Annotated in this window: 49 protein-coding genes (2 of these 49 only partly in view); 19 read left to right on the forward strand and 30 right to left on the reverse strand. The window is 66.4% G+C overall.

Going from position 1 to position 57,671, the window contains the following annotated elements; translation table 11 throughout:
• The 17 genes in view from NP552_RS00785 to NP552_RS00865 are tightly spaced (at most 60 nt apart) and all read right to left on the reverse strand, a layout consistent with a single transcriptional unit that may run on beyond the window.
• On the reverse strand, nt 1–1,900 hold the 5' portion of the coding sequence (locus tag NP552_RS00785; RefSeq protein WP_274096286.1) for a leucine-rich repeat domain-containing protein. It extends 2,501 nt beyond the left edge of the window; 1,900 of the gene's 4,401 nt are visible here — the first part of the coding sequence; the start codon lies at nt 1,898–1,900; its stop codon lies off the left edge, out of view.
• A 60-nt stretch (nt 1,901–1,960) separates the two neighbouring features.
• The gene (locus NP552_RS00790; RefSeq protein ID WP_043860596.1) at nt 1,961–2,761 is read right to left on the reverse strand and encodes a carbohydrate deacetylase; all 801 of its coding nucleotides are present in this window, start codon (nt 2,759–2,761) and stop codon (nt 1,961–1,963) included.
• A complete protein-coding gene (locus NP552_RS00795; protein WP_274096287.1) occupies nt 2,733–3,908 on the reverse strand; it encodes a GNAT family N-acetyltransferase in 1,176 nt (391 codons plus the stop codon). The genes NP552_RS00790 and NP552_RS00795 overlap by 29 nt, the downstream gene beginning before the upstream one ends.
• A 4-nt stretch (nt 3,909–3,912) precedes the next feature.
• Entirely contained in the window at nt 3,913–4,602 is a 690-nt protein-coding gene (locus NP552_RS00800) for a GNAT family N-acetyltransferase (protein WP_043860598.1), read from the reverse strand.
• A 45-nt stretch (nt 4,603–4,647) separates the two neighbouring features.
• Nucleotides 4,648–6,576, reverse strand: coding sequence for a hypothetical protein (locus NP552_RS00805; RefSeq protein WP_274096288.1), 1,929 nt, complete (start codon nt 6,574–6,576; stop codon nt 4,648–4,650).
• Nucleotides 6,573–7,877, reverse strand: coding sequence for an oligosaccharide flippase family protein (locus NP552_RS00810; RefSeq protein WP_043860600.1), 1,305 nt, complete (start codon nt 7,875–7,877; stop codon nt 6,573–6,575). The genes NP552_RS00805 and NP552_RS00810 overlap by 4 nt, the downstream gene beginning before the upstream one ends.
• Nucleotides 7,874–8,884, reverse strand: a complete 1,011-nt coding sequence (locus tag NP552_RS00815; protein WP_043860619.1) for a polysaccharide deacetylase family protein — start codon at nt 8,882–8,884, stop codon at nt 7,874–7,876. The genes NP552_RS00810 and NP552_RS00815 overlap by 4 nt, the downstream gene beginning before the upstream one ends.
• 8 nt (nt 8,885–8,892) lie before the next feature.
• Nucleotides 8,893–10,029 (reverse strand): glycosyltransferase, encoded by a 1,137-nt coding sequence (locus tag NP552_RS00820; RefSeq protein ID WP_229590134.1) that lies wholly within the window; start codon nt 10,027–10,029, stop codon nt 8,893–8,895.
• Nucleotides 10,022–10,987, reverse strand: coding sequence for a glycosyltransferase (locus tag NP552_RS00825; RefSeq protein WP_043860602.1), 966 nt, complete (start codon nt 10,985–10,987; stop codon nt 10,022–10,024). The genes NP552_RS00820 and NP552_RS00825 overlap by 8 nt, the downstream gene beginning before the upstream one ends.
• Nucleotides 10,984–12,354 carry an O-antigen ligase family protein gene (locus tag NP552_RS00830; RefSeq protein ID WP_054914458.1) on the reverse strand — a complete coding sequence of 457 codons (1,371 nt, stop codon included), beginning with the start codon at nt 12,352–12,354 and terminating at the stop codon, nt 10,984–10,986. The genes NP552_RS00825 and NP552_RS00830 overlap by 4 nt, the downstream gene beginning before the upstream one ends.
• Entirely contained in the window at nt 12,351–13,436 is a 1,086-nt protein-coding gene (locus NP552_RS00835) for a glycosyltransferase family 4 protein (protein ID WP_078481197.1), read from the reverse strand. Before NP552_RS00835 ends, NP552_RS00830 begins: the two co-directional genes overlap by 4 nt.
• Before the next feature lie 8 nt (nt 13,437–13,444).
• Entirely contained in the window at nt 13,445–15,037 is a 1,593-nt protein-coding gene (locus NP552_RS00840; protein ID WP_043860605.1) for a GumC family protein, read from the reverse strand.
• A 20-nt stretch (nt 15,038–15,057) separates the two neighbouring features.
• Nucleotides 15,058–16,080 (reverse strand): polysaccharide biosynthesis/export family protein, encoded by a 1,023-nt coding sequence (locus tag NP552_RS00845; protein ID WP_043860606.1) that lies wholly within the window; start codon nt 16,078–16,080, stop codon nt 15,058–15,060.
• A gap of 23 nt (nt 16,081–16,103) precedes the next feature.
• A complete protein-coding gene (locus tag NP552_RS00850; protein ID WP_043860607.1) occupies nt 16,104–16,751 on the reverse strand; it encodes a CpsD/CapB family tyrosine-protein kinase in 648 nt (215 codons plus the stop codon).
• Nucleotides 16,752–17,498 (reverse strand): sugar transferase, encoded by a 747-nt coding sequence (locus NP552_RS00855; protein WP_043860608.1) that lies wholly within the window; start codon nt 17,496–17,498, stop codon nt 16,752–16,754.
• The gene (locus NP552_RS00860) at nt 17,495–18,577 is read right to left on the reverse strand and encodes an NAD-dependent epimerase (protein WP_274096289.1); all 1,083 of its coding nucleotides are present in this window, start codon (nt 18,575–18,577) and stop codon (nt 17,495–17,497) included. The genes NP552_RS00855 and NP552_RS00860 overlap by 4 nt, the downstream gene beginning before the upstream one ends.
• Nucleotides 18,574–19,926 (reverse strand): UDP-glucose dehydrogenase family protein, encoded by a 1,353-nt coding sequence (locus NP552_RS00865; RefSeq protein WP_043860610.1) that lies wholly within the window; start codon nt 19,924–19,926, stop codon nt 18,574–18,576. The genes NP552_RS00860 and NP552_RS00865 overlap by 4 nt, the downstream gene beginning before the upstream one ends.
• A 408-nt stretch (nt 19,927–20,334) precedes the next feature.
• Between NP552_RS00865 and NP552_RS00870 the strand changes: the two genes are divergently transcribed.
• On the forward strand, nt 20,335–22,032 hold the full coding sequence (locus NP552_RS00870) for a sulfatase-like hydrolase/transferase (protein WP_058540222.1): 1,698 nt from the start codon (nt 20,335–20,337) through the stop codon (nt 22,030–22,032).
• 18 nt (nt 22,033–22,050) lie between these two features.
• On the opposite strand, the gene NP552_RS00875 is transcribed toward NP552_RS00870, so the two are convergent.
• The 4 genes from NP552_RS00875 to NP552_RS00890 are packed head-to-tail and all read right to left on the reverse strand — an operon-like array spanning nt 22,051 to nt 25,505.
• On the reverse strand, nt 22,051–22,611 hold the full coding sequence (locus NP552_RS00875) for a PqiC family protein (protein WP_043860612.1): 561 nt from the start codon (nt 22,609–22,611) through the stop codon (nt 22,051–22,053).
• 17 nt (nt 22,612–22,628) lie between these two features.
• Entirely contained in the window at nt 22,629–24,284 is a 1,656-nt protein-coding gene (locus NP552_RS00880; protein WP_100632732.1) for a PqiB family protein, read from the reverse strand.
• Complete coding sequence (locus NP552_RS00885) at nt 24,277–24,909, reverse strand: paraquat-inducible protein A (RefSeq protein ID WP_058540221.1); 633 nt, start codon at nt 24,907–24,909, stop codon at nt 24,277–24,279. The genes NP552_RS00880 and NP552_RS00885 overlap by 8 nt, the downstream gene beginning before the upstream one ends.
• A complete protein-coding gene (locus tag NP552_RS00890; protein WP_043860615.1) occupies nt 24,906–25,505 on the reverse strand; it encodes a paraquat-inducible protein A in 600 nt (199 codons plus the stop codon). Before NP552_RS00890 ends, NP552_RS00885 begins: the two co-directional genes overlap by 4 nt.
• 130 nt (nt 25,506–25,635) lie before the next feature.
• Between NP552_RS00890 and NP552_RS00895 the strand changes: the two genes are divergently transcribed.
• Entirely contained in the window at nt 25,636–26,556 is a 921-nt protein-coding gene (locus NP552_RS00895) for an aldo/keto reductase (protein ID WP_043860616.1), read from the forward strand.
• On the forward strand, nt 26,556–27,821 hold the full coding sequence (locus NP552_RS00900; RefSeq protein ID WP_054914466.1) for an NTP/NDP exchange transporter: 1,266 nt from the start codon (nt 26,556–26,558) through the stop codon (nt 27,819–27,821). Before NP552_RS00895 ends, NP552_RS00900 begins: the two co-directional genes overlap by 1 nt.
• 90 nt (nt 27,822–27,911) lie before the next feature.
• On the opposite strand, the gene NP552_RS00905 is transcribed toward NP552_RS00900, so the two are convergent.
• A complete protein-coding gene (locus NP552_RS00905) occupies nt 27,912–28,793 on the reverse strand; it encodes a bile acid:sodium symporter family protein (protein ID WP_043861212.1) in 882 nt (293 codons plus the stop codon).
• A gap of 302 nt (nt 28,794–29,095) precedes the next feature.
• Between NP552_RS00905 and NP552_RS00910 the strand changes: the two genes are divergently transcribed.
• Genes NP552_RS00910 through NP552_RS00920 form a run of 3 tightly spaced genes read left to right on the forward strand, consistent with a single transcriptional unit; the run spans nt 29,096 to nt 32,247 of the window.
• Nucleotides 29,096–30,505 (forward strand): circularly permuted type 2 ATP-grasp protein, encoded by a 1,410-nt coding sequence (locus NP552_RS00910; protein WP_043861213.1) that lies wholly within the window; start codon nt 29,096–29,098, stop codon nt 30,503–30,505.
• Nucleotides 30,506–30,508: 3 nt separating this feature from the next.
• Nucleotides 30,509–31,459, forward strand: coding sequence for an alpha-E domain-containing protein (locus NP552_RS00915; protein WP_043861214.1), 951 nt, complete (start codon nt 30,509–30,511; stop codon nt 31,457–31,459).
• The gene (locus NP552_RS00920) at nt 31,456–32,247 is read left to right on the forward strand and encodes a transglutaminase family protein (RefSeq protein ID WP_054914468.1); all 792 of its coding nucleotides are present in this window, start codon (nt 31,456–31,458) and stop codon (nt 32,245–32,247) included. Before NP552_RS00915 ends, NP552_RS00920 begins: the two co-directional genes overlap by 4 nt.
• Nucleotides 32,248–32,358: 111 nt before the next feature.
• On the opposite strand, the gene NP552_RS00925 is transcribed toward NP552_RS00920, so the two are convergent.
• Complete coding sequence (locus tag NP552_RS00925) at nt 32,359–33,540, reverse strand: acetyl-CoA C-acetyltransferase (RefSeq protein WP_274096290.1); 1,182 nt, start codon at nt 33,538–33,540, stop codon at nt 32,359–32,361.
• A gap of 125 nt (nt 33,541–33,665) precedes the next feature.
• On the opposite strand from NP552_RS00925, the gene NP552_RS00930 reads away from it, so the two are divergent.
• Complete coding sequence (locus NP552_RS00930; RefSeq protein ID WP_274096291.1) at nt 33,666–34,556, forward strand: LysR family transcriptional regulator; 891 nt, start codon at nt 33,666–33,668, stop codon at nt 34,554–34,556.
• On the opposite strand, the gene NP552_RS00935 is transcribed toward NP552_RS00930, so the two are convergent.
• The 6 genes from NP552_RS00935 to NP552_RS00960 form a co-directional block, all read right to left on the reverse strand.
• Nucleotides 34,553–35,044 carry an Lrp/AsnC family transcriptional regulator gene (locus tag NP552_RS00935; protein ID WP_043861218.1) on the reverse strand — a complete coding sequence of 164 codons (492 nt, stop codon included), beginning with the start codon at nt 35,042–35,044 and terminating at the stop codon, nt 34,553–34,555. The genes NP552_RS00930 and NP552_RS00935 overlap by 4 nt on opposite strands.
• A gap of 122 nt (nt 35,045–35,166) precedes the next feature.
• Nucleotides 35,167–36,459, reverse strand: coding sequence for a 4-aminobutyrate--2-oxoglutarate transaminase (gene gabT / locus NP552_RS00940; protein ID WP_043861219.1), 1,293 nt, complete (start codon nt 36,457–36,459; stop codon nt 35,167–35,169).
• Nucleotides 36,460–36,511: 52 nt separating this feature from the next.
• Entirely contained in the window at nt 36,512–37,972 is a 1,461-nt protein-coding gene (locus NP552_RS00945; protein ID WP_054914469.1) for an NAD-dependent succinate-semialdehyde dehydrogenase, read from the reverse strand.
• A gap of 245 nt (nt 37,973–38,217) precedes the next feature.
• Complete coding sequence (locus NP552_RS00950; RefSeq protein WP_100632735.1) at nt 38,218–39,771, reverse strand: PucR family transcriptional regulator; 1,554 nt, start codon at nt 39,769–39,771, stop codon at nt 38,218–38,220.
• Between the two features lie 129 nt (nt 39,772–39,900).
• The gene (locus NP552_RS00955; protein ID WP_043861222.1) at nt 39,901–40,944 is read right to left on the reverse strand and encodes a polyamine ABC transporter substrate-binding protein; all 1,044 of its coding nucleotides are present in this window, start codon (nt 40,942–40,944) and stop codon (nt 39,901–39,903) included.
• A 215-nt stretch (nt 40,945–41,159) separates the two neighbouring features.
• Nucleotides 41,160–42,551, reverse strand: coding sequence for an aldehyde dehydrogenase family protein (locus NP552_RS00960; RefSeq protein WP_210014425.1), 1,392 nt, complete (start codon nt 42,549–42,551; stop codon nt 41,160–41,162).
• A 106-nt stretch (nt 42,552–42,657) separates the two neighbouring features.
• Between NP552_RS00960 and ptrR the strand changes: the two genes are divergently transcribed.
• The 6 genes from ptrR (at nt 42,658) to NP552_RS00990 (ending at nt 48,747) form a co-directional block, all read left to right on the forward strand.
• Nucleotides 42,658–43,530 (forward strand): putrescine utilization regulator PtrR, encoded by an 873-nt coding sequence (gene ptrR / locus NP552_RS00965; protein ID WP_088515131.1) that lies wholly within the window; start codon nt 42,658–42,660, stop codon nt 43,528–43,530.
• Between the two features lie 118 nt (nt 43,531–43,648).
• Nucleotides 43,649–44,395, forward strand: coding sequence for a hypothetical protein (locus NP552_RS00970; RefSeq protein WP_043861224.1), 747 nt, complete (start codon nt 43,649–43,651; stop codon nt 44,393–44,395).
• 87 nt (nt 44,396–44,482) lie between these two features.
• The gene (locus tag NP552_RS00975; RefSeq protein WP_043861225.1) at nt 44,483–44,698 is read left to right on the forward strand and encodes a PLD nuclease N-terminal domain-containing protein; all 216 of its coding nucleotides are present in this window, start codon (nt 44,483–44,485) and stop codon (nt 44,696–44,698) included.
• A gap of 130 nt (nt 44,699–44,828) precedes the next feature.
• The gene (locus tag NP552_RS00980) at nt 44,829–46,772 is read left to right on the forward strand and encodes a LodA/GoxA family CTQ-dependent oxidase (RefSeq protein ID WP_274096292.1); all 1,944 of its coding nucleotides are present in this window, start codon (nt 44,829–44,831) and stop codon (nt 46,770–46,772) included.
• Nucleotides 46,773–46,777: 5 nt separating this feature from the next.
• Nucleotides 46,778–47,836 carry an NAD(P)/FAD-dependent oxidoreductase gene (locus NP552_RS00985; RefSeq protein ID WP_236176375.1) on the forward strand — a complete coding sequence of 353 codons (1,059 nt, stop codon included), beginning with the start codon at nt 46,778–46,780 and terminating at the stop codon, nt 47,834–47,836.
• An 86-nt stretch (nt 47,837–47,922) separates the two neighbouring features.
• The gene (locus NP552_RS00990; RefSeq protein ID WP_043861228.1) at nt 47,923–48,747 is read left to right on the forward strand and encodes an ABC transporter ATP-binding protein; all 825 of its coding nucleotides are present in this window, start codon (nt 47,923–47,925) and stop codon (nt 48,745–48,747) included.
• Here NP552_RS00990 and NP552_RS00995 read toward each other — a convergent pair.
• Complete coding sequence (locus NP552_RS00995; protein WP_426429156.1) at nt 48,715–49,503, reverse strand: IclR family transcriptional regulator; 789 nt, start codon at nt 49,501–49,503, stop codon at nt 48,715–48,717. The genes NP552_RS00990 and NP552_RS00995 overlap by 33 nt on opposite strands.
• Before the next feature lie 227 nt (nt 49,504–49,730).
• On the opposite strand from NP552_RS00995, the gene NP552_RS01000 reads away from it, so the two are divergent.
• The 6 genes from NP552_RS01000 to NP552_RS01025 form a co-directional block, all read left to right on the forward strand.
• Nucleotides 49,731–51,821: a TonB-dependent receptor gene (locus NP552_RS01000; RefSeq protein ID WP_274096293.1), complete on the forward strand. Its 2,091-nt coding sequence runs from the start codon at nt 49,731–49,733 to the stop codon at nt 51,819–51,821.
• 64 nt (nt 51,822–51,885) lie between these two features.
• A complete protein-coding gene (locus NP552_RS01005; RefSeq protein WP_054914474.1) occupies nt 51,886–53,196 on the forward strand; it encodes an NtaA/DmoA family FMN-dependent monooxygenase in 1,311 nt (436 codons plus the stop codon).
• A gap of 3 nt (nt 53,197–53,199) precedes the next feature.
• A complete protein-coding gene (gene fepB, locus NP552_RS01010) occupies nt 53,200–54,138 on the forward strand; it encodes a Fe2+-enterobactin ABC transporter substrate-binding protein (RefSeq protein WP_274096294.1) in 939 nt (312 codons plus the stop codon).
• Between the two features lie 3 nt (nt 54,139–54,141).
• A complete protein-coding gene (locus tag NP552_RS01015) occupies nt 54,142–55,146 on the forward strand; it encodes a FecCD family ABC transporter permease (protein ID WP_054914475.1) in 1,005 nt (334 codons plus the stop codon).
• Nucleotides 55,143–56,180, forward strand: a complete 1,038-nt coding sequence (locus NP552_RS01020; protein ID WP_054914476.1) for a FecCD family ABC transporter permease — start codon at nt 55,143–55,145, stop codon at nt 56,178–56,180. The genes NP552_RS01015 and NP552_RS01020 overlap by 4 nt, the downstream gene beginning before the upstream one ends.
• 169 nt (nt 56,181–56,349) lie before the next feature.
• Nucleotides 56,350–57,671 carry the 5' portion of a sigma-54-dependent Fis family transcriptional regulator gene (locus tag NP552_RS01025; RefSeq protein WP_088515045.1) on the forward strand. It continues 592 nt past the right edge of the window, so the window shows 1,322 of its 1,914 coding nt (coding positions 1–1,322); the start codon lies at nt 56,350–56,352; its stop codon lies beyond the right edge, outside the window.

The raw sequence follows: 57,671 nt of genomic DNA on the forward strand, positions 1-57,671 counted from the left end.
GACGCAGCGCGTCTTCGCGGGTGCCGCTGACCTGGCAGGCCTGTTCGAGTTCTGCATCGCTCAGGCCTTGCGCAAGCGGGCCCAGACGGCGCAGCAGGGTGGCTCGCGACCAGCTCAGCGGCTGTTCATGCACGCTGCGCCAGGCACCCTGGCCGTTGTGCTCCAGTGCGGGGCGATAGGCGTCTTCACGCTCGGGGTGGCGCAGTTGCCATTGCTGCTGGTGCGCATCGAACTGCTGCTCGTACAGGTCGGCGCCGAGCCTGATGTAGTGCCGGTCCGCGTGCCGGTACTGGCCCTGGTCGTTGGCTGTCACCTCGGCGTGCAGCGACGTGTCCAGCCGGTAGGGTGCCAGGTCGGGCAGGTACAGGCGCGTACTGCCATCGGGCAGTGGCACTTCGATCAACGCATCGACCAGCGCTGGCGCTGCCTTGATCGCCAGCACCGAACCGGCCAGCATGCCGGCAGTGATCGCCACCGACTGCAGGTGCGCCATGGCGCCCTCGACGTCGCCGTCCTGCCAGTCCTCCACGCCTTCATACACCTCCTTGATCAGCTGTACCGCAGTGACCGCCAGCATGACCGGGCCCAGCGCCGGCACGAACATCGCCGCGGCATTGAGCACGTTCAGCGCGCGTGTCTCCCATTGTTCCAGGCGGGCCTTGCGCGCTTTCTCGTCGGCTTCAGCGGTGGGCACCATGAGTACCCGTGCTTCATCCTTCAGGCGTTGCAGGTGGCGGTCCTGCAGCACGCCGAACAGCTCGCCGGCAACCGGGGCAAGGCTCAGGTACAGGCTGTCCTGCTCCTGCGAGTGCCACGGTCCGTCCTTGTCGACCACCTGCCGGGCCAGGTTGTGTCCGAGCACATCGAACAGGTGTTGCTGCTGTTGCAGCGGTACGTAGCGCTGAAACAGTCTGCGAAACCCGGGGTGGTTGAGGCGCCCTTTGAGGTAGCGCTCCAGCGCCGGCATCGACGCATGCTCGGTGAGGGCATCGTCCGGGTCGCCGGGCAGGTACAGCAGCAGGCTGTCTGCCTGCTGCTCAGATGCCAGGGCAAACAGCAGGATGTCGTGCAACGGTACGCCGCTCATGCTCAGCAGGCTCGCCTGCACTGGCGGGGCCTCGGCGCCTGCTGCGGCGGGCGCGTCCAGCAGCGCCAGCAACCGGCGGCAGGCGGTTGGCCCGATGCGCTGGCGCGCTTTCGCCACGGTGACCTCCAGGCGCAGCAACTGGCGATTGGCATCGATCGAGTCGCGACGCACCCTGTCTTGCGTGGCAGGTGTTTCGAACACTGCCTGCAGGTGCTGCTGGTAGCGGGCGCCCAGGTCCAGTTCGCGGCACAGGCGGGCGAACACGGCGGGTGACAGGCGATGGCGGGTATAGCGGTAGGCAAGCCCGGCGTCAGTCAGGTCGAGGTGGAAATGGCCTTGCAGGGTGATCGCACTCTTGCCGAGGAAAGTCACGTCGTCACCGAAGTTCTGCAGCGCTGCCTGCAGCAGGCTCTGCTTCTGGTAGGTGGTACGTGTGGCGAGCTGCCAGAGGTCGGCCTCTTCGTGAAACTGCACCAGGTCGGTGGTGTGCAGGTTCAGGGTTTCGCCAAGTTCGGCGTCAAGGCGCGCCTGCAGCAGCGGCTCGGCAAATGCCAGCAACCCCTGGAAGGCCTTGAGGGTGCCTGCCAGTGTCTGGCTGGCCCGCCGATAGCGACGCCTGGCTGCGCGCACGGCGTCACGCTGATCGGGCAGGCCGTTGGCCAGCCAGTCCGGTTCGGCATCGGGGATGACATGGGTCAGGGCCAGATGGCGCCGAAGGTCTTCGGCGTCCTGGGCGCTGGTGTGTTTCAGCCAGGTGGGCAGGCGCTGGACGATGAACGGTGAGTGGGGAATACGTGAAGGGGAGGTAGGCATGGTCGTGCTCCGGTCCGTGGACCGACAGCACAACCGATCAGCCGGGCGAAGCGGTGGTAGTTATCTGTTGGAGGCAGTGTCCAGGGTGCTCTGGCGCGCCTCGCGCAGCGACGCGTAGCCGACCCTGGGCACGCCCGCCAGGCGCTGGTCGAGCAAGGCCTGCAAGGACTCGCCACTGCCCAGGTAGGCATCGCCGAAGTCGTGGCTGCCCAGGGCACTGGGGTGCGCCACCACTTCGAGCACGCCATGGCGTGGGGCCAGGCCGTCACGCAGGTCGACCGGGGTACACACATGGTCGGCGGTCAGCCTGGCCAGCTGGCGCAGGCGCTGGTTGAGCAACGTCTTGAACAGGCGTTTTGCCGGGCCGATGTTGTGCCCCACATTGCGGGCCAGGCGTATCGGCACCCCTTCGCGGGCGGCGAAGCGGGCGACGATTTCGCCGATGGGCCACAGGTTGTGCACGTGCTGGTGGGAGTCCAGGTGGCTGGGGGTCAGCCCATGGTCCAGGCAGCGCTGCCATTGCGCGGCCAGTTCCTCGTGCACCGCCTGGCGGGCCGCGCGCCCCAGCCACAGGCGCTTGCGCGACAGGCCCAGGTCGAACTCGCCCTCGGCATTGCAGAACTGCGCCAGCGCGCGGATCGGCTCGCTCAGCGGGCGCCCGTAGGTCAGGTTGAAATGCAGGCCCACGCGCCCGCGCAGGGCCGGTTGCTGGGCCAGCGCGCAGGCGGCCTTGAATGCCGGCATGCTGGCCATGGCGGTGGCCGAACTGATCAGGCCGCACTGGAACGCGCGCAGGATCACCGCGTTGGTGTGTTCGTTGAGGCCAAAATCGTCAGCGTTGACTATGACTTGGGACGGCATCCGGGCGCTCCTGTGCTGTGGGTGTGGCAGTGGGGGTAGTGGCAGGTGCCGGCACGGGCTGCTGTTGGCGGCGTTTGATCCAGGGCTTGATGCGTTGCCACAGGCGCAGCGCCATGCCCAGGCACAGGCCCGACGGGCGCCAGCTGTAGAAACTGTGGCGCAGGTGCTCGACCTGGCCGGTCATGCGCTCATGCAGCTGGTGGCTGGAGTTCTCCAGGCTCACCCTTGAAGCGTCGATCCACGTCCAGCCTTCGTCCAGCCCCCAGTCGATCCATTCCTGCAGCAGCACCCGGCCGCTGCCAAGGTCGGCATACTGCGGCACGAAGGCGAGGTTGTAGTCGTACAGGCGGCCCCGTTCGAGCAGGCCCAGGCGGTAGCTGATGCAGCGCCCGTCCAGTTCCAGCACCACCAGGCGCAGACGGCCATCGGCCGCCAGCGCGGTGAAGGCCTGGAACATCCATTGGCGCTGTGCGGGAACCGAGAAGATGCCGACCCCGTCGTCGCCTTTCCAGCTCACGGCCTCGACCGCGCTGACGGCTTCCAGCCAGGAAGCTGCGTTGGCGGTATCGGGGGTTACTCGGCGCACCTGTGCCCCGCAGGCGGCGATGCGCTTGCGCGCGCGGCGCAACTTGTAGCGCGGGTCGCCACTGACTTCCTGGCGGTCGGTCTCGCTTATCTGGTGCACCGGCGCACGGCAGGCGGTGCGCTGTTCGTGGGTGGAACTGCGGCGTGCCCACTGCTGCAGCCAGGGCGAATCGCCCGTTACTTCGTTGAGTTGCAGCAGGGCATGGGGCAGGCGCGTGCGAATGGCTGCCAGTACCTGGCCGGCGGCACTGGTCGGCAGGTCGATGAGCAGGCCGATGCGGTCGCTCATGGGGTAGCCCAGGTGGTGCAGCACGGCAAAGTCCAGCGGCCCGTGGCGCTCAAGGGTGCGGACCAACGGCAGGCACAGCACCAGGCGTCCTTGTGCATGCCCCAGCAGTACCTGCAGGTGCTGGCTGGCCGGCAAGGCAGCCTCGGCGGCGCGCAGCCAGGCCAGGCTGTTGAATGGGGTGGCATCGGGCAGCCGCTCGCGCAACTGCTCGTAGGCGTCGGCGGGGAAGCCGTCGGCACGCAACGAGGCGTGCCAGGTAAAGGTCAGGGTCATCGGTTCAGGACACCGTGGCAGTAGTGCTGCGCGGCGCCGGTTTGCGCAAGGCATCCAGGCGCGAGCCGCTGTAGCGCGTTTCGCGGAAGAATTTCCAGCGACCGAACAGGCAGTACACGTGCATCACACGGCCCTGCTCGACGTAGCCCATGCGCAGGTGCAGCTTGAGCGCCGGAATGTTGTGGGTCTCGCACACGTCGACCACCTTGTCGCAGCCCTGTTCGGCCATGGCGCGCCACAGGGCCAGTTGCAGGTCGACCGACAGCGACGTACCCCAGTACTGGCGCGCCAGTTCACCGCCGAACTCGAAGAACTCGCCCGGCTCGACCGGGAACCAGCAGCCATAGTAATGACGGTCGTGGTAGTGACGCGGGCTGCCCCAGATGAACGCCACCACGTGGCTGTCTTCGTCCAGGAACATCAGCCCGGTATGCCCTTCGGCGGCCAGTTCACGCATGGTTTCGACTCGGTCGCCGAAGTGCTTGGCAAAGCCTTGCACGTTGTGCACCGTGATGCGCTCCACGCGTAGTGGCGCATAGGGCTTGAGGGTATGCGGCGGCACCGGGCTGACCAGGTCGCGCTCCATCCACAGCAGCTCCCAGTGAAAGAACACGTAGCGCTTGTACGCGCTGCGAAGGGTGGCGCGCAGGCCTTTCTGGTGTACGCGCTGGCTGAACTTGCTGACGATATTCATGGTGGCTCCCGTATCCGGCAGGGGAAGAGATCTTCGGCACTGTGTTCATGAGGCGCTCCATCGCAGGGCAAACAGGGTCTGCCCGGGCAGTTCGAAACGTACCTGGCCGTGCTGGCAATCCAGTGCCGCGGCGCGTGGCTGGTTGTCTGGCCCGAACAGGGTGAGCGTGGCAGCGGCCTGCGGGCATCGGCTGGCCGGGGTGGCGAAGCTGACGTGTTGCAGGCGTTCGCCCTTGTTGACGCCCAGCAGGCTGCGCTGTGCGCCGCGTGCCATGGCCAGTGCATCGACCTCGAAGGCGTCGTTGTCCAGGTGCAGCACCTGGTCGAGCCAGTGCTGGGCGATGAACTGCTGGGCCAGGCCCACCGGCTTGAGTTCGAAGCGGTTGTTGCCCAGCACCTTGACCATGCCTTTGGGCCACTCGGGCTCGTCGGCGATGTGGAACCAGTTGAGCATGTCCAGCAGTCCGTCCTGGGAGGCATTGATGACCACCGAGGCCCACCATACGCCGGCATAGTGGGTGTTCTGCTCGTACAGGCTCAGGGTCGAGCCACTGGACAGGTTGGTCTGGTCGAGCAGCAGCGCCTTGCGCGGGCGACCGTTGGCGTCCAGCCCCACCAGTTCGGCGGCGCGGCGTACCGAGTCGCGGTAGGTGCGGGTGGCGAGCAGGTCGCGGACCATCCACTCGTGCCAGGCCATGGCGTCGATCTGCGGTTCGAATTCCTTGAGCAGGCGCCGTGCCCAGTCCAGGCCGACGCGCTGCGCCGCATCGCCGCGCAACGGGCCGTTGACCAGCCGCGAGCTGGCCGGCATGGCGATGCGCACGCCGGCTTCATGGGCGCCGGGGTAGGCGCGCACACGCTGGGCCATGGCCGCGAAGAAGGTGCGGTAGGTGGCGTAGTCGGCGTAGTTGAGGTTGGGTTCGTCGGCAAAGGCGATGTAATGCAGGCCCTTGCCGCCCAGGGCGACGCTGGTGGCCAGCCAGTCGTCCAGCGCGCCATCGTTGGCGCGGCTGCGCATCAGGTCGGACTTGCGCCCGGTGGCGGCCATCAGGGTGATGTCGTGGTGAATGCCGAAGCGCTCCTGGTACAGCTGGCGAAACGGCAGTTCGTAGCGCGGCTTGCGTGCCAGCACGTCGGCAAAGGTGTAGTAGCCGGCGGCCTGCAGTTGCAGCGCATCGATCACCGCATGGCTGGACGGTGGCGGCATCACGTAGGGCAGGTTGTTGCCTAGCCTGGGCGTGGGGCCCAGTACCTTGGCACTGCTGCGCAGGCTTACCTGGCCGTCGCGGTGCACCAGTGGGGCGAGGTCCTGGGGGCGCAGGGCGAACAGGTTGGCGCTGCCGTCCAGCCAGAAGGCAACCTTGCCGGTGCCTTCGAAGTTCAGGCGCCATGTCTGGTCCTGGGCGCTTGCGGGCAGATTCACCTGATCGAACTGCCAATAGGCCCGGTGTTCGAGCAGCGCCAGCTTGAGGCGCTTGCCATCGTCCACGCGCTCCAGGGTCAGGTTGCGCACACCGTCGTGATACTTGCCGGCAAGCACCGCCGTTTCACCGGCTTTCACGCGAAAGTACAGGGTGGTGGCGCGGTCCGGTTCGAGGCTGAAGTGCACCTTGGCGGGGGCGAACTGGGCGCCGGTGGTATCGTCGTATTCGAGGCGGTAGCGCCTGAAACTGTAGCCGGGGATGGCCACCTGGTAGGTGCCGGTGCCGGCGGTAAGTGGCCAGCTCAGCTGGCCGCGGCCTTCATGGGGGGCAATGATGCGTTGCGCATCGAGCTTGCCGGTGGCGTCGAGCAGGTACACCTGTTCCTGGTTGGCATCGGCCTGCCAGGCCGGCACCCAGCTCAGTTGCAGCGGGGCGCTGCGCTGCGGCGCCAGGTACAGGCTGCCGTCGCGAATGTCCGGCCAGCGCAGGGTGGCGGCGTGGGCAGTGGCGGCCAGCAGCAGGCCGGGTAACAACATCCATGTACGTTTCATACCGTTCTCCGTTGCAGCATCTGGCGCAAAGGCAACAGATCGCCAGGCAACACAAACAAGGTCCGCAGCAACGGTACGCCGCTCAGCCTGCAGTACAGCACGAGCATGGCCACCGTCACCCCAAGGTAGGCGATGGAGGAGGCCAGGGCTGCACCCGCGATGCCAAAACGGGGAATCAGGACCACGTTGAGAATCAGGTTTGCCGCCGCGCCCACCCCCATCATCAGCGAGACCGCGCCGGGGCGATTCTTGCCCAGCAGGTCCAGGCGCAGGATGCTTGCGTAGCACAGGCCGAACAAGCCGGGAAGCAGTGCCAGCAGGGCCGGGTAGGCCGGCTGGTAGGCCGCGCCGAACAGGGTGACGATCAGCCATTCGCCCACCAGGGCCATGCTCAGGCAGGCCCCCAGCATCACGGTGGCAGTCAGGCGCAGGGCCAGCGGGGTGAGCTTGTCCATGCCGGCATCCTGCTGCAGCAGGCGCTTCATCAGCGGGGTGGTGACGGCCTCGGGGATGATCAGCAGCAGTTCGGCGGCGGCGCTGGCCATGGCGTAGTGCCCCAGGGCGGCGCTGCCCAGGAAGGCACTGATGAACAGGTAGTCCGAGCGCAGGATGACCTGCTGGAACAGCACGTCCGGGTGGCTGCGCGCACTGTAGGCCAGCAGCTCGCGCTGCCCGCCGCGGTTCCAGCACAGCGTGATGTCGTGCTGGCGGCCCAGCCACACCAGGCCCAGCAGCGCGACCAGCCCCAGGCCCAGCAGCCAGCTGATCAGCGCGGCCTCCAGCGCGGCGTGCTGCCACATCCAGAACATGCCCACGAACAGCAGCAGCGGCACCAGCGATTCGGTCAGGCGCAGTGCGTTGAATGCGCCCACCCCGCCGGTGGCGTTGTGCAGGGTGAGCAGGCCGCTCTTGAGCACCGTCAGCGGCACCGCCAGCAGCAACAGCCAGGCCAGCAGGCCCAGTTGCAGGGTCACTTCCAGTTCAGTGCCGAATTCGCGCATCAGCGCCACGCAGATCAGGGTCAGCACCCCGGCCAGCAGGCACCCGTAGATCAGCACCTGGCTCAGCAGCAGGCCCATCGAGCGTTGCTGCGCCGCCTGATAGCCCACCGCGGTGTTCAGCCCGCCGCTGGTGGCGGCACTGATCAGGTCGGGCAGGGTGCTGAGCAGGGCGAACAGGCCGCGCTCGCTGGGCCCCAGGATGCGCGCCAGCAGCACGTTGCGCGCCAGGCGCAGGGCGATCATCGCCAGGCGTGTGCCCATGCTCAGCAGCAGGTGGCGCAGGTAGTTGCCACGACTCATGAGCGGCCTCCGCGGCTGATGCGCCAGGCCAGCAGCGAGGGGCGGCTGGCGTTGCGTTGGCTCACGCCGATGCGCGGCAACGCCAGTGGGTCGTCATGACCCTGGCAGATCCCGGCGCGGGTGCTCAGGGCGAAGGGGTAGCGATGGGCGGCCAGGCGAGCGCGTACCCGGGCGTCATGGTCGCCGTTGGGGTAGCAGTACACCGGCAGCGGCTGCTGGCAGCCTTGCTGCAGGGCGTGGTGGCTGCGGCTGAGTTCTTCATCCAGGCGCTGGTTGTCCAGCCCCGGCAGCAGCGCGTGACTGGCCCCGTGCGGGCCGAAGCTGATCAGCCCGGAGCCTTCCAGTTCGCGTACCTGCTGCCAGTCCAGGGCCTGGGGCAGGGATTCGGCCGGGCAGGCGTCTGTCAGTTGGTGCAGGGCGGCCGGGCTCAGGGTTTTGAGGCTTTGCAGGTAGCCGGCGAGCGCCTGGCTGCGGGCGTTGGGCCGCTGGTTCATGAAGTAGGCAGCCGGCAGCGGCCGGCCGATCTTGCGCAACGCTTCGATCAGGGTGTGGCGCGGGCCTTCGCCATGGCTGCCCCACAGGGTTTCGCCCAGGCTCTCCCACCAGAAGCGCTGGCGGCTGCCGATGTAGTCGGTGGACAGGAAGATGCTGGCCGGTACCTGGTACTGCTGCAGCAACGGGAACGCATTGAGCGCGTTGTCGCGCCAGCCGTCGTCGAAGGTCAGGGCAACCTTGGGGCGGCTGTCGCCCCTGGGCTGCTGATGGTCCTTGAGCAGGTCCATCAGGTGCACGCAATCGAAGTGCTGGCGCAGCCAGCGCAGCAGGCGCTCGAAGGCCTGCGGGCCCACGCACAGTTCGTTGCGATGGGGCAGGGCCGCGCTGGCGTCGTCGGCCAGCACCCGGTGCAGCATCAGGATGACCCCGGCGCCGCGCAGCTGGCTGCGGCCCTTCGGGGAGTGCAGGTACAACCAACCGCTGGCGCGCTTGAGACTGGTCTTGATCGGCATGAAGGCACTCATCGGGTCTGGTCGGGGTTCCATTGGTTGTAGCTGTGCCCGCGCAGGAACTGCCACAGGCCCACGCTCATGCCGGCCAGGGTCACCAGCACGAAGGCGGCCAGGCGAAACGGCTTGGGCAGGCGGTGGCCCTTGTCCAGCAGGCCGACCACGGCGATGGCATAACCCAGCAGCTGGGCGGCCAGGGTCAGGCGATAGAAACCGTGGCCGTCAAGCAGCCACAGGTTGGCCAGCAGCAGGGGCACCAGCAGCACGGGGGCCAGGCGGCGTACCAGCTTGTGGCTGATCAGGGCGATGGAGTAGAGCCCGTGGCGCAGCGGGTTGAGCAGTTCGCGCCGGGCCGCCAGGCTGATCAGCCCGCCGACGGTGACGCGCTGGCGGCGGCTGAACTGGCGCTCGGCCTCGTCCACGCCGTAGTCCAGCACCCTGGCCTGGTCGACGTAGACCACGCGCTTGTGTGCCACCGGGGCGCAGGTATTGATGAAGAAGTCGTCGTTGACCCGGTCCGGGATCGGCTGGTACAGCTCGCGGCGCAGGGCCTGCAGCGCACCGTCGGCCGATACCGTGCAGCCGGTGCGGCTTTCTACCCGGCGCAGCCAGGCTTCGTAGTGGCGGTACAGGCTCTCGCCCAGGCTCAGGCCCTTGCCCGCCACCGGGATGGTCATGTTGCCCACGGTGCCGCCCACCTCGGGGTCGGCAAAGGGCGCGAGCAGTGCGGCAAAGGTGCCCTCCACCCAGTGCACGTCGGCATCGGTGAACACCAGAATGTCGCCGCTGCAGTGCTCGACGGCGGCATTGAGCACGCGGTTCTTGCCCATCCGTGGCAGGTCCAGCACCAGGATGCGCGGGTCGTCGAAGGTGCGCGCCAGGGCCACGGTCTGGTCACTGGAGCCGTCGCTGGCCACCACGATCTGCAGGCTGGCGAGCGGACAGTCCTGCTCCAGCAGGTTGCGCAGCTTGTTTTCGATGTTGCGCGCCTCGTTGTGCGCGGCAACCACCACGCTGACCCGTTGCGGCGGCAGCGGCGGCGGGGTGTGCCGCGGGAACAACGGCCCCACCAGTGTGAGCAGCAGCGGGTAGCCCAGCCAGGCATAGAAAGGCAACAGCAGGCAAAGCCAGAAAATGAACTCAGCCACGTGCGGGCCTCCTTGCGTTCCAGTTGAACAGGCTGAGCACGAAGGCCGCTCCAGCCAGGTGCAGGCGAACCCAGTGCAGGCCCCACAGTTGCAGGGTGAACACCGGGTCGCGGTGTTTGAGACTCTGGCGCAGGCTCAGCGCCAGCGCCGGCAGGCTGGTGAAGAACAGCAGCAGCATTGCCAGATGCGGAAACCCGTCGAGCAGCGCGGACAATGCCAGCGCATCGAGCACCCAGGCCCCGAGGGACAGCAACGGGAAGCGCAGCAGGCGCAGGCTCGCGCCATTGCTGCGCAGCAGTTGCAGGTTGCTGCCCTGGCGCCACAGCTCCTTGCCCAGCCATTCGCTCCAGCTGCCCTCGTAGCCCCAGTGCAGCACCACCGGTGCGCGCAGGGCCAACAGGCGGGCACCGGCCTGGCCCAGGCGCCAGGTGAAGTCCTTGTCTTCGCCGGTGCGCAGGGTTTCGTTGAAACCGCCCACCCGGTCGAACCAGTCGCGGCGCATCAGCAGGTTGGGGGTGGGCAGCCATTGCATGCTGTGCAGCGCCGGCCGGCCGGCGCGCAGTGTGCGTCGCTGCCAGGCGCGGGCGAACCAGGGCGCCTGGCGCGGGGTGTCGCAGTCCAGCGCGAATACATCGCCACGGCCCTGGGCGTGCAGGTCCAGCAGTAGGCTCAGCCACTGCTCCGGCACCTCGATGTCGGCATCCAGAAACGCCACCCATTCCCCGGAGCTGGCCTGCACGCCCCGGTTGCGCAAGGCGCCGATGGTCAGCCCCGGCAGGTCGAGCACCTTGGCGCTGAGGTTACGGGCAATCTGCGGGCCATCGTCGCTGGAGCCGTTGTCCACCACGATCAGCTCGCAGTCCAGGCCGGCAAGGTCGGCGGCCCGACGCGCCGAGTGAAGGGTGCGGGCAATATGGCGTGCCTCGTTGAACATCGGCATCACGATACTGATCTTCATCCGGCCACCTGCACGGGGCGCGCCTGTTCGGCCTTGAGGCGCAGCACGCTGGAAAGCGCCAGCAGAATCCACAGGTATTTGTGGTTCGGCGCACTGAGGAACATCAGGAACAGGCCGATGGCAAGCATGCTGGTGGACAGGTGCGTGAGCATGTCGGCCTGCCCCTGATCACCCTTTTGCAGCCACAGGCGCCGTGCATGCCAGAGGTTGTACAGGGCCAGCATGACCATGCCGACGAATGCCAGGCCCGCCGGTACGCCGACTTCGCTGAAGATTTCCAGGTAGGTGTTGTGGGCACGGCGGTACAGGTCGCCGACCTTGCGGTTGGCCGAGAACGCCTTGGCGTAGCCGGTGGTGGCGTATTCCAGCGGGAAGGTGCCGGGGCCGGTGCCCAGCAGCGGATGTTCGCGGATCATCTTGCTGCCCACCACGATGTAGGACGAACGCCGGCCCAGGGAGTCGTCCTTGTAGGCATTGACCCCGGACTTGAGCAAGGCCAGCGACTGGATACGCTCGATGTAGCTGGCCGGCATCACCGCGACCGCCACAGGCAGCACGATGGCCAGGCCGAGCATGGCGAAGCCCAGGTGACGCGGGCGCAGGTGCGTGAGTTTTTCGCGGTAGTGCACCAGGCCGATCACCAGGCTGATGGCCAGCACCACCAGCCCGGAACGTGAGTTGGTCTTGGTCATGCCGGCCAGCAACAGCACCACGCAGGCCAGCCAGAACAGCCGCTGCAGGCGGTTGGGGCTGCTGAACACCAGCCACAGGGCCATGGGCACCGCGATGGCGATGAGCATGGCGAACACGTTGGGGTCTTCGAGCAGGCCCGAGGCGCGGCCTTCGTCCTGGTACTTGGCCGAGAACATCGCCATGGCACAGGTGACGCCCACGCTCAGGGTCACCAGGCGGTACATCATCGGCAGGTTGAGTTCGCGTCCGATCAGCAGGGTGAGCACGAACAGCACCAGGCCCACCGCCAGTTCGCGAAAGTGCCCCATGGACATCTCGCTGCTTTCACTGGCCAGAAAGCTCAGCAGGTAAAGCGCCATAAAGGCCAGCAGCAGGCGCCACATGGAGCTGCGCAGGCGTTCGCCCGGCAGTTGCCCCACGGCCAGTTGCAGCAGCAGCACCATGGCCAGCGCGGCGCCGATGAATTTCGAGGCGGTCAGCTCGCTGTCCTTGAACAGGCCCTCCAGCGGCACCAGGGTGATGATGGCCAGCAGGCCCCACGCCGGGCGGCGGTACAGCACCAGCACGCCCGCCAGGCCGATCACCGCGCCGGGGGCCAGGAACGGGTAGGGGCTGGCCAGCAGTACCACGCTGACGATCGCCAGCAGGCCGATCAGGGACAGGGGAATGATCATGCGCAGGTCTCCTTGGCCGCACCTGCCGTGCCGCGATAGACCTGGGCCCAGCGTTGCGCCAGCGTCGGCAGGTGATAACGTTCACGTTGGGTGCGTCGTGCCTGGGCGATCAGCTCGCCGGCCTGGGCCGGGTCGAGCATCAGCGCTTCGAGCTGGGCGGCCAGTTCGTCCACCGCCAGGGGCGGTGCCAGCAGCCCGCTGCGCCCGTGCTCGATCACGTCGGGGATGCCGCCGACACCAAAGGCCACCACCGGCACGCCATCCTGCATGGCTTCGAGCAGGATCATCGGGGTGCCTTCGGTGCGCGAGCTGATCACCAGCGCATCCAGGCGCGCCATCCATTGGCGCATGTCTTCCTGAAAGCCTGGCAGGCGGATGCGCTCGTGCAGCCCGGCGGCATCGACGCGGGCCTGCAGGGCTTCGCGTTCCGGGCCGTCGCCGAGCATCACCGCGTCCAGATGCGGGTGGCGCTGGCACAGCGGGATCAGCGTATCGAGGAACAGGTCAGGGCCCTTTTCGCTGCTCAGGCGCCCCACGTAGCCGGCCAGCCAGCGTTCGTGGCCGTGGGCATGGGCGGGCAGGGCGCCAGCATCCGGCAGGCCGTTGGGGATGACATCGAGCTTGCGCTGCGCCACGCCGGCACGCAGGTGGATCCGGCGGATGCTCTCGGCCACGCACACCACCTTGCCGATGGTGGCGGTGCGGCACAGTTGCAGGCTCAGCCAGGTGTACAGCCGCTGCTTGCGGCTGCTGGGGGTGAAGCCGTGCTGGGTGGCGACCATCGGCAGGCGCCACAGGGTGGCGCCCACCCAGCCGAACAGCATGCCCTTGAAGTTGTGGCTGTTGATCAGCGGCTGCTGGCTGCGGTACTGGTCCAGCGCCCGCAACACCTCGCCCAGCCCGTTGCAGGTGCGACAGTCCACGCCGGCGGCGGCAAACCGCGCCACCAGCGTCTGCGGCGCGCCCAGAAACAGCACCACGTGCTGTCCCGGGGTGGCCTGGCAGTGGTCCAGCAACATCCGTTCGGCGCCATAGAAGCCGCCACTGCCCAGCAGGTGGATGATCGGCCGCTGCGGGCTCATGGCTGCGTTCAATTGCGCACCCAGTGCACCAGCCGTGGCAGCGACCAGCCCTTGTGCGGGTTGTGCGTTTCCGGGGTCTGGTCGTTGATCACCAGCAGTACCGGCAAGCCCAGCTGCTGGGTGATCTGCGCGGGGTGCTTGAAGCGATGGTCGAAGAACTCGCGCACGTACACCAGGGCGATGCCCAGCAGCAGGCCGGTGAGCATGCCGAACGGAATGATCAGCATCGGCTTGGGAAAGGCCGGCTCGGCGGGCTCATAGGGCGCACTGAGAATCCGTGCGTTGGACACGTCACCCGACAGCAGGCGCTCGCCACGGGCTTCTTCGTAGCGCTGGGTGTAGGTGAAGAACGCCTTGTGCAGGGCATCGATCTCGGTGTCCAGCTGACGCGCCTTGCTCTGGGTTTCCTGCAACTGGTGCACGCGGCTCTTGTAGTCGGCGATGCGCTGGGTTTTCTGCGCGATCACGTTCTGCACCACGGCCAGGTCCTTCTCGCGCTCCTGGATACGGTTGGCGACGATCTTGAGAAACTGCTGGCGGGTCTTGGCGATCTGCTCGCGCTGCAGCAGCATCTGCTCGCTGCCGGGCTGGAACACTGCCAGGTCGCTGACGTAGGTCAGTACCTGGGTGGTCAGCTGCTCGCCCAGTTGCTTGATCTCGCGGTCCTCGAAGGCCACGTTGTCGACGGTCTGGGTGAAGGTGAAGGGGAAGGCGAAGTCGCGCATGTTGGCGTTGCTGGCCGCAGCCAGGCTGGTCTTGAGGTATTCCAGCCACTGCTGGCTCTGCAGCAGGCGATCGCGGTACTGGTTGAGTGCCTGTTCCTCGGTGTTGATGGCATTGAGGCGGAAGGTGATCTCTTCCTTGGGGTCGGACGAGCCGATGCCTTCGAGCATGCCCAGGCGCTTGCTTTCCAGGTCATCCATGCGCACCTGGTACTGCATCTTCTTCTGCTCGTAGAACTCCTGCGGCAGTTCGTTGGACTGCAGGTTCTGGCGGTTGCGCAGGTAGTTGTCGAGCAGACGGCTGACGAACAGCGTACCGACCTTGGGGTCGGGGAAGCTGTAGGTGATCGATACCACGTTGGAGCCGGGCAGGGTCTCGATCTTCAGGTCCTTGATCGCGTCGTCGGTCAGGGTGTCGAGCTGGGTATCGCGTACCGGGTCGACCTCCAGCCCGAACAGGCTGCGCACCGGGTTGACCACATACTCGCGCAGCGGGTTGACGATCAGGCTGCGGATCGGCCCGAACACCAGGCGCTGCAGCAGGCCGGGGGGCACGTCATACAGGCCCTCGTCGCGCAGCTGGGTGATGGTCTGGCGGATCAGCGTGGGTGAACGCAGGATATTGCTCTCGGTCTCCATGTCGGCCAGCGAAGGCGGAATGAACTTGTCTGTCTCCTGGGCCAGGGCGGTGTTGGTATCGCTCTGGGAGAGCTTTTTCGACTGTACGATCACTTCGGCCGTGATGTCGAAGCTCTGCTTGAGCACCAGCGGCAGCAACAGGGCAATCACTGCGAACACCAGGAATACCCGCTTCACCAACTGACGGTTGGCGAAGAGGATCCTGAAGAATTCATGCAGGTAGTTTTCTTTGGTAGTCATGCGCGTGCACCTGCCTGGGTTTAGTTATCGCTGTCTTTGTTGTCGACGCGGTAGGAGAAGCTGAAGCCCACCCCCTGGAACAGCACCACGTCGGCCAGTTGCCGGGCCAGTTCGCCGGCGCTGGCCAGCTTGGTCTTGGGCACGTAGAGCATGTCGTCGGGCTGCAGGTAGGCCACCTGCGCGGCGCTGGCGTCCAGGGCCTTGTCGACGTTGTAGGGCACGGCCTGCACCTGGTTGCCGTTGCGCCGCATGATCACCACCGAGTCGAGCCGGGCCTTGAGGCTGGGCCCGCGGGCCAGGGTCAGGGCTTCGAGCACCGATACCGGGCGCCGGATCGGATAGGCGCCGGGCTGGGCCACCTCACCGAGCACATAGATCTCGTTGACCGCAGTGGACTTGAGCATCACGTCCACCGTCATGCGCCCGGGCAGGTCGGCGTAGCGCTTGTTGAGGAAGGTCTGCAGCTGGGTGACGGTCATGCCCTGCAGCGGCACCGCGCCCACCTCCGGAAAGCTGGCCTGGCCGTCGGTGCCCACGGTGATCTCGCGGCTCATGCCGGTGGCGGGGTGGTTGAGGGCGCTCTTGAGGTTCTGTTCGTTGGTCAGCGGGCTGATCACCTGCACGGTCATCTGGTCGCGGTTGGGCTGGAACAGGCGCTTGTTGCGGTAGGCCTGCTGGATGGCCTGGCGCGCTTCGTCCGGGGTCATCCCGGCGACGTTCACCGAGGTGTTGGCCCGTGGCAGTTCGATGGTGCCATCGGGCAGCACCAGCTGGTTGCCGTTGAGCGAGCTGGCCGCAAGGAAGCCCAGGCCGACGGTGTCACCGGGCTGGATGCGATAGGCCTGCGAGCCGCTGGTGCTGATATGGAAGATCACATCGAGCACGTCCCCCGGGCGCAGCGCCTGCTCGCCGCGTGGCAGCTCGGTGTCCTGGGCGTTGGCCGCGTTGGCAGTCATGATCTGCACCGGCATCTGGCGTGGCTCCTGGCTGGTGCAGGCTGCCAGAGGCAGCAGCGCCAGCAGGGCGAACAGTTTCACATTCATAGCGTCATCCTTAGCCTGGCTGCTCAGAGATTGTTGTAAAGCCATTTGGGCATGTAGTAGCGGCGTCGGTTGAACACGCTGCCGATCAGCTTGGCGCCGGCCTGGGTCAGGCGCTGGGCGGCGGCCTGGGCGACCTCCCAGCGGGTGTCCTCGGCGGTGACCACCAGGATCACGCCATCGACCAGGGTGCCGATCACCAGGCTGTCGACGCTGGAGTACACCGCCTCGCCGTCGATGACCACGAAGCGGTAGTGCGCGCTGAGCTGGCTCAGCAGGGCACGCAGGCGGTCCGGGTTGAGGCGTTCGTTGCCACGCCGGTACTGGCCGCACGGCAACATGTCGAAAGGCTGGTCTGACACCCGCACCAGGCAGTCCTGCAGCACGGGCGGGGTGTCCTGCTCGAACAGCAGGTCGCGAAAGCCGGGCAGCTTCTGCAGGCCCATCTGCTGGGTCAGGCTGTTGCTGGTAGGGCTGCTGTCCACCAGCAGTACCGGTCCGCCGCTCATCAGCGTCAGCTGCTTGGCGAAGGCCAGCGCACTGGTGCTGGTACCGCTGCCGGTATTGGCCGCGGTCAGCAGCAGCACGCGCTGCTCCTGGTCCAGCACGGTGGACGTCAGGTTGGTTTCGCTGGGGGTGGCGATGGTCAGACTTCTCGAAGTAGAACCGTCCATTCAACTTGCTCCGTGGCCGCTGAAGACTTTGAAGGGGGTCTTGAGCAGGATCTTCAGGTCCAGGCTCAAGCTCTGTTCGGCGATGTAACTCAGGTCAAGCTCGACCCGCTGGTCGAAGTCGATGTTGCTGCGCCCCGAGATCTGCCACAGGCCGGTCATGCCGGGGTAGATGCTCAGGCGCGCCAGGTGGCTGTCCTTGTAGCGATAGGCGTTGAAGGAGGTTGGGCGAGGGCCCACCAGGCGCATTTCGCCGCGGATCACGTTGAACAGGTTGGGCAGCTCGTCCAGGCTGCTGCGCCGCAGGAAGCTGCCGATGCGGGTTACGCGCGGGTCCTTGTCGATCTTGAAGTCGATGGCGTCGGCGCCGTGCTTGTTCAGGTGGCGCACCGACTCCTTGAGGTCCTCGGCGTTGGCGACCATGGTGCGGAACTTGTACATGCCGAAGCTGCGCCCGCGGTAGCCGGTGCGCTGCTGCACGAAGAACACCGGGCCGGGGCTGCTCAGCTTGACCAGCACGGCCAGCACCAGCAGCAGCGGTGAAATCAACAGCACGATCATCAGCGCGCCGATGAACGACAGCACGCGGTTGGTGCGCGACAGCGTCCACGGCCGCCCGCCGGCGCGCCCGGTCATCCAGCCACGGCCCTGCATGTGAATCGCCGCATCGATGCGCATGCGGTGATTGGGGTCCATGCGTTTGTCCTGGCGCAGGGCCTGGGTTTCAGCACTTTTCTGTTGGCCTGTCATACCACCCTCCGTTGATGCTCGGGCGCGGCAACCGGCGTTTGCCCGATGGACCGCACAGCGTCGTCGGGCGTGTGCGCGTAATAATCGACGAACCAGGCGACGAAGCGGCGCAGCCCTTCGTCCAGCGAGATGCACGGGGTGAAGCCGGTGGCCTGGGCCAGGGCACTGGCATCGGCGCAGGTGTCCAGCACGTCACCGGGCTGCAGGGGCAGCAACTCGACCTGGGCGGTGCGCTGCAGGTGTTTTTCCAGCAGCGCCACGTAGTCGGTCAGGGCCACCGGCCGTTGCCCGCCGATGTTGTAGATGCGCCAGGGCGCGTGGCTGCTGGCCGGGTCGCTGGCCAGGCGGTCCCAGGCCGGGTCGCTGACCGGGGCCAGCGGGATCAGGCGCACCAGGCTTTCGACGATGTCGTCGATGTAGGTGAAGTCGCGCTGGTGCTGGCCGTAGTTGAACAGCTTGAGCGGGTGGCCCTGGCTGATGGCCTGGGCGAACTGGATGGGCGACATGTCCGGGCGCCCCCAGGGGCCGTACACGGTGAAAAAGCGCAGCCCGGTGGTGGGGATGGCGAACAGGTGGCTGTAGCTGTGGGCCATCAGTTCGTTGGCCTTCTTGCTCGCGGCGTACAGCGACAGCGGATGGTCCACTGCGTCCTGCACGGCATAGGGTGTGCGCTGGTTGCTGCCGTACACCGAGCTTGAGGAGGCATACAGCAGGTGCTGCACCGGATGGCGGCGGCAGGCCTCGAGCATGTTGAGGAAACCCACCAGGTTGCTGTCCACGTAGGCGCGCGGGTTGTCCAGCGAATAGCGCACCCCGGCCTGGGCGGCCAGGTGGATCACCACCTCGGGGGCGAACTCGGTGAACAGCGCCTCGATGCCTGGGCCGTCGGCCAGGTCCAGGCGGCGCAGGTCGAAATCGCCGGCCTGGGCCTGGACCCAGCGCACGCGGTCTTGCTTGAGCGCGGGGTCGTAGTAGTCGTTGAAGTTGTCCAGGCCCACGACCTGATGGCCGTCGCGCAACAGGCGCAGTGTGCAGTGTGCGCCGACGAAGCCGGCCGCACCGGTGACCAGTATTCTCATGGCGCCGATACCTGCGGTTGTACCTGGCGCAGGCCGATGCCGCTGTAGGTCAGGCCGAAGGTTGCCACCTGTTCGGGGCTGTAGAGGTTGCGTCCGTCGATGATCAGGCGTTGGCGCAGCTTTTGCGCCAGCAGGTTGAAATCCACCACGCGGAAGGTCTTCCACTCGGTGCAGATCACCAGCGCATCGGCATCCTCCAGGGTGTCGTCACGGGTGGCGCACAGTTGCAGGTCGTCGCGGTAGCCATACAGGCGCCGGCATTCGGCCATGGCTTCGGGGTCGAAGGCGCGCACCGTGGCGCCCTCGGCCCACAGCGCCTCCATCAGGTAGCGGCTGGGGGCTTCGCGCATGTCGTCGGTATTGGGTTTGAAGGCCAGGCCCCACAGGGCGATGGATTTGCCCTTCAGGCTGCCGGGGAAGCTGCGCTTGAGCTTGCTGAACAGGATCTGGCGCTGGCTGTCGTTGATTTCGCTCACGCTCTGCAGCAGGCGCAGCGGCATGCCGCTGTGTTCGGCGGTATGCAGCAGCGCACGCAGGTCCTTGGGGAAGCACGACCCGCCAAAGCCACAGCCCGGGTAGATGAAGTGATAGCCGATGCGTGGGTCCGAGCCGATGCCCTTGCGCACCGATTCGATGTCGGCACCGAGGAACTCGCTGAGGTTGGCCAGTTCGTTCATGAAGCTGATGCGCGTGGCGAGCATGGCGTTGGCCGCGTACTTGGTCAGCTCGGCGCTGCGGTTGTCCATGAACATGAGCTTTTCATGATTGCGGCAGAACGGCGCGTACAGCTCGGACAACTGCTGCTGGGCTTGGTCATCGGCGGTACCGACGATGATCCGATCCGGGCGCATGCAGTCGGCCAGGGCGCTGCCTTCCTTGAGAAACTCGGGGTTGGAGACCACCCGCACCTGCAGTTGATGCTTGCCCAGCCGGTCGAGCTCCTCGCGGGCGAGCGCGGCCACCTTGTCGGCGGTGCCCACCGGCACGGTGGACTTGATGATCAGGGTGCGGTGCGCCGCCATCAGGCCGGCGATCTGCCGGGTGACGCCCAGCACGTGGGAAAGGTCGGCCGAGCCGTCTTCGTCCGGTGGGGTGCCGACTGCAATGAAGATCAGCTCGGCGTGGGCGACGGCATCGCTGGCCTGGGTACTGAACGACAGCCGACCTTCCTTGATGTTTTCCTCGAGCATGCCCGACAGGCCAGGCTCATGAATAGGTGGGACACCTTGTCGCAACTGACTGATTTTATGGGCGTCTACATCGACACAAAGTACCCGGTGACCTACGTCAGCCAAAGCGGCAGCTTGCACAAGTCCGACATAACCGGTGCCAAATACGCTCACATCCATGCTGGCGTGCCTCGTATGGAGTAATGAAAGTGAAACAGCGGGTGTGAATTCGGTATAGACCAGCTGAGCCGGTTTGTGTCAAACCTATGGCATGTATCTGTAGAGTTACAGGTGGTAGGAGTTCCACTGTTTTGCCATCAACCCTTTTCCAATCCGTACCTTAGCGTCGAAATGGGCTGGCACTTGGCCGGTTGTCAATGCGATGAACGGTCGTAGCCCGCGTAAAACGTGGCTCGTGGAATGTGGGTTGTTTCGCGAATGCATCAGATTCCCGCTTGAAAAACGTCATAATCGGCGCCCTGCATTTCGTCATTTTTTTGACAAACTGTGGTTTGCGCTTTGTCGGCATCCTGCTACCGTGTGGGAAACCTCAGTGGGCTGGGGGGAAACATTTCTGGCGGGGAAGTCATGCGCGTTTACATCAAGGGACTGTTGCTGCTGGTCTACCTTCTGAGTTTCCATGCGTACTACCTCGAGCGTCTCGAGGCGATCGGGCTGGGGGTGGCACTGGTGTTGTATGCCGGTGTGTTCGTGCTGCTGGTGGCTGCCCTGTGGCTGTGCGCGAACATACGCCAGGGCCTGGTGCGCTGGCTGTTTGCAGTGGGGTTCTGTGCCAGCGCGGTGTTTTTCGACGCCTATACGCGCATAACCGCCGAATACCTCACCTACAGCGCCTTCGTTTCGATGGTGTATTCGGGTGGGTTCATCGGCGAGGCGCTTGAGCAGTACCACAGCGTGATCCTGGGGGTCGCGGCCAAGGGGCTGCTGTTGCTGCTGGGGCTGGGCCTGCGCCCGGACCCGGTGCAGCGGCTGCCCGGCACCCTGGCGTGGGCCGCACCGCTGCTGGGTCTGGCGCTGTTGACCGGCATCCTGTTCGTGCGTGCCGGCGAGGGCGCACGCGGCCTGCCGGTGATGTACACGCCGCTGGCCTACCTGAACCTGTTCCTCTACGAATCGCTGCACGACAGCGTGGGCCCGCGCCAGCCAGTGACACTGGCGCGCAGCGGCCCGCCATTGGCGCGCGATATCGTGCTGATCATCGACGAGAGCGTTTCGGGCAACTACCTGGACCTCAATACCCCCAACGGGGTCACCAGCAACCTCACCCACCCCCAGCCGGGTGCCAGCATCTTCAACTACGGCTATGCCGCCTCCATCGCCAATTGCAGCGCCGACACCAACGTCACGCTGCGCTACGGCGGCACCCGCAGCGATTACCTGCGCATCAACTCGACCCTGCCGTCGATCTGGCAGTACGCCAAACAGGCCGGGCTTGGCACCGTCTACATCGACAGCCAGCGCACCGGCGGCAACCTGCAGAACCTGATGGATGCCACCGAAAAGCGCGACATCGACCAGTTCATCCAGTTCGACACCACCCCGGTGCGCGACCGCGACATGGCCGCACTGCAAAAGCTCGTGGAGCTGCTGGGCGACGGCAAGCCGCAACTGATCGTGATCAACAAGGTGGGGGTGCATTTTCCGGTGCACGACAAGTACCCGGATGCGTTCATGACCTACACGCCGGCGTTGCCGCGGGGCCACTATGCCGACATCGCCGATACCGGTCAGCGCGATGGGTTCAGTGGTACCCCACAGGACTGGGTGCTGTACCGCAACTCGTACAAGAACAGCGTGCTGTGGAGCGTGGGCGAATTCTTCAAGCGCCTGTTTGCCCAGGCCGACCTGAGCCAGGCGGTGATCATCTACACCTCCGACCATGGCCAGGACCTGCATGAACGCGGCAACCCGGGGCTCAACACCCACTGTGGCGAGAACCCGGTTGAGGAAGAGGGCCTGGTGCCGCTGGTGGTGATCCAGGGCCAGGGCCTGAAGACCCTGGACTGGCAGGCGCAACTGGCGACCAACAAGGACCGCTCAAGCCACTACAACATCTTCCCCACGCTGCTGCAGTTGCTGGGGTATGACGCCGCGGCGGTCGAGCCGATCTACGGACACGCACTCAACGTGCCGACCAACGATCCGTTCAGTTTCAACTACCGCTTCAATGCACGCCTTGGCGCCAAGCCCGAGTTCAAGCATATCGACCTGGACGTGGTGGTCACGCCGGGGCCGCAGGGCATGCCGGTGGGTACGGCCCAGTGAGCTGACCGGCCCGATGCCTCAGGAACCGGAGGCCGGGCACCCGGCCCGGGTGTCATCGGCCGCCTGGGCTATCAGCCCTGCAAGACGCGCCACGTTGCGTTGCTGGGCTGCCACCAGCTCGGCAATCCCGGTGCCCGCCGCACTGCGTACCAGGCTGTGGCAGCGCAGGGCGGGGCGGTTGGCATCGCCGCCCAGCGTACGCAGGCGCCAGCGCGCCTCCAGCAGGGCGTATTGCCCGGGTACCGAGTCGAAGCGCTGCACCTCCAGGCGCAGGCCCAGGGTGCGCGGTGCATTGCTGTTGAGCTGGCCACTCAAGGCGCTGCGCAGTTCATCCACCAGGCTGGCGCCCCACCATTCACTGTCGAGCACCGCCAGGCCGCTGTCGCCCTGGCGCACGACGATCTGCTCGCGGTCGACCTGGGGCGGCACGCTGATGGACTCTATGCGTACGTCTACCGCACGGGTCGCCCCGGCCTGTAGCTGCGCAGGCACCAGGGTGTGGTAGTGCACCGGCTCGCTGCGACAGGCCGCCAGCAACAGCGCGATGCCAAGCAGCGAAGGTTTGAGCAGATAGGTCATGGGGCGGGCTCCAGTGCTCATTGGCGCGAGGAAGGTTGCAAGGCATCGGCAGGGGCATTGTCGGGCCGCCCGCGCAGCAGCGACTCGGGGTTGCGCTTGAGGTAGTCGGCCAGCTCGCGCATCGAGCGGGTCATGCGGCCCAGGTCGTCCAGGGTCTGCGACAGCTGCTCGCGCTGTGGCGAGTCGTCGGCCAGGGTCGCATTGGCACTCTTGAGCGTGGTGCTCATGTCCTGCAGGGTGCCCTCGATGCCGGGCAGGGTCTTGCCGTTGAACTGCTTGAGCGCCTTGCGCAGCTCCACCAGGTTGGCGTCAAGGTTGCCGGCGATGCGTTCGATGGGCAGCTTGTTGATCTTCTCGACCATGGCCTGGAACTGCTCCTGCAGTTGCTCCAGGCTGCTGGGGATGGTCGGGATGGTGATGGGGCGCGCGCTCGGGTCGAAGGTCACCTTGGGCGCCTTGGGGTAGAAATCCAGGGCGATGTACAACTGCCCGGTCAACAGGTTGCCGCTGCGGGCCTGGGCGCGCAGGCCGTTGTCGATGAAGGTGCCCATCAGGCGGACGCCGGCCTGTTCATCGTCAGGGTTGTGATTGAGCACCTTGAGCATCTTGGTATGCGCCTGGCCCAGGCGTTGCGGGTAGATCACGATGCCCACATTCACCGGAAAAGTGCGGGTCTTGGCGTCGAAGTCGAGGTTGATGGCGACTACCCGGCCGAATTCCATGCCCAGGAACTCCACCGGTGCGCCCACCTTGAGCCCGCGCAGCGACTGGTCGAAGCGCAGCGCCAGGTACTGCGCCTTGCCCGCCGGCGGGGCGAGGGCGGCGGGGCGGTCGTCGAACAGCTCGAAGGTCTTGTCCTCGGCTGCCGGCTGGTCGTCGGGGCTGTAGTCCGGGGCCCTGAAGGCCACGCCGCCGACCATCAGCGACGACAGCGACTCGGTGCGCAGGGCAAAGCCGTTGGCACCCACCTCGACATCCACGCCGCTGGCGTTCCAGAACCGCGTGTTGTCGGTGACGAAGGCATCGTTGGGGGCGTGCACGAACACTTCGACATTGACCCCTTTGCCGTTGGCGTCCAGCGCGTACGACACCACCTGGCCGACCTGGATCTTGCGGTAGTACACCGGCGAGCCGACGCCCAGCGAGCCGAGGTCGGAGGCATGCAGGTTGAAGCGCTTGCCGGGTTCGCCGTAAGTGATTGGCGGTGGTGTCTCCAGGCCGGTGAAGGTCTTGGCGCGGGTGTCCGACTGCCCGGCATCGGCGCCGATGAAGTCACCGGAGAACAGCGTGTCGATACCCGTTACGCCGCCCGCACCGATGCGCGGGCGCACCACCCAGAACAGCGAGTCCTGGCGGGTGAAGTTCTCGGCCTGCTTGACCAGCTTGATGGTGGCGGTGACGCTCTTCTGGTCCTGGCTGAGCTCCACTTCGCTGACCTGGCCGATCACCACGTTGCGGTACTTCACTGCTGTCTTGTTGGCCTCCAGCCCCTGTCCGGTCTTGAAGGTGACCTGGATACTGGGGCCTTCCTGCAGCCAGTTGTGCACCACCAGCGAGATGCCCACCAGCACTGCCACGATCGGCACGATCCACACCAGCGACACGCTGAAGCGCCGGGTCTGCACCGCCGGGCGAGCCGGTTGTGCCGCGCTGTGGTTGCTGTCTTCACTCATGCGCGGGTTCCTTGCCGTTGGGCGGTTGCCAGATCAGGCGGGGGTCGAAGCTCATGGCCGCGAGCATGGTGAACACCACTACCATGCCGAAAAAGAGAATGCCCAGGCGCGGCTCGATGTCGCCCAGGGCCTGGAACTTGACCAGCGCGGCAACCAGCGCCACCACGATCACATCGAGCATCGACCAGTAGCCGATCAGCTCGACGAAGCGGAACAGCTTCGAACGCTGGCGCTGGGCCCAGGTACTGCCGCGCTGCACCGTCACCAGCAGCAGGCCCAGGGCCACGAACTTGGTGGCCGGCACCGCGATGCTGGCGATGAAGATGATCAGTGCGATGTCCCATGAGCCATGGGACCAGAACTCGAGCACGCCACTCATGATGGTGCTGTCGTCGCCGGCACCGAACAGCTTGGTGTTCATCACCGGCAGCAGGTTGGCCGGGATGTAGAACACCAGGGCGGCGATCAGGTACGCCCAGGTTCGGGTCAGCGACTCGGGCTTGCGCTCATGCAGCGGCGCTGCGCAGCGAGGGCACTGGGTGGGGTGGTCGCGGTTGTCGCAGGCCAGCCCGCAGGCATGGCACAGCACCAGGCCCAGCTCGCTGGCCAGCGGCGGCGCGTTCAAGACAGGTACACCCACAGGTCGCGGATATCGCGCCCGGCCAGGCGTATCATCAGCAGGCTCAGGGCGGCCAGGGCGATCAACCCCAGGCCTGGCAGCACATCGAGCAGCCCGGCCAGCTTGAACACCGCCACCATCGACCCCAGCAGGCACACCTCCAGCATGCTCCACGGGCGCAGGGTTTCCAGCCAGCGCATGCACAGGCTGAAGGCCGGCGAGCGGCGTCGGCCCAGGGCATGCACCAGCACCCACAGCAGCAGCAACAGCTGGAACATCGGCGCGATGATGATCGCGATGGCGGCCACCAGGGCGATGAAGGTGATCGGCCCGGTGGCCAGGGCGCGCACCGAGTCCCATAACGTGGCGCTGTTGTGCAGGCCTTGCAGGCTGATGCTCATCACCGGGTAGAAGTTGGCGAACATCCACAGGATCGCTGCAGTGAGGCTCAGCGCCAGGCGCTGCTGTACATCCAGGCCGTTATGGCGCTGCAGCACGGCGCCGCAACGCAGGCATAGCGCTTTCTGGTGTTTGGCGAGCTCGACCCGTTCATACACGCAGTCGCAGTGTTCGCAGATGATCAACCGATCGGTGCTGGCCACGCTTGGCACTCGCAACAGGGACTAGCTCAATATAGAAGCGCATGGCAATTGAGCAAATCGGCGCCGTTGGGCCATGGTCTATGCTTGACCCTTTGACCCCTTCCAACGCCGCTTTGCAGGAGGCCTGCGCATGCCTACGCGTCGCCGTTTTCTCGCCACCAGTGCTGCCCTGGCCGCTGGCCTGGGGCTGCTGCTGAGCCGCCCGCACGCCCTGGCGCAGCCCCACACGGCGCTGCTCGAGCGCAAGGTGCCGTCCACCGGCGAGGCCTTGCCGGTGATCGGCGCCGGCACCTCGGGCAGTTTCGAGGTGACGGCGGGTTCCCCCGAGTACCAGCAGCTCAAAGCGGTGCTGCAGGTGTTCTTCGACGGTGGCGGCCGGGTCATCGATACCTCGCCCAACTATGGCGGCGCCGACGCGATACTGGGCCAGTTGCTGGAGGAGGGCGGTTGGCGCGAGCGCACCTTCCTGGCCACCAAGATCGCCGCCGACAGCCAGGCTGCGGCGCAGGCGCAATGGGCCCAGACGCTGCGCAGCCTGCGCACCGACAAGGTCGATCTGCTGCAGGTGCACAACCTGCGCGACTGGCAGCGCCAACTGCCCTACGCCCGTGAACTCAAGGCCCAGGGCAAGACCCGTTACGTGGGCGTTACCCATTACACCGATGGCGGGCTGGACGAACTGGAGCGCATCCTGCGCCGCGAGCCGCTGGACTTCATCCAGATCCACTATTCGGTGAATGCGCCTGGCGCCGCGCGCACGGTGCTGCCGCTGGCGCAGGACAAGGGCGTGGCGGTACTGATCAACCGCGCCTTCGACGATGGCAGGCTGTTTGCCAGGGTCAAGGGCCAGCCGTTGCCGGGCTGGGCCAGCGAAGCCGGCATCGGCAGCTGGGCGCAGCTGTTTCTCAAATTTGCCCTCAGTCACCCGGCAGTGACGACCGTGATCCCGGCCACCAGCCGCCCGGACCGTCAACGCGACCAGCTCAAGGCCGGCAGTGGCGCGTTGCTCGACACGGCCCGGCAGCAGGCGCTGATCAAGATGTTCGGCTGATGCGCCTGCTGGGCCGGCTGTTCACCTTTCACGACGACGAAACCCCGGCGGTGGTGGGCGGCCTTGCGCTGTTCTTCCTGCTGTTCGCCGGCTATTTCATGCTGCGACCGGTACGCGAGACCATGGGGGTGGCCGGCGGCGTCGACAACCTGCAATGGCTGTTCACCGGCACTTTCATCGTCACCTTGCTGGCATTGCCGCTGTTCGGCTGGGTGGTGGCGCGGGCCCGTCGGCGCAGGATCCTGCCCTGGACCTACGGCTTTCTGGCAAGCAACCTGCTGGCCTTCGCCCTGGTGTTCGCGGTGCAGCCCGACAACCTGTGGGTGGCCCGGGCGTTCTACATCTGGCTGTCGGTGTTCAACCTGCTGAGCATCTCGCTGGCCTGGAGCGTACTGGCCGACCTGTTCAGCAACGAGCAGGCCAAGCGCCTGTTCGGGTTGCTCGCAGCCGGTGCGAGCCTGGGCGGGCTGGTGGGGCCGATACTGGGTACCCTGCTGGTGGGCGTGGTCGGGCATGCCGGGCTGGTGTTGCTGGCCACGCTGTTTCTGCTGGGCAGCATCGGCGCGGCAACCTACCTGCAGCGCTGGCGCGACCGTGCGCCCTTGCCGGCGGAGGCCGAACACCCGCGCTCCCGGCCGCTGGGCGGCAACCCGTTCGCCGGGGCCGGCGAGGTGCTGCGCTCGCCCTACCTCTTGATGCTGGCGCTGTTCGTGGTGCTGCTGGCCAGCATCAGTACCTTCCTGTACTTCGAGCAGGCGCGGCTGGTGGCACAGACCTTTACCGATCGCACCCGCCAGACCCAGGTGTTCGGCCTGATCGACACCGTGGTGCAGGCGCTGGCGATCCTCACCCAGTTGTTTTTCACAGGGCGCATCGCGCGGCGCATGGGGGTGGGCGTGTTGCTGGTGGCGGTGCCGCTGGTGATGGTGGCCGGCTTCCTGTGGCTGGCCCTGGCCCCGGTGTTTGCGGTGTTCGTGGTGGTGATGGTGGTGCGCCGTGCGGGGGAGTATGCGCTGGTGCGGCCGGGGCGCGAGATGCTGTACACCGTGCTGCCGGCCGAGCAGAAGTACCGCGCCAAGAACTTCATCGACACGGTGGTCTATCGCGGTGGCGATGCGCTCAGTGGCTGGGTCAAGCGCGGGCTGGATGTGCTGGGTGAGCACCCGCAACTGGCGATGCTGATCGGGGCGGGGATTGCGCTGGGGTGGGCGGCTACCGGGGGCTGGCTGGGCAGACGGCAGCGGCGATTGGAGCAACGCAATTGAACGGTGTTGGCTTGCTTCGCCGGCAAGGCCGGCTCCTACAGGGGGTTGCGCCGTTCACAGAACCCCGTAGCAGCCGGCCTTGCCGTGCAGTCAGTCGAGCACTGCCACCGGTTCCGGGTTGCGGCTCACCCACCAGCCAAACCCGGCGGCGGTAAAGAACATGATCAGGCTGTACAGCGCCGCCGGAATGGCCATGGTCGAGTTGTTGAGCAGGGTCGGGCTCAGCGCCAGTGCAATCGCCAGCGTACCGTTGTGGATGCCGATCTCCATGCCGATGGCGATGGCCTGGCGCTTCGGAATCTTCAGCATCCGCGGCACATAGTAGCCCAGCCCCAGACTCACCAGGTTGAACAACAGCGCGGCTGCGCCTACCAGGGGCGCGTACTCGACCACGGTGGCCCAGTCTTTCATCAGCGCCAGCATCACCGTGCCGGCCAGGAACAGCGCCGCCACCAGCTTCATCGGCTTCTCCATGCGCGCCGCGAAGGCCGGGGTCAGGCGCCGCACCAGCATGCCCAGCGCCACCGGCACCAGCACGATGGCAAACACCTGCAGCACCTTGGCGAACTGCAGCGGGATGGCCTGGTCGGCGCTCATGAAGTAGCTCAGCGACAGGTTGACCAGCAGCGGCATGGTCAGGATCGCGATCAGCGAGTTCACCGCCGTCAGCGTGATGTTGAGCGCCACGTCACCGTGCGCCAGGTGGCTGAACAGGTTGGCGGTGGTGCCGCCGGGCGAGGCCGCCAGCAGCATCAGGCCGACCGCCAGGGCCGGTGCCAGGCCAAAACCGTTGGCAATCAGAAAGCAGATGAAGGGCAGCAGCAGGATCTGGCACACCAGGCCGATGACCACCGGCTTGGGGTATTTCACCACCCGGGCGAAGTCGGCCAGGGTCAGCGAAAGCCCCAGGCCGAACATGATGATGCCCAGCGCAACGGGCAGGAAGGCGGTCAGCAATGGCGAAGCGGTCATGGCAGCAACTCGCAGAAAAGAGGTGTCGGCATTCTAGGCCACCAGATCGCCATGTGCTGCTGGGGAGGCCCCGTAGATACAAGTCTTTACGAAAAGGTGCGCAGCGTGCACCGGGGAGGTTGCGCGCACCGTTATGGGGCAAATGCATGCACCGCTCGGGTCGCCCGCCGCGCTCAAGGGGCGTGGCAGAGCGATTCCCGGGCGTTGGGCACAGCCCTTGCTAAAGTCTGTTGAAAGGCCCGGGTACTGGAAGACAGCAGCCAATTAGAAGAAGCCGTTACGAACACGGCGAGGAGTGGGGTATGTCCGGAGCTTTTTTTGACGAAATGTATGCCGCAGGGGGCCAGTGTCGCCCGCATTACCGCGAGTTTGCCCGCTGGCTGGCGGACACGCCGCTGGAACTGCTGGCGCAACGCCGCCGCGAAGCCGACCTGCTGTTCCACCGCGCAGGCATCACCTTCACGCTCTACGGTGACGAGCAGGGCACCGAACGCCTGATCCCGTTCGACATCATTCCGCGCAGCATCAAGGCCAGCGAATGGCAGGTGATCGAGCGTGGCTGCATCCAGCGGGTGCAGGCACTGAACATGTTCCTGGCCGATATCTACCATGAACAGCGCATCCTCAAGGCCGGCATCATCCCGGCCGAGCAGGTGCTGGCCAACGAGGGCTACCAGGTGGCCATGCGTGGCCTGGGGCTGCACCGGGGCCTCTATGCGCATATCGCGGGGGTGGATCTGGTGCGCGATGGCGACGGCAGCTACTACGTGCTCGAGGACAACCTGCGCACCCCCAGCGGCGTGAGCTACATGCTCGAAGACCGCAAGATGATGATGCGCCTGTTCCCCGAGCTGTTCGCCGCCCAGCGCATCGCGCCCATCGACCATTACCCCAACCTGCTGCTCGACACGCTCAGGAGCGCCAGCCCGCTGGACAACCCCACGGTGGTGGTGCTGACCCCGGGGCGCTTCAACAGTGCGTACTTCGAGCATGCGTTCCTGGCCCGCGAAATGGGGGTGGAACTGGTGGAAGGCGCCGACCTGTTCGTGCGTGACGACCGCGTGTTCATGCGCACCACCTGCGGCCCGCAGCCGGTGGACGTGATCTACCGCCGGCTGGATGACGCCTTCCTCGACCCGCTGACCTTCAACCCCGAGTCGATGCTCGGGGTGCCCGGCCTGATTGCCGCCTACCGCCTGGGCAACGTGGTGCTGGCCAATGCGGTCGGCACCGGTGTGGCGGACGACAAGTCGATCTACCCCTACGTGGGCGAGATGATCCGCTTCTACCTGGACGAAGCGCCGATTCTGAAGAACGTGCCCACCTGGCAGTGCCGCAAGCCGGCCGAGCTGTCCCATGTGCTGGCCAACCTGGAGCACCTGGTGGTCAAGGAAACCCAGGGCTCCGGGGGCTACGGCATGCTGGTGGGGCCGGCGTCGACGGCAGCGCAGATCGAAGCATTCCGCCTGCGCCTCAAGGCCCGGCCGCAGGACTACATCGCCCAGCCCACCTTGTGCCTGTCCACCTGCCCGACCTTTGTCGAAAGCGGCATTGCCCCGCGCCATATCGACCTGCGCCCGTTCGTGCTGTCGGGCAGCCAGACCCGCCTGGTGCCCGGCGGCCTCACGCGGGTGGCGCTGCGCGAAGGCTCGCTGGTGGTCAACTCGTCGCAGGGCGGCGGTACCAAGGACACCTGGGTGGTGGAGGACTGAACCATGCTTTCAAGAACCGCTGCAGACCTCTACTGGATGTCGCGTTACCTGGAGCGCGCGGAAAACCTCGCGCGCATGCTCGAAGTGAGCTATTCGCTGTCGCTGATGCCCCAGGCCGGGCGCAGCGACGGCCACGCGGAGCTGGCCATGTCGCTGCTGGCGGCCGGCACGCTGGAAGACTACAAGGCCCGCCACGGCGCGCTCGACACCGAGCACATGCTGCACTTCTTTGCCTTGGACGAGGCCAACCCCGGCAGCATCTACTGCTGCCTGCGTGCGGCGCGCAGCAATGCCCACGCCGTGCGCGGGCGCATCACCGCCGACATGTGGGAGAACATCAATGCCACCTGGCTGGAGATGCGCGCCATTGCCGGCAACGGCCTGGGCCGCTACGGTATCAGCCAGTTCTGCGAATGGGTGCGGGAGCGTTCGCACCTGTTTCGCGGGGCCACCTCGGGCACCATCATGCGCAACGAGGCCTATGGCTTCATTCGCCTGGGCACCTTCATAGAGCGCGCCGACAACACCTTGCGTCTGCTGGATGCGCGCTACGAGATGTTTGGCGAGGAGTCGGAGGAGGTCAGCGACAAGTCGGCCCGTGGCTACTACCAGTGGAGCGCCTTGCTGCGCGCCCTGTCGTCGTTCGAGGCTTTCAACGAGATCTACCGCAACGCACCGAACGCCGAGCAGGTTTCGGAAATGCTGCTGTTGCGCGCCGAGGTGCCGCGCTCGCTGCATGCCTGCATCCAGGAGCTGGACCTTGAACTGTCCAACCTGCCCGGCATCAACGGCCGCCCGGCGCAGCGCCTGGCCGCCGGCCTCAACGCTCGCCTGCGCTACACCGGCATCGACGAGATCCTCGATGCAGGCCTGCACGCCTGGCTGATCGAGTTCATCGATCAGGTACGCGACCTGGGCCAGGCCATTCACGACGCCTACCTGGAGGTGGTATGAAACTGTCCATTCGCCACGACACCACCTACAGCTATGCCAACGAGGTGTGCACCAGCATCCAGTTCCTGCGCCTCACGCCCCAGGACAGCGAGCGCCAGCGGGTCATCGACTGGCAGGTGGACATGCCGCGCAAGGTGCGCAGCCAGCTCGACCCCTATGGCAACGTGCTGCATGTACTGACCCTGGACGAGCCCCACGGCGAGATCGTGCTGTGCGCCCACGGCCAGGTGGAGATCGACCCCACCCGCGAGGTGGAGCCGGACCTGCAGTCGCCGCTGCCGTTTCTGCGCAGCAGCCCGCTGACCGCCGCCGACGAGGCGCTGCTGGCGTTTGCCGCGCAGCATTGCGGCGAGCGGCGCGACAGGGCGGCGCTGATCGAGCTGATGAATGCGCTGGCCGAGCACATGCCCTACAGCCCCGGCGCGACCGAGGTGGGCACTACCGCGGCCGAGTCGTTCGCCAGGCAGGCGGGGGTTTGCCAGGACCATACCCATGCGTTTCTGGCCTGTGTGCGCAGCCTGGGTATCCCGGCGCGCTATGTGTCGGGCTACCTGTGCACCGAGGACGCCACGCACCTGGCCAGCCATGCCTGGGCCGAAGCCTGGCTGGGGGAGGGCTGGTACAGTTTCGATATCACCAATCGGCTGGCCAGGCCCGAGCGCCACCTGAAGCTGGCGGTGGGGCTGGATTACCTGGATGCGTGCCCGGTGCGCGGAATGCGCCGGGGCGGGGGGATGGAGCACATGCTGGCCAAGGTGCAGGTGGAACTGATGGTGCAGGTGCAGTAGCCAGGCGATGCAAGGTGTCGACGCCATCGCGGGTCAAGCCCGCTCCCACAGGGGCCACGGCAATCCTGTGGGAGCGGGCTTGACCCGCGACGAGGCGCTGCAGATCGAGGGTCAGGCGCGCTCGATGGCCAACGCCACACCCTGCCCACCACCGATGCACAGGGTCGCCAGGCCCTTCTTCGCATCACGCTTGATCATCTCGTGCAGCAACGACACCAGCACCCGGCAACCCGAGGCACCGATCGGGTGGCCCAGGGCAATCGCGCCGCCGTTGACGTTGACCTTGCTCGCGTCCCAGCCCAGCTCCTGGCCCACCGACAACGCCTGGGCCGCGAAGGCTTCGTTGGCTTCGATCAGGTCCAGCTGATCCAGCGACCAGTCGGCCTTCTGCAGGCAGCGACGGGTCGCGCTGACCGGGCCGATACCCATGATCGCCGGGTCCACGCCCGCATTGGCATAGGCCGCAATGCGCGCCAGTACCGGCAGGCCCAGGGCCTTGGCCTTGGCCGCGCTCATCAGCAGCACCGCCGCTGCGCCGTCGTTGAGGCTCGAGGCGTTGCCCGCCGTCACGCTGCCGTCCTTCTTGAACGCCGGCTTGAGCTTGGCCAGCGACTCGGCGGTGGTGCCGGCGCGGGGCTGTTCGTCGGTGGCGAACACCAGCGGCTCACCCTTGCGCTGCGGGATCTGGATCGGGGTGATCTCGTCGGCAAAGCGGCCGGCCTCGATGGCCGCGCAGGTCTTTTGCTGCGAGGCGGCGGCAAAGGCGTCCTGGGCCTCACGGGTGATGGCGTACTTGTCCACCAGGTTCTCGGCGGTGATGCCCATGTGGTAGTCGTTGAAGGCATCCCACAGGCCGTCGCTGATCATGCTGTCGATCATGCTGGCATGGCCCATGCGCAGGCCGGTGCGCGCGGCAGGCAGCACGTAGGGGGCCAGGCTCATGTTCTCCATGCCGCCGGCGATGATCACCTCGGCGTCGCCACAGCGGATTGCCTGGGCGCCCAGGTGCAGGGCCTTGAGGCCCGAGCCGCAGACCTTGTTCAGGGTCAGGGCCGGTACCGCATGGGGCAGGCCGGCCTTGATCGCGGCCTGGCGCGCCGGGTTCTGGCCGCTGCCGGCGGTGAGCACCTGGCCCAGAATCACCTCATCCACTTCGCTGCCGGCCAGCCCGGTCTGCTCCAGCAGGCGGCGGATCACCGCTGCGCCCAGCTCCGGGGCCGGGATGGCGGCCAGCGAACCCTGGAAACTGCCGATGGCGGTACGAGTGGCCGCGACAATGACGACGTCTTGCATGGAATGTTCTCCTTGTTAGTGGTCCAGTGGCGTGAGTGTTGCGCCATTACATATATTTGTTAAGTTGATTTTTGAGATGGATTGATCGATAAACCTCAACAATTCCCCGTTTTGCCGGAGTCAGCATGACCGTCAAGCAGCTGCGTGCCTTCTGGGCAGTGGCCCAGAGCCTGAGTTTTGCGGTGGCCTGCGAGCGTCTGCACCTGTCGCAGTCGGCACTGAGCCTGACCATCAAGTCGCTGGAGGAGGGCCTGGGCGGGCGGCTGTTCACGCGCACCACGCGCAACGTCACGCTGACCCCGGAAGGCGAATCGCTGCTGCCCCTGGCGCGCCGCCTGCTTGCCGACTGGGACAATGCCGAGGACGAGATCCGCCAGCGCTTCACCCTGCAGCGCGGGCGCGTGACCATTGCGGCGATGCCGTCGTTCGCCGGCAACCTGCTGCCGCCCATCCTGAAGAACTTTCGCACCCGCTACCCGAACATCGGGGTCACGGTAAACGACGTGATCAACGAACAGGTACTGGAGATGGTGCGTGACCGCCAGGTGGAGCTGGGGGTGGCGTTCGAGCCGTTCGAAGGCTCATCGCTGGTGTTCTCGCCCCTGTACGTCGACCGGTTCACTGCCGTGGTGCCGCTGGATTCGCCCCTGGCCGTGCTGGATGAAATCGACTGGCAGACCTTGCTGCAGCAGCCGTTCATTACCTTGCAACGGCCCTCGAACGTGCGCGTGATGCTCGAAGAGCACCTCAAGGCGCGCGGCATGAAGCTGGCGGTGGAGTTCGAGAGCCATCAACTGGTGACAGTGGGTCGCATGGTGGCCAGCGGGCTTGGGGTCAGCGCGGTGCCGGCCCTGTGCGCCGGCCAGATGCACGAGCTGGGTGCGCGCTGCATCACCCTGCGCGACCCGGTGGAACGTGCCATCGGGGTGCTGAGCAAGCCGGGCCACGAACTGTCGGCTGCGGCCCAGGCGTTGTTCGACAGCCTGCATGAACAGCAGGCCGAGGCCAGGCGCTAGACGGCGGCGAGCAGGCTGCGCAGGGGCACCTTGTTCTTCATCACCGGCGACTTGATCACGATGTAGCTGAAGTACTTCTCGATGCCGATGTTCTGGTCGAGGATGGTTTCCATCAGCTCCTGGTAATGCTGGATGCTGCTGGTCAGAAAGCGCACCAGGTAGTCATAGCCACCGCTGATCAGGTGGCATTCGAGCACTTCGTCGATGTTGCGGATGCTCGATTCGAATTTCTGAAAGTCGGAGCGTTTGTGGTCGCTCAGTGTGACTTCGGTGAAGATGGTTACCGAGTTGGCGAACTTGGCCAGGTTCAGGTGGGCTTCGTAGCCGCTGATATAGCCTGCCGCCTCGAGTCGCTTGACCCGTTGCAGGCACGGGCTGGGCGACAGCCCCACGGCTTCGGCCAGGCTGACGTTGGTCATGCGGCCGTCTTTCTGCAACTGGACCAGGATGTTGATATCGATCCGATCGAGCTTGGTTGCCGCTTCCATTCCTGACTCCTGAAATGCGGGATGACAAAAAAACACACTTTCACCCACGGGGCCGTCGCTGGCAAGGCCGCTCCCGGCGGGAGCCGGCATTGCCAGCGAAGGTGACGCCGCAGAGGGGCGGATTACGCCGTAGCGCGGGTCAACGCCTGGTCGAGCATGCGCAGCGCTTCGGAGATCTGCGCCTCGGTGGTCACCAGCGGTGCCAGGAAGCGCACCACGTTGCGGTACACGCCGCACTTGATCACCAGCAGGCCGGCTTCACGGGCCTGGTCGATGATGGCCTGGGCCAGGTTCGCGTCCGGGGTCTGCGCGGCGTCGTCGGCCACGATCTCGATGGCCTGCATGAAGCCCAGGCCACGCACGTCGCCGATGCACGGGTAGCGGTTCTGCAGGGCCAGCAGGCCTTCACGCAGTTGCACTGCACGCTGCTCGCCCTGGGCCAGCAGGTCTTCTTCCTCGAACAGGTCCATCACCGCCAGTGCAGCCGCGCAGGCCACGGCGTTGCCGCCGTAGGTGCCGCCCAGGCCGCCCGGGGTCGGCGCGTCCATGATCTCGGCACGCCCCACCACACCCGACAGCGGCATGCCGCCGGCCAGGCTCTTGGCCACGGTCACCAGGTCAGGCTGGATGCCCGAGTGCTGGAAGCCGAACGGCTTGCCGGTACGCCCGAAGCCTGCCTGGATCTCGTCCAGGATCAGCACGATGCCGTGGCGCGTGCAGCGTTCGCGCAGGGCACGCAGGAAGGCATCGGGGGCACGCAGGAAGCCGCCATCGCCTTGCACCGGCTCGATCAGGATGGCCGCCACGCGGTCGGGGGCCACGTCGGTGGCGAACAGGTGGTCGAGTTCGGCCAGGGCGTCGTCACTGCTCACGCCGCGGTATTCGTTGGGGTAGGTGGCGTGGTAGATCTCGGCCGGGAACGGGCCGAAGTTCTGCTTGTACGGCTGGCTCATGCCGGTCAGGGTGACGCCCAGCAGGGTGCGCCCGTGGAAGCCGCCGCGGAACGAGATCACCGCCGGGCGGTTGGTGTAGCCACGGGCGATCTTGATGGCGTTCTCCACCGCTTCGGCGCCGGAGGTGAACAGCACGCTCTTGTAGGCTTCGCCGCCACCGACCATGGCGTTCAGGCGCGCTGCCACGTCGATGTACGACGCATAGGCCACCACCTGGAAGCTGGCATGGGAGATCTCGCCCACCTGGCGGCGCACGGCCTCGACCACACGCGGGTGGTTGTGGCCGACGTTGAGCACGCCGATGCCGCCGACGAAGTCCAGGTAGCGCTTGCCGTCCACGTCCCACAGCTCCGAACCCTGGGCGTGGCTGACCACGATCGGGTGGGCGGTGGCGATGCCGCGGGGTACGTGCTGCTCGCGCAGGGCCAGCAGGCGTTGATTTTCAGTCAGTGCAGAATTCATGGTGCAGCTCCATTAACTAACGATGGTGTCAGGGGTTCGGGAACGCAGGTATTCAGTCGAGGCCGCCCATGTGCCAGGCCTTGATTTCGAGGAACTCGTCCAGGCCGTACTTGGAGCCTTCACGGCCGGTACCGGACTGTTTCATGCCGCCGAACGGGGCCACTTCCATGGAGATGATCCCGGTGTTCAGGCCGACCATGCCGAACTCCAGGCGCTCGCCCACACGCCAGGCGCGGCGCATGTCCTGGGTGAAGTAGTAGGCGCCCAGGCCGAACGGGGTAGCGTTGGCGATGGCCAGGGCCTCGGCTTCGTCCTTGAAACGGAACAGCGGGGCAACCGGGCCGAAGGTCTCTTCGGTGGCCAGCAGCATGTCGGTGGTGGCGTCCAGCAGCACGGTCGGCTGCACGAACAGGCCGGTGTCGTCAGGCATGCCGCCAATCGAGATGCTGGCGCCTTTTTCCACCGCATCGCCGATGTGGCTGGCGACTTTTGCGACGGCGGCGGCGTTGATCAGCGGGCCGATGGTCACGTTCTCGCCCAGGCCATCACCCACCTTCAGCTCGGCCACCGCAGCCCGCAGGCGCTCGGCGAAGCGGTCGTAGATGCCGTCCTGCACCAGAATGCGGTTGGCGCACACGCAGGTCTGCCCGGCGTTGCGGAACTTGCTCAGCATCACCCCGGCAATCGCCAGGTCGAGGTCGGCGTCGTCGAACACGATGAACGGCGCGTTGCCACCCAGCTCCAGGCTCAGGCGCTTGAGGGTGTCGGCGCACTGGCTCATCAGCAGCTTGCCGATGCGCGTGGAGCCGGTGAACGACAACTTGCGCACGGCCTGGTTGGCGGTCACTTCGCTGCCGATGCCGGCAGGCAGGCCGGTGAGCACGTTGAACACCCCGGCCGGGATGCCAGCACGATCTGCCAGTACCGCCAGGGCCAGGGCCGACAGCGGGGTCATCTCGGAGGGCTTGACCAGCACGGTGCAGCCTGCGGCCAGGGCCGGCGCGCATTTGCGCGTGATCATCGCGTTGGGGAAGTTCCACGGGGTGATGGCCGCCACCACGCCGATCGGCTGCTTGAGCACCAGGATGCGGCGGTCGTTGGTGGGCGCGGGGATGGTGTCGCCGTAGATGCGACGGGCCTCTTCGGCAAACCATTTGACGAAGCTGGCGCCGTAGCCGATTTCGCCGCGCGACTCGCTCAGGGGCTTGCCTTGTTCGGCGGTCATGATCAGCGCCAGGTCTTCCTGGTTTTCCAGGATCAGGCTGTACCAGGCTTCCAGGTGACGTGCGCGGGTGGCGGCGGGGACTTCGCGCCAGCTTTCGAAACGGGCCTGGGCGGCCTCGATGGCGCGTCGCGTCTCGGCGGCGCCGAGGGCCGGGACCCGGGCGATTTCGCTGCCGTCGGCGGGGTTGATCACGGCAATCGTTTCGCCGTTGTCGGCATCGATCCAGCTGCCATTGACGTAAGCGCGTTCGACAAGCAGCGAGGGGTCACGCAGTGTGCTTTTCAACATGGAGAGGGTGCCTTCTACGGGTCCGGTGAATGGCACGATTGTAAGAACAGGCACGCAGTGACCGATGCCGAGATGGCCGCTTGGGCCAGGCATAAATGCCGTATTGAGGGGGTTGGCAGCACACTATGCTGCGGGGGTGGTCGAGGTGTCTCCAGCGCCGGTCAAGCCCGCTCCCGCAAGGCCACTGACGGCCTGCTGGAGCGGGCATGGCCCGCCACCGGGCGGTACAGGCAGCAGATTGTTTGTCAGGCGTCGTTCTGCAGGCGGTACATCTCGGTCGCCACCTGCAGCTGAAAGCGCGCCTGCGGGTTCTCCATCGACAGCTGCAGCAGCTCTTCGATGCGCTCCACGCGGTAGCGTAATGTGCTGATGTGGATGTCCAGGCAGCGGGCGCTGCTGGCCAGCTGAAAGCCTTCGCTGGCCAGGGTGCACAGGGTTTCCATGAGCATGGCGCCGTTCTTGTGCCGGGTCAGCGGGGTCACCAGGCGCTCCAGCAGCATGCGCCGTGCATCGTCGTCGCCCATCAGCGCCCGCGGAAACAGCACTTCGTCAAACCCATGCAGCTTGCCCGGGCGCAGCAGCGGCAGCAGGGTGGCCACATCCCCGGCGCCCTGGGCCATGCCTGCCACGCCCCGGTGCACGCGGCTGGCGGCCATGGCGCCGCCGTCCAGTCGAATATGCTTCCAGATCGACTCGGGCACCACATCGGCCGGCACGATCAGGCTGATCTGGTTCAACGACACCGACAGCAGGGGCGCGATTCCCAACCCCTGCATGATCTCGGTGATGCGCTCGGCCTGCTCCTTGCGCCGCTGGAAGCCCTCGCGGCTGAGGGGAATCGGTTCGTCCAGCAACACCAGGCACACGCGGTAGTCGCGGGTATGACACCAGCCGGACACCAGCGCACGTTCGATGGCGCGCGGCGTTTCGGGGAACTTGCCTTCCAGTAGCCCTGCCACCAGGGCATGGCCGAGGCGGTTTTCCTGGTCCAGCAATTCGCGTTGATGGGACAGCTGCAGGGCGGCGATCAGCGCAGCATGTTCCACTGCGCGGCAGTGCAGCTCCTCGAAGCTGTCCCGCTGGCCCTTGAGCCACACCACGCCGACCCGCTCGCCCTGCAGGCGGATGGGGCAGCCCAGGCGAAACGCGCCGGCATCGGCGTCCAGCTCCAGCACCTGCGGCTCGACCCCCTGCAGCAGGTTGGCCTGCTCGTTCAGGTGGCGCATCACGGCAAGCTCCACGGCGTCATTGGCCGGCTCGCTGGCCCCCAGCACACTGCCGGAGCTGGCCACGATCAGCGCCGGCAGTTCCAGGGCGCTGGTGAGGGCGCTGGCCAGGCTCTGCAGGTTGTCGGCCTCGATGGCAGCGCGGGTGAGCATGCGGTGGATAAGGTCGGAGCGACGGATGATGCGGGTCTGGAAGTTGATGATCTGTTCGAGAACCTGCTGGGTGATGTCGCTGAAGGCGACTTCCCAGGGCAGTTCCAGCAAGGGAAAACAGCAGCGGTCGGCCTCTTCGATGGCCGCCTGGGGGAAGTGTTCGTGAAAGTGCGGGACTGCCATCACGACCCCGGCCAGGCCCAGCTCGGCCAGGCGGCGAACCATGTCACGGCATTTTTGCGGGTCTTGCGGCCAGTTGTAGCCGGTGGTCAGCAGCAGGTCGCCCTTTTTCAGCCAGTTGAAGATGTCGGGGTGATCGACGATATGCACCCACGCCAGGTCGCGGTCCAGGCATTGCCTGCCCGCGACCACGGTGGCCTGGCTGAGGGAGGTCTGTTCCAGGGCTGTGGCGAGTTTCATGTGCAATCCACGATCCAGACACGATAGAGGATCGCAGTCTAGCGGACTGGACATGGCTGCGGGGAGGGCCCTGGACAGGAGAATAGAACCTGTGCGCTGATCATCCATGAGGCGCACAGGGAGGGGAAATCAGGACTTGCTAGCCCAGGCGTTGAACTTCTGTTCAAGCGTTTCTGCGTTCTCGAGCCAGAACTCGACGTTTACCCGCAGTGCATTCTTCTGGTTCTCTGCCGCGGTGGGCAGGTCGTCAGCCAGCGACTTGTCGAGCATTTCGGCGGCCTTGGTGTTGGACGGGCCGTAGGCCATCTGCTCGGTGTAGAGCTTCTGCTGCTCAGGCTGCATGGCGAACTTGATGAAGTCGTAGGCCTTGTCCAGGTTCTTGGTGCCGCGCGGGATGGCCCACTCGTCGAACTGGTACAGGTTCTGGTTCCAGACGATCTTCAGGTTGCTGCCGCTCTGCTGTGCAGCGTGGATGCGGCCGTTGTACGAGGACGCCATCACCACATCGCCAGCCACCAGGTACTGCGGCGGCTGTGCACCGGCTTCCCACCACTGGATGTACGGCTTGATCTCGTCCAGTTTCTTGAAGGCGCGGTCCACACCTTCTTTGGTGCTGAGCAGCTTGTAGACTTCGGCAGGCGGCACGCCGTCGGCCATCAGGGCGAATTCCAGCGAGCCGCGGGCAGATTTGCGCAGGCTGCGCTTGCCCGGGAATTTCTTCACGTCCCAGAAGTCGGCCCAGCCGGTAGGGGCGACTTTCAGTTTGTCGGCGTTGTAGGCCAGCACGTTGGACCACACGAAGATACCGACGCCACAGCCGTCGTCACTCTTGGTGCCTTCGATCCAGTCGCCCGGCGTGCCGAGGCGTTCGTAGTCGAGTTTTTCGAACAGACCTTCTTCACAGCCACGGGCACGGTCGGTGTCTTCGGTATCGAGCACGTCCCAGGTCACGGTCTTGGTGTCGTTCATGGCGATGAGCTTGGAGATTTCACCGTTCCACTCGCCAGCGATCACCTGGGTCTTGGTCTTTTCTTCGTAGGGCTTGTAGAACGCGGTGACCTGCGCGGCCTTGCTCGCGCCACCATAGGAGATCACCGTGAGCTTGTCGGCAAAGGCACTGTTGGCCAGCATCAGGCCACCGAGCACGGTGAGGGTGAAGAGTTTTTTCGACATTCGAACGCTCCAATCAAGACTGTTATTTCGAGTTATGTTTGGCAGTTGCAAGCGGGCGCAAAATAGATGAAAGGTGCTGATTTTTATAGTGGCAAGGTGCCTGCTGTGTTTGAGAGTGAGTTGAGGCTAATGGATAAGCGCTGCCATGGGTATCTATTAAACGCAGGATAAGCCTATTTTTTTATCCTGCGCTTTATAGGAAGGTGCTTCGTACTTTAGTGGCGATCGAACCATACGGTCTGCGCGTTGCAGAACTCGCGAACGCCGAAGTGCGAGAGTTCGCGGCCAAAGCCGCTCTTCTTCACCCCACCGAAGGTCACGCGCGGATCACTGGCGCTGTAGCCGTTGATGAACACGCCGCCGCACTCCAGTTCGTCGGCCAGTTGTCGGGCCAGTGCCGCATCGCGGGTGTACACGGTCGAGGTCAGGCCGAATTCGCTGTCGTTGGCCAGCTGCAGGGCGTGGCGCGCATCCCGGGCAGTGATGATCGAGGCCACCGGGCCGAACAGCTCCTGGCGGAACGAGGTCATCTGGTCGGTGACGTCGGCCAGTACCGTGGGCGCGTAGTAGTTGCCCGGGCCTTCGACCTTGTGCCCGCCCAGCAGCAGCGTGGCGCCTTCGGCCAGGGTGGCCTGGACCTGCTGGTCGAGCTCGTCGCGCAGGTCATGACGCGCCATCGGCCCCAGGTAGGTGTCGGCCAGCAACGGGTCGCCCATCACCAGCGCGCGGGTTTTCTCGACGAACTTGCGGGTGAATGCCTCGACCACGCCGGCTTCGACGATCAGCCGCTTGGCTGCCGCGCACACCTGGCCGGTGTTCTGGTAGCGGCCGATCACGGCAGCCTGCACGGCGGCATCCAGGTCGGCATCGTTCAACACGATGAACGGGTCGGAGCCGCCCAGTTCCAGTACGCATTTTTTCAGCGCGGCACCGGCCTGGGCACCGATGGCGGCACCGGCACGCACACTGCCGGTAAGGGTCACGGCGACGATGCGCGGGTCGACGATGGCCCTGGATACGCCCTCAGGCGTCACGTTGAGCACCTCGAACACGCCTTCGGGGAATTCGGCCTGCTGGAACGCATCGCGCAGCAGGTAGGCCGAGCCCATCACATTGGGCGCGTGCTTGAGCACGTAGGTGTTGCCGGCGATCAGCGCGGGTACCGCACCGCGCAGCACTTGCCACAGCGGGAAGTTCCACGGCATCACCGCCAGGATCGGGCCCAGTGGGCGGTATTCGATGTGGGCCTTGGCGTCGGGTACCTGGGTTGGCTCGGGGGCCAGCATGGCCGGCCCGTTCTCGGCGTACCACTCGCACAGCTGGGCGCACTTTTCCACTTCGCCGCGGGCCTGGGCCGCAGGCTTGCCCATTTCCAGGGTAATCATCTGCGCCATGGCCTGGGCGTTGTCGCGCAGCACACCGGCCAGTTTCACCAGCAGGGCCGAGCGGGTAGCCAGCGGGGTACGCCGCCAGCCGGCAAACCCGGCAGCGGCGCGGCCCAGGGCGGCGTCCATCAGTGCGTCGGTTTCATAGGCGTAGTGGCCGATGCGTTCACCGGTGGCCGGGTTGATCGAGAGGGCATGGGTGTGGCTGGTTATGTCGGTCATGGCGGGCGTTCCTGTCGGAAGGGAAACAGGGGCCCAGCGTAATGCCGTGCTAATCTTTCGAAAACTGAATAATAAAAACGGTTTCTTTCACGTTTGGAGAATGTTTTTGGACCTGGTACAGCTTGAGATCTTCACCGCCGTGGCCGAGCACGGCAGCATCAGCGCAGCCGCCCAGCACATCCACCGCGTGCCGTCGAACCTGACCACGCGGATCAAGCAGCTGGAAGCCGACCTGGGGGTGGAGCTGTTCATTCGTGAAAAGCTGCGCCTGCGCCTCTCGCCGGCCGGCTGGACCTTCCTGGAGTACGCCAAGCGCATCCTGGCCTTGGTGGAGGAGGCCCGCCTGACCGTGGCGGGGGAGGAACCCCAGGGGGCGTTCTCGCTGGGCTCGCTGGAAAGTACCGCAGCGGTGCGCATCCCCGCGTTGCTGGCGGCCTACAACCAGCAGTACGCCAAGGTCGAGCTGGACCTCTCCACCGGGCCGTCGGGCACCATGATCGAGGGCGTGCTGTCGGGACGCCTGGCGGCGGCCTTCGTCGACGGCCCGGTGCTGCACCCCTCGCTGGAGGGCGTGCCGGTGTTCGAGGAGGAGATGGTAATCATCGCGCCGCTCAACCATGCGCCGATCCACCGTGGCCAGGACGTCAACGGGCAGAGCATCTATGCGTTCCGGGCCAACTGTTCGTACCGCCATCATTTCGAGCGCTGGTTCACCCAGGATGCCGCCGTGCCGGGCAAGATCTTCGAACTGGAGAGCTACCACGGCATGCTCGCCTGCGTGAGCGCAGGGGCGGGGCTGGCGCTGATGCCACGCAGCATGCTCGAGAGCATGCCGGGGTGCGCCACGGTCAGCGTGTGGCCGATGTCGCAACGTTTTCGCTACCTGCGCACCTGGCTGGTATGGCGCAGCGGCACGGTGTCGCGCAGCCTGGCGATGTTCGTGAAACTGCTGGAGGAGCGGGGCGCGGTGCTCCAATAGTGCGGCGTGGCGCCACTGCGGTCTGGCGGTTATCGCACTTTTTGCGTTTTTTCGGCTCTATTCATCGCCAGGCCGCGTCGATCCCCAACGCGGCCCGTGAATTCAGACCCCGGTGCCGATGGTTTATCCGCTTTGCGTTCCACCCCAGCGCGTGCTGCGCCGGCTGTTGCTGGCGGGCACGCTGATGGCCTGCGCCGCTGGCTGTACCCAGCAGCAGGGGCGCGATATCGCCACCCAGCTGGGCAACGGCCGGCCCCAGGAACTGTTCCAGACCAGCGTCGATCGCATGGCCACGCTGTCGATGCAGGACAACCTGCAGAGCCTGTACCTGTTGATGAGCAAGCTGTACCTGCGCAACCCCAACCAGTGGCGCGAATCGGGCTTTCTCGATGCTGCCAGTGCCGAGCGGCAGATCCGCCAGGCCATCGAGCAGCGCCAGGCCTTGCCGCAGCTGGGCGAGCGCCGCGACCTGGCGGCACTGAGCTATGCCCTGAGCCCGGAGTTCAGGGGCGATCGCGTTGGCGCGTTCATCTACGCCATCGGCAGCATGCTGGTGACCGCCCATGGCGGGCGTACCGAATTCTTCATCACCGACACCATCGACCCGCAGTTCGTCAGCAACGCAGCGCGCAACATCGAGAAGGCCACCTGGCTGCTGAGCCAGCGCCAGGATGCCAATGGCGTGCTGTTGCTGTTCTCCAACGAAATCTCCGAGGCGGGCAGCAACCTGAGCTTTGCCGTGGAGTTCGGCAAGATCGTCGCGCGCCTGGACCTGCTGACCCAGATGCTCGACGAGCGCTACCGGCGCATCGGCCTGAACTATGCGCAGAGCCTGTTGCTGATGAACTTTCTGCCGGTGCAGTGAGGTGTCTGCCTGGCGCCTTTGGGCGCAGATTCACTGAACCATCGCGGCGTCGCCTGACCTAACGCAATACCATTCGGGAGATGACGCATGCAAAACAACGGTTATATCTGGATCACATTGGCGGTAATCCTGGCCCTGGTGGAACTGTGGGCCATCAAGAGCATCATCGGCAGCAAGAGCAAGGCCGACCGCAAGATGTTGTGGATCGTGCTGGTGGTGTTCGTGCCGCTGGTCGGCCTGATCGTGTGGGGCGTGGCGGGGCCCAAGGCGATCAACAACAACGCGGCCTCTCGCAACGGCTGACTCAACGGCGCAAATTGAGCTTCGGATTGCTGGCTGACATGGCCATTTGACACCCCTCCATTCGCCATCTAGCGTTGAGCGCGAAATTGCGCATTCGCGCAGACCCCACTGGCAAGGAGGCTAGACGGCCATGATCAGCCCGGCATCGATCAAATCCATTCGTGTGCACCCAGGGCTCGGCGTTGCCCGTGTCGGCAACGCCGATGGCGATGAGGAGTACGTGCTCGCCGCGCAGGTGCCAGGGGCACTGGCCAGCAGCGCCGACGGGCAATTTCGCGATGCCAGGGGCCAGGTGCGGCGCCAGGCTGTGCGCTTTCGCCTCTATGCCGAACTGCACGACGGCACCGTACAGGAGCTGAGCCTGGACGACGGCGTGCAGATCGAATGGACCGTGGAAGTCGCCAACCTCAAGGCCGGCTGGTACGCCTTCGAAAATGCCATGGACCTGCCCGGCCAGTACGCCATCGCCGAAAAACGACGCAACCCGCACGTGACCGGCGCGCAGCGCCAGGCCCTGGACATCCGCCCCGGCCCCAGGACCATCAGCGGCCGCCGCCAGCAAGGCAAGCCCTTTCATTTCGACACCGGCACCTTCCACGGCAAACCCGTGTACCTGGGCGAACTGCGCACCGACGAGGCCGGGCGCCTGATCGCCCTCGGCGGGCACGGCCACAGCGCACCGCGGGTGGACAAGACCCCACCGACAACCTTCGCCAACAACGACGACTGGCACGACGACGTGTCGGACGGCCCGGTGTACGCACGGGTGACGTTCAACAACGGCCAGCGCCTGGATGCCGAGCCCGGCTACCTGGTGGTGACGCCCCCCAACTACGCGCCAGGGCTGTTTGGCGTGGTCACCATGGAAGAGGTGGTGCGCGACCTGTTCGTGCGCCAGGGTCAGCTGCCGGCCGAACCGGGCTGTTCGTTCACCCGCGATATCTGGCCGATCTTCGAGCGCATGACCCACATGCAGTGGACCAACCAGGGCCTGTTCATGCTCAGCGGCCACGGTTCGCCACTCGATACCCAGAACCCCGACGTGGTGGCCCGGCTGGCCGACCCCGGTGAGGCCAGTGCGGACTTTCGGCGCAAGGTCTTCGCGCTGTTTCGCGACCCCGCCAGCACCGCCGAGTTCGCCCCGGCGCTGTTGCCCCTGTACGGCGACTATTACGGCGACTATGACCTCGACCCCCAGCCGCCATCCGCGGTCGGGCTCGCGGTCACCCCGCTGATGTACCAGGCCTTGAGCCAGTGGGCGCAAGGCGAATTCGTCGCCGACTGGCAGGGCGCGCCGGTACCGGAAGACTTCGATACGCTCGAACCGCGCGCCCAGGCCCAGGCGCTGGACCGCGCCGGCCTGCATGAATGCCTGGGCGGCCCGTTCCACCCGGGCATCGAACTGACCTGGTTCATGCGCGTGCCCAGCGTGTGGCGCAGCCCTTATCGCCTGGCGGTACTGCCCCAGGGGCAGGCGGTGCGCCAGGATTTCGGTGACGAACTCACGCCACAGGTGTGCCTGGCACCCCAGGGCCCGCTGGACGGCGTGGGCCCGGGTTCGCTGACCCGCGCGCTGGGCGTGCCGTGGCAGACCGACGAGGCCTCGTGCCTGTCGGATGCCGAGTACGAGCCCAGTACCTACCTGTCGTTCCCCAGCTACTGGGGGGCCCGCGTGCCCAACCAGGTACTGAGCAGCGAGGCGTGGGAGCGTGTGGGCGCAAGACGTACCACGCCAGCGCAGCAGCTCAAGCACTTTTCCTACCGCGAGGACTGGCTGCGCGACCTGAAGGGCAGCTACTTCACGCGCATCAACCTGATGGTGAGCCACTGGTGGGAGTTGGGCATTCTGCTGGCCCACGACGCCACCCCCGAGGCGACCGCACTGGGGTTGCCGGCGCGGGCCTGGATCGAAAGCGGGCGGCCCGAGCGGGTCACCGGCTCCAATGCCAAGCTCGACCTGCTGGCGGTGATCGAGGCCCTGGATTCGCCGCCACCGTTGCTGGGCGAGACCGAACTGGAGCCGCCCAGGCAGAAGGTACCGCCACGTCGTCGGCTGCGCAGGGACGAGATTTGAACCCCGTGCACGACGTGCTGGTGGTGGGCGCCGGGCCGGCCGGCACGGCGCTGGCCATCCGCCTGGTGCAGGCCGGGTTGCAGGTGGGGCTGGTGGAGCGTGAACCCGAGGCTGCGCTGCGCCCCGGCGAGTGCCTGTCCCCCGAGGCGTTGCCTGCACTTGCCGCACTGGGGCACGCCGACCTGCTCGACGACAGCACCGTGGCGCGACGCTGCTGCGGCGTGCAGTCGATCTGGCTGACCAGCGAGCCGGTATTTCGCGACTACTTCTGCGAGCGCGCCGCCCATGGCGCGTTCCTGGAACGACGGGTGTTCGACGCCCGGCTGCGGGAAAGGGCGGCGGCGCTTGGGATCAACCGTGAAGACGATGTGCGGGTGACCCATGCCGATTTTGCCGACGACAGCATTACCCTGGGCGGTCGGCGAGGTGAACACCCCTGGCGCGGGCAGGCACGTTTCGTGGTGGATGCCACCGGCAAGGCCAGTTGCATCGCCCGGCTCGGCGGGGCACGGCGCCAGCGCCTGAGTCGCCAGGTGGCCGTCGCGGCGCGCCTGCCGCGAGGTGGCTCGGAACTGGCCGACACCGAGTGGCTGCTGATCGAGGCGGATGCCCAGGGCTGGTGGTCCGGGGCCACCACCGCCAGCGGCCAGCGTCACCTGGTGCGCTTCTTTCCCGGCGGTGACGGTCAGCGCACCGCGCCGCAGTTGGCCGAGCAACTGCAGCGCACGCGCCTGATGCAGCGCTATGCAGGTGCCGACGAACTGGCCGCAGCGCAGGTTCAGGTGCTGGATGCCGGCTGTAGTGCATTGCAGCGCTGTGCATCGGCGCACTGGCTGGCAGTGGGCGAGGCGGCCATCGCCTTCGACCCGGTGTCGTCCCAGGGGCTGACCCACGCCCTGGGTGCCACCGACCTGGCTGCCCGCGCCATCCTGGCCAGGTTGCAGCAGGGCCGTCTGGACCTGCTGCACCAGTACGACCGGCACACCCGTATCACCCTGGGGCATTCGCTCAAGGGCCTGGCGCGGCACTACGCGCAGTGCCAGCCGTTGATGGCGGCGGGCTGAGGGCAGGGCGCCGGCGTTCCGGATTGCGGAATAAATTCCTCATCTGCAATACTGGCGCCGAATCCCTTCACTGGAACACCCTCTCCATGACGTATCGCCTGCAGGCTGACGCCGTGACGCTTCGCTACGACCAGCGCACGATCTCCACGGACCTTTCGGTGGCTATCACCGAAGGGTCCTTTACCGTCATCGTCGGCCCCAATGCCTGTGGCAAATCCACCTTGCTGCGGGCCTTGTCGCGCCTGCTGGTGCCTTCGAGCGGCACGGTGCTGCTCGATCAGGTCGATATTCACACGCTCGCGGCCAAGGACGTGGCCCGGCGGCTCGGCCTGCTGCCCCAGAGCGCGGTTGCGCCCGACGGCATCACCGTGGCCGACCTGGTGGCCCGCGGGCGCTACCCGCACCAGTCGTTCCTGCGCCAATGGTCGCAGGCCGACGAACAGGCCGTGACCGCAGCCATGCAGGCGGCGCAGGTCAGCGAGCTGTCCGAGCGCCTGCTGCAGGAGTTGTCCGGCGGCCAGCGCCAGCGGGTATGGATCGCCATGGTGCTGGCGCAGCAGACGCCGGTACTGCTGCTCGACGAGCCCACCACCTACCTCGATATCGCGCACCAGATCGAACTGCTGGAACTGCTGGCCGAGCTCAATCGCCAGGGCCGCACCATCGTTGCGGTGCTGCATGACCTCAACCAGGCGTGCCGCTATGCCTCGCACCTGATCGCCATGAAGGCCGGCGCCATCGTCGCCCAGGGCGACCCGGCGCGCATCTTCACCGAGGCCCTGGTGCAGGAGGTGTTCGGCGTGGCCTCGATGATCATCGCCGACCCGGTCAGCGGCACGCCGCTGCTGGTGCCCTTGTCGCGCGAGCGGGCGGTGGTGTCAGGCGCCTTGCCACGGCAGGCCGCCGGTTGACTGGTTGACCCGGCTGGCCGCCCGGAACAGCGCATCGCGGTCTTCGGGCGTCTTGAGCTGACCCAGGTCGGTCACCGTGGTCACCACACACACGATCTCGCCCTGGGCGTCGAACACCGGCGCGGCCTGCCCGGTGACATTCGACAGCAGGTGGCTGGTCTTCTCGGCCCAGCGGCTGCTGCGCACCTCGTCCAGCACAGCCTTGGCCGGCGCCGTGCCGCGAAAGTGCGCCGGTTGCAGCTTGCGCGCCGCATCGATGGTGGCCTTGGGCAGGAAGGCCTGGAACACCAGCCCGCAGGCGGTGTTGTCGATGGGCAGCACGTCGCCCAGGGCCAGCGGGTTGATCGAGAAGAACGCGCTGCGGTACCAGCGCACCAGCGTCGGGCCACGGTCGGTCCAGATCGCCACGCCGCCGCTGGCCGCATGCTGGTGGGCCAGCGCCTTCATGTGCTGCGCGGCGATCTCCACTGCATCCACCCGCTTGAGCGCACCGATACCGATGCTCAGCGCCGCCGGGCCCAGGTCGTACAGGCTGCTGGCCGGGTCCTGCCTGGCCAGGCCCTCCTTGACCAGACTCTGCAGGTAGCGGTGCGCGGTGGACGCGCCGGTCTGGGTGCGCCGCGCCACTTCCCCCAGGGCCAGTTCGTGCTCGGCGCTGGCCAGTACGTTGAGAAAGCGGGCGGCGATGGCGACGGACTGAATGGTGCCCGAACGTTTTTCGCCCGGCGCGTGCGGGGCGTCATCCGCAGCTGGAATGGTTTTTTTCAACGGGCCTCTCCTCATCGCCGGCTGGCGGCTGGTCCTCATCAGGCATCAAGTGCGCGCCGCTTGTGCGCGGCGTCGGTGCGCATGATACCGACTTTTCCGAGCGCTGGCCGGGCCCCTGGATTTACCACATTGCAGAATGAATTCTCTATTGAGGAACGAAGTGGCCACATGATACCTTTCGCACAAACGATTATGATTATCATTTGGAGCGTATCTTGAAGGCCTATTCACCCCTTGAACTCACCTGCGGTTTCAGCGTGCTGACCCTGGCGACCGTGCTCGGCATGGCGCCCGCGATGGCCGATGATGCCGTTGCTGCCCCGCGCAAAGGCGCAGTCACCTTCGAACCGATCATGATCACCGGGGAAAAGCTCGAGCGTGACCTGAAGAACACCGCCTCCTCGGTGTCGGTCAAGACTGCCCGCGACATCGAGCGCCAGAACACCGGCAACGCCAGCGTGCATGAAGTGCTCAATGACGTGCCCAACGTGATCTACACCGACTCGGTAGGCGCGCCGATCATCCGCGGCCAGGACACCCAGGGCCCGAACAACGGGCAGAACCAGTTCTGGGGCGGCACCGTGCCACGGGCCACCATCAACCTGGACGGCCACTACCTGAACTACAACGAGATGTTCTTCGGCGCCACCTCGGTGTGGGACGTGGACAGCATCGAGGTGTTCCGCGGCCCGCAGACCACCTCGCAAGGCGCCAACGCCATCGCCGGCGCGATCATCGTCAACACCAAGGACCCGACCTTCACCCCCGAGGCCGCCTACCAGGCCGAGATCGGCAACTACAACGCCAAGCGCACCTCCATCGCGCTGTCCGGGCCGCTGATGGGTACCGACCTGGCCGGGCGCCTGGCAGTGGACTACTCGGCGCGCGATACCTTCATCGACTACACCAACCCCAACTTCCAGAAGGGCAAGACCGACCACGACTTCAGCGCGCTCACCACCCGCGCCAAGCTGCTATGGCTGCCCACCGACATCCAGGGGCTGGAGGCCAAGTTCACCTTCTCGCACAACGAGAGCAACCGCCCCACCCAGGAAGCCGCTTCGGCGCCGTACCACAAGCTCGACCACACCACCACGACCATGCCCAGCTGGGAGCAGAGCACCAACACCAGCGTGCTGGACGTGAGCTACGACTTCGACAACGGCCTCAAGCTGATCAACCAGGCGCAGTATTCGTTGTCCAGCGTGCAGCGCTACACCGGCATCCCGGGGCAGGGCGACGCCGACATCAAGCAGAAGAACCTGTCCAACGAAACCCGCCTGGTGTTCGGTGACCAGCACAGCGTGCTCAGCGGCGCCACCGGCCTCTACGTGGCGCGCACCAGGACCGACGAAACCCTCAACCTGGCCGGGCTGTCGGCGTTCGACGACACCAAGGAAAACCTCGGCCTCTTCGGCGAGCTGAACTACCGCCTGAGCGACCTGTGGACCCTGAGCACGGGCCTGCGCTTCCAGCAGGACCGTATCGAGCGCGACGGCAACTCGGTGCTGGCGCCCACTGCGCTGGACTACCAGAAGACCTTCACCGCCGTGCTGCCCAAGGTATCGCTGGCCTACGCCGCGACCCCGGACTGGACCGTGGGCGCGATGGTCAGCCGCGGCTACAACCCGGGCGGTGTCTCGCTCAACCTGTCGACGCGCCAATGGCAGTACTTCAAGGAAGAGTCGGTGTGGAACTACGAGCTGTTCACCCGCGCCAGCCTGTTCGATGACCGCCTGCGCCTGAGCGGCAACCTGTTCTACATGGACATGAAGGATTCGCAGTACAACATTCCGGTGGTGATCTCCACCGGGATCAGCCAGTCCTACACCATCAATGCCGAGAAGGCCCACGCCTACGGCATGGAACTGAGCGCCGACTACCAGCTGCTCGACAGCCTGACCCTCAAGGCCAGCGCCGGCACCCTGCGCACGCGCATCGACCGCATCACCAGCAACGACAGCTACCAGGCCAACGAGTTTGCCAAGTCGCCCGGCTACACCCTGAGCTTCGGGCCCAGCTGGGACGTGACCGACAAGCTCAACCTGTCGGCCCAGGTGCGGCATATCGACGGCTACTACTCCGACACGGCCAACAACTCGTCGTATTCGGTCGACTCCTACACCCTGACCGATGCCCGCGCCAGCTACCAGTTCACCCCGGCGGTGGAACTGTACGGCTACGTCAAGAACGTGTTCGACGACCGCTCGGCCACCTACCTGCAGCAGAACCGCGGCATCGGCGGCACCGAGGCGAGCATGACCACGCCACGCATGTTCGGCGTGGGCGTCAAGGGCTCGTTCTGAATCAACCCACTGTCAACGGCGGCCCTGGGGCCGCCGTACTCGATCACTTGCACCCGGAGCTTTGATGACCTCGCCCAAGCGACTCCATATCGGCCTTTCACTGGCCCCCACCTGGCTCAGCGGCGACGCCTGGCGGCGCGCCGACAGCAACGTCGAGGGCCTGTTCACCAGTGCCTTTGCCATCGATCTGGCGCAGCGCGCCGAAGCGGCGCACCTGGACTTCGTGTTCCGCCCCGACGTCAGCTGCCTGCCGGTGGAAATGCTCGAAAGCGGCCCTGGCTTCACCAGCCTCGACCCCACCATCCTGCTGGCCGCCGTGGCCCAGCAGACCTCGCACATCGGCCTGGTGTCGACGGTGTCGACCACCTTCTATCCGCCGTATGTGGTGGCGCGCCAGCTGCAGTCGCTGAACTGGATCAGCAACGGGCGCGTGGGCTGGAACATCGTCACCGCCTTGCAGGGGCACGAGAACTTCGGCCTTGAGCAGATGCCCGACGCCGACGAGCGCTATGCGCGGGCGGCCGAGTTCACCGAGCTGGTGCACCAGCTGTGGGGCAGCTTCCCGTTCGAGGCGCTGACCATCGACCGTGCCAATGGCTGCTATGCCGACACCACCCAGGTGCGCCCGGTCAACCATGAGGGCACCTACCTCAAGGTCAAGGGCCCGCTGAACCTGCCAGCCTTCCCCGGCACGCGCATTCCGCTGATCCAGGCCGGTGCCTCGGAGTCGGGGCGGGATTTCGCCGCCTCGGTGGCCGACCTGGTGTTCGCACCCACGCCCGACAAGGAAGCGGCGCTTGAACTGCGCCGTGACCTGGGCCGGCGCGCCGAACGCCACGGCCGCTCGGCGCAGGCGATCCGCCTGCTGCCGGGCCTGAGCCTGTACCTGGCCGACACCCGCGAGCAGGCCCGGGCGGTGTTCATGCAAACCCACGGGCGCATGAACCGCGCGCGCAAGCTGGCCTCGATCAAGGAAATGACCGGGCTGGACCTGGCCGACTGGCCCCTCGACCGCCCGGTGACCCGCGCCGACCTGCCGGTGGTTGCGCCGGACGCCTCCAGCCGTACCCACAGCAGCCTGCTGCGCCGCCTGATCGAGCGCGAGTCGCTGAGCATCGACCAGCTGCTGCTGCGCCCCGAGGTGATTTCGGCGGCGCACTGGCAGGTGGTCGGCACCGTCGACGATGCCTTCGAGCAGATCGCGGACTGGGCTGCCAGTGGCGCCATCGACGGCTTCATTGCCGCGCCCGGTGGCTCGGTCGAGTCGCTGAACCTGTTTCTCGACCAGTTGATGCCACGCCTGGTGCAGGCCGGCCTGTTCCGCAAGGGCTACAGCGGCTCGACCTTCGCCCACCACCTTGACGAGCAGGGCTAGACGATGAAAAAGATTGTGGTGGCCGTGCTGGCCATCGTCGCTGTGGCCAGCGTCGCCCTGTGGCTGGCCCGGCAGCCCGCCGAGCTTGCGGACGAGGCGCCGACGGCGTCGGCGCAGGCCTCGCCCAAGCGCATCGTGTCCACCTCGCCGAGCGTGACCGGCATCCTGCTGGCCATGGACGCGCCGTTGGTGGCCAGTGCCGCGACCACGCCCAGCCGCATCTCCGATGCCAAGGGCTTCTTCACCCAGTGGGCCGAGGTGGCCGACCAGCGCGGTGTGCAGGTGCTGTACAAGAACCTGGTGTTCGACCTCGAAGCGGTGGTCGGGCAGGCACCCGACCTGCTGGTGGTGTCGGCCACCGGGGCCGACAGTGTGCTGCCCCACCAGGCCGAGCTGCAGGCCCAGGGTATCGACACGGTGGTGGTCAACTACGCCAACCACAGCTGGCAGGAGCTGGCGCGCCAACTGGGGCAGGCCAGCGGCCTGCAGGCCCAGGCCGAGGCGGCCATCGAGCGCTTCGACGCCTACGCCGCGCAGGTTGCAGCGCGCATCACTCCACCTGCCGGCGCGGTCAGCGTGGTGGGTTACAACCTGGGTGGCAGCTATTCGGTAGCGCGCCTGGACAGCCCCCATGCGCAGCTGCTGGCAGCTCTCGGGTTCGCAGTGGCCGGCTTGCCGCAAGGGTTGCAAGGGCAGGTCAAGCGCAGCTCCGACGTGGACTTCATCTCCCGTGAAAACCTCTCGGCGGCCATCACCGGCGACACGGTGTTCCTGCTGGGCGGCAGCGACGCCGACGTGCAGGCGTTTCTCGCCGACCCGGTGCTGGCCAACCTGCCGGCAGTGGTGCACAAGCGGGTGTATGCACTGGGCCCCAGTTCGTTTCGCATCGACTACTACTCCGGGCGCGAGATGATCGACGCCGTGGCGCGGGCGTACCCCTGAGCCATGGTGCGATCAAGACGTTGTCAGGGCCTGCTGCTGGGGCTGCTGTTGCTGGTCGTGGCGGTGCTGGCGAGCCTGGTGGTGGGGTCGCGCAGCATCGGCGTGGCCCAGGTATTCGAGGCGCTGTCGGCCTACGACCGGCTCGATGACCAGCACCTGATCGTGCGCGAACTGCGGGTGCCGCGCACGCTGGTGGCGATACTGGCCGGGCTGGCGCTGGGCCTGGCCGGTGCGATCATGCAGGCGGTGACCCGCAATCCGCTGGCCGAACCGGGCCTGCTGGGCATCAACGCCGGGGCCGGGGTAGGGGTGATCGTCGGTGTGGCCGTGCTGGGCCTGAGCAGCATGAGCGGCTACGTGTGGTGCGCCTTCGTCGGCGCCGGGCTGGCCGGGGTGGCCGTGTTCATGCTGGGCCGTGCCCAGGAGACCGGCACCAACCCGGTGCGCCTGGTGCTGGCCGGCGCCGGTCTGTCGGTGATGCTGGCCTCGGTCACCGGCATCATCATCCTCAATGCGCCGGCGCAGGTGTTCGACCAGTTTCGCCACTGGGCATCGGGCTCGCTGGAAAAGAGCGGCTTCGAGGCGGTGGGGGTGCTGGCGATGGCCGTGGTGCCGGGCGCTGTCACGGTGCTGGCGCTGGCCGGCAGCCTCAATGCCATGGCCCTGGGCAAGGACCTGGGCCTGGCGCTGGGGGTGAACGTGCGCCTCACCTGGCTGCTGGCCTGCCTGGCAGTGATGCTGCTGGCCGGCGCTGCCACCGCCGCTGCCGGGCCGATCGGCTTTGTGGGGCTGGTGGCGCCGCACCTGGCGCGCCTGCTGGTGGGCCCGGACTACCGCTGGATCCTGCCGTACTCGGCACTGTTTGCCGGCGTGCTGCTGCTGGGGGCCGATGTGCTGGGCCGGGTCGTGGCGGCGCCGGCGGAAGTGGCGGCGGGTATCGTCGCGCTGCTGATCGGCGGGCCGTTCTTTATCGCGCTGGTGCGCACATTCCGGTTGAGCAAGCTATGAACACTACCGCTACACGGGTCGTCCGCCTGGCCGCCCTGTCGTTTCGCTGGCAGCCCCGGGGGGTGCTGGTGTGTGCCGTGCTGGTGCTGCTGGCCCTGGGGCTGGGGGTGCTGCTGCTGGGCATCGGCACCTTGCCGTTGACGCCGGGCCAGGTGCTGGCCAGCCTGCTGGGGGCAGGGCCGAGCCCGACCACCGAGCGCATCGTGCTGCGCGTGCGCCTGCCCCGGGTGCTCACCGCGCTGTGCGTGGGCGCTGCATTGGGCATGGCCGGCTCGATCTTCCAGTCCATCTCGCGCAACGCGCTGGGCTCGCCCGACATCATCGGCTTCACCACCGGGGCGGCGAGCGGGGCGATCGTGCAGATCATCCTGTTCGATGCCGGCCCGCTGGGGGCGTCGCTGGCGGCGGTGATCGCCGGCGTGGGCACCGCTGCGCTGGTGTTCGTGCTGTCGATGAAGGGCCGCACCACCGGCGGCTATCGCCTGGTGCTGGTGGGCATCGGGGTGGGCGCGATGCTCTCGGGGCTCAACACCGTGCTGCTGGTGATGGGCAACCTCGACCAGGCCATGTCGGCGCAGATCTGGCTGGCCGGCTCGCTCAACACCCGCACCTGGTCGCATGTGCTGCCGGCGGCGCTGGGCCTGCTGCTGGTGGTGCCGGTGGCGGTGTACCACGCACGGCGCCTGAACATCCTCGAACTGGGTGACGACAGCGCCGCCCAGCTGGGTGTGGCGGTGGAGCGTACCCGCTTGCTGATGGTGATGGCGGCGGTGGGCCTGACCGCGATCGCCACCGCGGCGGCCGGCCCGATCAGTTTCATCGCCCTGGCCGCGCCGCAGCTGGCACGGCGCCTGACCACCTCGGCGCAGGTGCCGCTGGTGAGCGCAGCGCTGATGGGGGCGGTACTGCTGTTGGCCGCCGACCTGCTCAGCCAGCGTTTTGTGGCCAACCTCAACCTGCCCATCGGCCTGACCACCGGCCTGCTGGGCGGGGTGTACCTGCTGTGGCTGCTGGCGCGCAATCGGCGTGCCTGAAAGGAGGACGACACGTCGCGATTCATCACCTTTACGTAAACGTAACCTTGTGCCACTCTGCCGATCAGGTTGTCGGCGCCTGCGGGTGACGGCCCTGCAAATCTCAAGCACACTCCCTTGAGTTACATTGCCTTAAGTGCACAACGTTCGACGGGCGCTGGAGTAAGCGATGGCACGCACCATTCTAATAAAAAACGCCGCTGACCCTTTGCAGGAGTCACGCCAGGCACGCATGAAACTGGTCCATGACGGGGAGTTGCCGCTGGGCATGTTGCGCGACGAGATCGATGCCTCGTGGCGGCGCAGCCTCGGCCATGGCCTGAGTTGCCTCGAAGGCGAGCGGCACGAGCTGGCCGCCCCGCAGCGCGGTGAACTCAAGCGCCTGCTGGAAAGCAACCGGCTGCTGATCGATGCCGCCACGCCAGAGCTGGAGTACCTGGTGTCGCGCCAGGGCAAGGGCGGCATCATCATCCTCGGCGACGCCCAGGCCAACGTGCTGGCCATCGAGGGCAACACCGAGCCACTGCGCCAGACCGGGTTGCGCGACCTGCACCCGGGCAGTTGCTGGAGCGAGTCGGTGCGCGGCACCAATGCCATCGGCACCGCCGTGGTGGAAGGGCGCCCCACGCTGATCAACTGCGGCGAACACTACCTGGACCGCCTGAGCCCGTTCTCCTGCACCTCGGTACCGCTGCGCGACCCGCGCGGCGAGATCATCGGGGTGCTCGACCTCACCCGCGAAGGCGTCATGGCCCAGCCCCAGGACAATCTCTCGACGCTGCTGCTGGCGGCCGGCAACATCGAAAGCCGCATGTTCGGCCTGTGCTACCCCGAGCAACTGGTGGTGGCCTTCCACAACCGCCCGCAGTACCTGGGCAGCGCCTGGCACGGCCTGCTTGCCCTGAGCCTGGACGGCGAGGTGCTGGCCGCCAACGACCAGGCCTGCGCCTTGCTGCAGGTATCGCGCGCCGCCCTGGTGGGGCGCAGCTGCAGCGACTTGATCGGCGAACGCTCCAGCGCCTTCATCAGCCGGGTATGGCAGGGCGGCATCAGCAGCGTGCAGACCGCCAAGGGCGAGTTCTACTTCCGCTCCCAGCACCTGCCGCGCCAGCCCGTGATTGCCGCGACACCTGCACCCGCTGCCCCGGTGGCCGCGCAGAAGAGCGTCGACCTCGAGGCCCTGGCCGGGCGCGACAGCAGCCTTGCGCGCACCTTGCGCATGGCCCTGCAGGGCCTGAAGAACGAACTGCCGGTGCTGCTGCTGGGCGAAACCGGCACCGGCAAGGAAGTGGTAGCGCGCGCCCTGCACCAGGCCAGCCCGCGTGCCGGCAAGCCGTTCGTGGCGGTCAACTGTGCGGCCATACCCGAGGGGCTGATCGAGTCCGAACTGTTCGGCTACCGCGAAGGGGCCTTCACCGGCTCGCGCCGTGGCGGCATGGTCGGGCGCCTGATGCAGGCCCACGGCGGCACCCTGTTTCTCGACGAGGTGGG

The organism is Pseudomonas sp. 8209, assembly GCF_028682105.1.
Classification (GTDB): domain Bacteria; phylum Pseudomonadota; class Gammaproteobacteria; order Pseudomonadales; family Pseudomonadaceae; genus Aquipseudomonas; species Aquipseudomonas palmensis.

Bases quoted from the DNA above. Each gene is read 5' to 3' on its own strand.
- NP552_RS00875 (WP_043860612.1), bottom strand. From the start codon at position 22,611: ATGACCTATCTGCTCAAACCTTCGCTGCTTGGCATCGCGCTGTTGCTG.
- NP552_RS00845 (WP_043860606.1), bottom strand. From the start codon at position 16,080: ATGAATGTGAAACTGTTCGCCCTGCTGGCGCTGCTGCCTCTGGCAGCC.
- NP552_RS01015 (WP_054914475.1), top strand. From the start codon at position 54,142: ATGGTGCGATCAAGACGTTGTCAGGGCCTGCTGCTGGGGCTGCTGTTG.
- NP552_RS00970 (WP_043861224.1), top strand. From the start codon at position 43,649: ATGGTTTATCCGCTTTGCGTTCCACCCCAGCGCGTGCTGCGCCGGCTG.
- NP552_RS00835 (WP_078481197.1), bottom strand. From the start codon at position 13,436: ATGAGCCCGCAGCGGCCGATCATCCACCTGCTGGGCAGTGGCGGCTTC.
- NP552_RS00960 (WP_210014425.1), bottom strand. From the start codon at position 42,551: ATGACCGACATAACCAGCCACACCCATGCCCTCTCGATCAACCCGGCC.
- NP552_RS00925 (WP_274096290.1), bottom strand. From the start codon at position 33,540: ATGCAAGACGTCGTCATTGTCGCGGCCACTCGTACCGCCATCGGCAGT.
- gabT (WP_043861219.1), bottom strand. From the start codon at position 36,459: ATGAATTCTGCACTGACTGAAAATCAACGCCTGCTGGCCCTGCGCGAG.
- NP552_RS00810 (WP_043860600.1), bottom strand. From the start codon at position 7,877: ATGAGTCGTGGCAACTACCTGCGCCACCTGCTGCTGAGCATGGGCACA.
- NP552_RS00930 (WP_274096291.1), top strand. From the start codon at position 33,666: ATGACCGTCAAGCAGCTGCGTGCCTTCTGGGCAGTGGCCCAGAGCCTG.
- NP552_RS00850 (WP_043860607.1), bottom strand. From the start codon at position 16,751: ATGGACGGTTCTACTTCGAGAAGTCTGACCATCGCCACCCCCAGCGAA.
- NP552_RS00950 (WP_100632735.1), bottom strand. From the start codon at position 39,771: ATGAAACTCGCCACAGCCCTGGAACAGACCTCCCTCAGCCAGGCCACC.
- NP552_RS00895 (WP_043860616.1), top strand. From the start codon at position 25,636: ATGCCTACGCGTCGCCGTTTTCTCGCCACCAGTGCTGCCCTGGCCGCT.
- NP552_RS00790 (WP_043860596.1), bottom strand. From the start codon at position 2,761: ATGCCGTCCCAAGTCATAGTCAACGCTGACGATTTTGGCCTCAACGAA.
- NP552_RS00800 (WP_043860598.1), bottom strand. From the start codon at position 4,602: ATGAATATCGTCAGCAAGTTCAGCCAGCGCGTACACCAGAAAGGCCTG.
- NP552_RS00945 (WP_054914469.1), bottom strand. From the start codon at position 37,972: ATGTTGAAAAGCACACTGCGTGACCCCTCGCTGCTTGTCGAACGCGCT.
- NP552_RS00815 (WP_043860619.1), bottom strand. From the start codon at position 8,884: ATGCCGATCAAGACCAGTCTCAAGCGCGCCAGCGGTTGGTTGTACCTG.
- NP552_RS00855 (WP_043860608.1), bottom strand. From the start codon at position 17,498: ATGACAGGCCAACAGAAAAGTGCTGAAACCCAGGCCCTGCGCCAGGAC.
- fepB (WP_274096294.1), top strand. From the start codon at position 53,200: ATGAAAAAGATTGTGGTGGCCGTGCTGGCCATCGTCGCTGTGGCCAGC.
- NP552_RS01005 (WP_054914474.1), top strand. From the start codon at position 51,886: ATGACCTCGCCCAAGCGACTCCATATCGGCCTTTCACTGGCCCCCACC.
- NP552_RS00805 (WP_274096288.1), bottom strand. From the start codon at position 6,576: ATGAAACGTACATGGATGTTGTTACCCGGCCTGCTGCTGGCCGCCACT.
- NP552_RS00795 (WP_274096287.1), bottom strand. From the start codon at position 3,908: ATGACCCTGACCTTTACCTGGCACGCCTCGTTGCGTGCCGACGGCTTC.
- NP552_RS00975 (WP_043861225.1), top strand. From the start codon at position 44,483: ATGCAAAACAACGGTTATATCTGGATCACATTGGCGGTAATCCTGGCC.
- NP552_RS00860 (WP_274096289.1), bottom strand. From the start codon at position 18,577: ATGAGAATACTGGTCACCGGTGCGGCCGGCTTCGTCGGCGCACACTGC.
- NP552_RS00840 (WP_043860605.1), bottom strand. From the start codon at position 15,037: ATGACTACCAAAGAAAACTACCTGCATGAATTCTTCAGGATCCTCTTC.
- NP552_RS01020 (WP_054914476.1), top strand. From the start codon at position 55,143: ATGAACACTACCGCTACACGGGTCGTCCGCCTGGCCGCCCTGTCGTTT.
- NP552_RS00915 (WP_043861214.1), top strand. From the start codon at position 30,509: ATGCTTTCAAGAACCGCTGCAGACCTCTACTGGATGTCGCGTTACCTG.
- NP552_RS00920 (WP_054914468.1), top strand. From the start codon at position 31,456: ATGAAACTGTCCATTCGCCACGACACCACCTACAGCTATGCCAACGAG.
- NP552_RS00830 (WP_054914458.1), bottom strand. From the start codon at position 12,354: ATGATCATTCCCCTGTCCCTGATCGGCCTGCTGGCGATCGTCAGCGTG.
- NP552_RS00825 (WP_043860602.1), bottom strand. From the start codon at position 10,987: ATGAAGATCAGTATCGTGATGCCGATGTTCAACGAGGCACGCCATATT.
- NP552_RS00905 (WP_043861212.1), bottom strand. From the start codon at position 28,793: ATGACCGCTTCGCCATTGCTGACCGCCTTCCTGCCCGTTGCGCTGGGC.
- NP552_RS00955 (WP_043861222.1), bottom strand. From the start codon at position 40,944: ATGTCGAAAAAACTCTTCACCCTCACCGTGCTCGGTGGCCTGATGCTG.
- NP552_RS00880 (WP_100632732.1), bottom strand. From the start codon at position 24,284: ATGAGTGAAGACAGCAACCACAGCGCGGCACAACCGGCTCGCCCGGCG.
- NP552_RS00980 (WP_274096292.1), top strand. From the start codon at position 44,829: ATGATCAGCCCGGCATCGATCAAATCCATTCGTGTGCACCCAGGGCTC.
- NP552_RS00910 (WP_043861213.1), top strand. From the start codon at position 29,096: ATGTCCGGAGCTTTTTTTGACGAAATGTATGCCGCAGGGGGCCAGTGT.
- NP552_RS00935 (WP_043861218.1), bottom strand. From the start codon at position 35,044: ATGGAAGCGGCAACCAAGCTCGATCGGATCGATATCAACATCCTGGTC.
- NP552_RS00990 (WP_043861228.1), top strand. From the start codon at position 47,923: ATGACGTATCGCCTGCAGGCTGACGCCGTGACGCTTCGCTACGACCAG.
- NP552_RS00865 (WP_043860610.1), bottom strand. From the start codon at position 19,926: ATGGATGTGAGCGTATTTGGCACCGGTTATGTCGGACTTGTGCAAGCT.
- NP552_RS00870 (WP_058540222.1), top strand. From the start codon at position 20,335: ATGCGCGTTTACATCAAGGGACTGTTGCTGCTGGTCTACCTTCTGAGT.
- NP552_RS00900 (WP_054914466.1), top strand. From the start codon at position 26,556: ATGCGCCTGCTGGGCCGGCTGTTCACCTTTCACGACGACGAAACCCCG.